The sequence below is a fragment of the Streptomyces sp. NPDC025793 genome (assembly GCF_055558375.1).
Genome location: NZ_JBVHMR010000024.1, coordinates 1 through 57,327 on the forward strand (window position 1 = coordinate 1; position 57,327 = coordinate 57,327).

The 57,327-nt window shown below is 68.8% G+C and carries 51 protein-coding genes and 3 pseudogenes (1 of these 54 only partly in view); 27 read left to right on the forward strand and 27 right to left on the reverse strand.

Annotated elements, in window-relative coordinates; all coding sequences use genetic code 11:
- The 5 genes from ACZ4MF_RS33500 to ACZ4MF_RS33520 form a co-directional block, all read right to left on the reverse strand.
- Positions 1–620: radical SAM protein (locus tag ACZ4MF_RS33500; RefSeq protein ID WP_467496017.1), on the reverse strand; the 620-nt coding region annotated here is incomplete at its 3' end.
- Positions 621–666: 46 nt separating this feature from the next.
- Positions 667–1,122: an Lrp/AsnC family transcriptional regulator gene (locus tag ACZ4MF_RS33505; RefSeq protein ID WP_071375597.1), complete on the reverse strand. Its 456-nt coding sequence runs from the start codon at positions 1,120–1,122 to the stop codon at positions 667–669.
- Positions 1,123–1,213: 91 nt separating this feature from the next.
- Positions 1,214–1,885 (reverse strand): UbiX family flavin prenyltransferase, encoded by a 672-nt coding sequence (locus ACZ4MF_RS33510; RefSeq protein WP_467496020.1) that lies wholly within the window; start codon positions 1,883–1,885, stop codon positions 1,214–1,216.
- 55 nt (positions 1,886–1,940) lie between these two features.
- Positions 1,941–2,837, reverse strand: a complete 897-nt coding sequence (gene mqnP, locus ACZ4MF_RS33515) for a menaquinone biosynthesis prenyltransferase MqnP (RefSeq protein WP_467496022.1) — start codon at positions 2,835–2,837, stop codon at positions 1,941–1,943.
- Positions 2,834–4,285: a menaquinone biosynthesis decarboxylase gene (locus tag ACZ4MF_RS33520; protein WP_467496024.1), complete on the reverse strand. Its 1,452-nt coding sequence runs from the start codon at positions 4,283–4,285 to the stop codon at positions 2,834–2,836. Before ACZ4MF_RS33520 ends, mqnP begins: the two co-directional genes overlap by 4 nt.
- A 76-nt stretch (positions 4,286–4,361) precedes the next feature.
- Between ACZ4MF_RS33520 and ACZ4MF_RS33525 the strand changes: the two genes are divergently transcribed.
- The 3 genes from ACZ4MF_RS33525 to ACZ4MF_RS33535 all read left to right on the forward strand — a co-directional run bounded on the left by ACZ4MF_RS33525 (position 4,362) and on the right by ACZ4MF_RS33535 (position 5,785).
- Entirely contained in the window at positions 4,362–4,679 is a 318-nt protein-coding gene (locus ACZ4MF_RS33525) for a PLD nuclease N-terminal domain-containing protein (RefSeq protein ID WP_467496026.1), read from the forward strand.
- A gap of 96 nt (positions 4,680–4,775) precedes the next feature.
- Positions 4,776–5,438 carry a DUF6232 family protein gene (locus ACZ4MF_RS33530; protein WP_467496027.1) on the forward strand — a complete coding sequence of 221 codons (663 nt, stop codon included), beginning with the start codon at positions 4,776–4,778 and terminating at the stop codon, positions 5,436–5,438.
- A complete protein-coding gene (locus ACZ4MF_RS33535; RefSeq protein WP_467496029.1) occupies positions 5,435–5,785 on the forward strand; it encodes a hypothetical protein in 351 nt (116 codons plus the stop codon). The genes ACZ4MF_RS33530 and ACZ4MF_RS33535 overlap by 4 nt, the downstream gene beginning before the upstream one ends.
- A gap of 147 nt (positions 5,786–5,932) precedes the next feature.
- Here the strand turns inward: ACZ4MF_RS33535 and ACZ4MF_RS33540 are convergent, their stop codons facing one another.
- Positions 5,933–7,834 (reverse strand): serine/threonine-protein kinase, encoded by a 1,902-nt coding sequence (locus ACZ4MF_RS33540; protein WP_467496031.1) that lies wholly within the window; start codon positions 7,832–7,834, stop codon positions 5,933–5,935.
- Positions 7,835–7,876: 42 nt separating this feature from the next.
- Positions 7,877–8,437, reverse strand: coding sequence for an LppU/SCO3897 family protein (locus ACZ4MF_RS33545; protein ID WP_467496032.1), 561 nt, complete (start codon positions 8,435–8,437; stop codon positions 7,877–7,879).
- Positions 8,438–8,525: 88 nt separating this feature from the next.
- On the opposite strand from ACZ4MF_RS33545, the gene ACZ4MF_RS33550 reads away from it, so the two are divergent.
- The 5 genes and pseudogenes from ACZ4MF_RS33550 to ACZ4MF_RS33570 all read left to right on the forward strand — a co-directional run bounded on the left by ACZ4MF_RS33550 (position 8,526) and on the right by ACZ4MF_RS33570 (position 14,977).
- Positions 8,526–9,128 carry a TetR/AcrR family transcriptional regulator gene (locus ACZ4MF_RS33550; RefSeq protein WP_467496034.1) on the forward strand — a complete coding sequence of 201 codons (603 nt, stop codon included), beginning with the start codon at positions 8,526–8,528 and terminating at the stop codon, positions 9,126–9,128.
- Between the two features lie 39 nt (positions 9,129–9,167).
- A pseudogene (locus ACZ4MF_RS33555) lies at positions 9,168–9,616 on the forward strand (nucleoside deaminase).
- 150 nt (positions 9,617–9,766) lie between these two features.
- Positions 9,767–11,185: a condensation domain-containing protein gene (locus ACZ4MF_RS33560; RefSeq protein ID WP_467496036.1), complete on the forward strand. Its 1,419-nt coding sequence runs from the start codon at positions 9,767–9,769 to the stop codon at positions 11,183–11,185.
- 115 nt (positions 11,186–11,300) lie between these two features.
- Entirely contained in the window at positions 11,301–13,418 is a 2,118-nt protein-coding gene (locus ACZ4MF_RS33565; protein WP_467496038.1) for a hypothetical protein, read from the forward strand.
- A complete protein-coding gene (locus tag ACZ4MF_RS33570; RefSeq protein WP_467496040.1) occupies positions 13,418–14,977 on the forward strand; it encodes an ABC transporter substrate-binding protein in 1,560 nt (519 codons plus the stop codon). Before ACZ4MF_RS33565 ends, ACZ4MF_RS33570 begins: the two co-directional genes overlap by 1 nt.
- A gap of 164 nt (positions 14,978–15,141) precedes the next feature.
- Here the strand turns inward: ACZ4MF_RS33570 and ACZ4MF_RS33575 are convergent, their stop codons facing one another.
- From ACZ4MF_RS33575 to hemL, 8 genes are all read right to left on the reverse strand, one after another.
- On the reverse strand, positions 15,142–15,543 hold the full coding sequence (locus ACZ4MF_RS33575) for an SRPBCC family protein (protein WP_467496042.1): 402 nt from the start codon (positions 15,541–15,543) through the stop codon (positions 15,142–15,144).
- Positions 15,544–15,568: 25 nt separating this feature from the next.
- Positions 15,569–16,675 (reverse strand): c-type cytochrome biogenesis protein CcsB, encoded by a 1,107-nt coding sequence (gene ccsB, locus ACZ4MF_RS33580; RefSeq protein WP_356037763.1) that lies wholly within the window; start codon positions 16,673–16,675, stop codon positions 15,569–15,571.
- The gene (gene resB / locus ACZ4MF_RS33585; protein ID WP_467496044.1) at positions 16,672–18,372 is read right to left on the reverse strand and encodes a cytochrome c biogenesis protein ResB; all 1,701 of its coding nucleotides are present in this window, start codon (positions 18,370–18,372) and stop codon (positions 16,672–16,674) included. Before resB ends, ccsB begins: the two co-directional genes overlap by 4 nt.
- Before the next feature lie 3 nt (positions 18,373–18,375).
- Entirely contained in the window at positions 18,376–19,146 is a 771-nt protein-coding gene (locus ACZ4MF_RS33590) for a cytochrome c biogenesis CcdA family protein (protein ID WP_356037768.1), read from the reverse strand.
- Position 19,147: 1 nt separating this feature from the next.
- Positions 19,148–19,738, reverse strand: coding sequence for a TlpA family protein disulfide reductase (locus ACZ4MF_RS33595; protein ID WP_467496046.1), 591 nt, complete (start codon positions 19,736–19,738; stop codon positions 19,148–19,150).
- 119 nt (positions 19,739–19,857) lie between these two features.
- Positions 19,858–21,126, reverse strand: coding sequence for a polysaccharide deacetylase family protein (locus ACZ4MF_RS33600; RefSeq protein ID WP_467496048.1), 1,269 nt, complete (start codon positions 21,124–21,126; stop codon positions 19,858–19,860).
- Positions 21,127–21,270: 144 nt separating this feature from the next.
- Positions 21,271–21,930, reverse strand: a complete 660-nt coding sequence (locus ACZ4MF_RS33605; RefSeq protein ID WP_467496176.1) for a histidine phosphatase family protein — start codon at positions 21,928–21,930, stop codon at positions 21,271–21,273.
- 44 nt (positions 21,931–21,974) lie between these two features.
- The gene (gene hemL / locus ACZ4MF_RS33610) at positions 21,975–23,291 is read right to left on the reverse strand and encodes a glutamate-1-semialdehyde 2,1-aminomutase (protein WP_467496178.1); all 1,317 of its coding nucleotides are present in this window, start codon (positions 23,289–23,291) and stop codon (positions 21,975–21,977) included.
- Positions 23,292–23,603: 312 nt separating this feature from the next.
- Between hemL and ACZ4MF_RS33615 the strand changes: the two genes are divergently transcribed.
- On the forward strand, positions 23,604–24,218 hold the full coding sequence (locus ACZ4MF_RS33615; RefSeq protein WP_356037777.1) for a hypothetical protein: 615 nt from the start codon (positions 23,604–23,606) through the stop codon (positions 24,216–24,218).
- Between the two features lie 67 nt (positions 24,219–24,285).
- On the opposite strand, the pseudogene ACZ4MF_RS33620 reads toward ACZ4MF_RS33615, so the two are convergent.
- A pseudogene (locus ACZ4MF_RS33620) lies at positions 24,286–24,564 on the reverse strand (tyrosine-type recombinase/integrase); the annotation flags it as partial.
- A 620-nt stretch (positions 24,565–25,184) separates the two neighbouring features.
- Between ACZ4MF_RS33620 and ACZ4MF_RS33625 the strand changes: the two are divergent.
- Together ACZ4MF_RS33625 and ACZ4MF_RS33630 are read left to right on the forward strand one after the other, a co-directional pair.
- Positions 25,185–26,129, forward strand: a complete 945-nt coding sequence (locus tag ACZ4MF_RS33625) for a hypothetical protein (RefSeq protein ID WP_467496050.1) — start codon at positions 25,185–25,187, stop codon at positions 26,127–26,129.
- Between the two features lie 76 nt (positions 26,130–26,205).
- A complete protein-coding gene (locus ACZ4MF_RS33630; protein WP_467496052.1) occupies positions 26,206–26,391 on the forward strand; it encodes a hypothetical protein in 186 nt (61 codons plus the stop codon).
- A gap of 301 nt (positions 26,392–26,692) precedes the next feature.
- Here the strand turns inward: ACZ4MF_RS33630 and ACZ4MF_RS33635 are convergent, their stop codons facing one another.
- The 5 genes from ACZ4MF_RS33635 to haaT all read right to left on the reverse strand — a co-directional run bounded on the left by ACZ4MF_RS33635 (position 26,693) and on the right by haaT (position 31,730).
- Entirely contained in the window at positions 26,693–27,022 is a 330-nt protein-coding gene (locus tag ACZ4MF_RS33635; protein WP_467496054.1) for a DUF397 domain-containing protein, read from the reverse strand.
- Positions 26,914–27,393, reverse strand: coding sequence for a cyclophane-containing RiPP N-acetyltransferase HaaN (gene haaN, locus ACZ4MF_RS33640; RefSeq protein ID WP_467496056.1), 480 nt, complete (start codon positions 27,391–27,393; stop codon positions 26,914–26,916). Before haaN ends, ACZ4MF_RS33635 begins: the two co-directional genes overlap by 109 nt.
- A gap of 50 nt (positions 27,394–27,443) precedes the next feature.
- On the reverse strand, positions 27,444–28,607 hold the full coding sequence (locus ACZ4MF_RS33645; protein WP_467496058.1) for an FxsB family cyclophane-forming radical SAM/SPASM peptide maturase: 1,164 nt from the start codon (positions 28,605–28,607) through the stop codon (positions 27,444–27,446).
- A 13-nt stretch (positions 28,608–28,620) separates the two neighbouring features.
- Positions 28,621–28,812: a HaaA family cyclophane-containing RiPP peptide gene (gene haaA / locus ACZ4MF_RS33650; protein ID WP_467496060.1), complete on the reverse strand. Its 192-nt coding sequence runs from the start codon at positions 28,810–28,812 to the stop codon at positions 28,621–28,623.
- A gap of 137 nt (positions 28,813–28,949) precedes the next feature.
- Positions 28,950–31,730 carry a cyclophane-containing RiPP biosynthesis TPR protein HaaT gene (haaT, locus tag ACZ4MF_RS33655; protein WP_467496062.1) on the reverse strand — a complete coding sequence of 927 codons (2,781 nt, stop codon included), beginning with the start codon at positions 31,728–31,730 and terminating at the stop codon, positions 28,950–28,952.
- Positions 31,731–32,237: 507 nt separating this feature from the next.
- On the opposite strand from haaT, the gene ACZ4MF_RS33660 reads away from it, so the two are divergent.
- From ACZ4MF_RS33660 to ACZ4MF_RS33700, 9 genes are all read left to right on the forward strand, one after another.
- Positions 32,238–32,780: a hypothetical protein gene (locus tag ACZ4MF_RS33660; RefSeq protein WP_467496064.1), complete on the forward strand. Its 543-nt coding sequence runs from the start codon at positions 32,238–32,240 to the stop codon at positions 32,778–32,780.
- A 1,687-nt stretch (positions 32,781–34,467) separates the two neighbouring features.
- Positions 34,468–35,712: a type VII secretion-associated serine protease mycosin gene (gene mycP / locus ACZ4MF_RS33665; RefSeq protein WP_467496066.1), complete on the forward strand. Its 1,245-nt coding sequence runs from the start codon at positions 34,468–34,470 to the stop codon at positions 35,710–35,712.
- 190 nt (positions 35,713–35,902) lie between these two features.
- On the forward strand, positions 35,903–36,343 hold the full coding sequence (locus ACZ4MF_RS33670; protein ID WP_467496068.1) for an amino acid ABC transporter permease: 441 nt from the start codon (positions 35,903–35,905) through the stop codon (positions 36,341–36,343).
- Positions 36,344–36,350: 7 nt separating this feature from the next.
- Positions 36,351–38,141, forward strand: coding sequence for an alpha/beta hydrolase (locus ACZ4MF_RS33675; RefSeq protein WP_467496070.1), 1,791 nt, complete (start codon positions 36,351–36,353; stop codon positions 38,139–38,141).
- 10 nt (positions 38,142–38,151) lie between these two features.
- The gene (locus ACZ4MF_RS33680) at positions 38,152–38,763 is read left to right on the forward strand and encodes a hypothetical protein (protein ID WP_467496072.1); all 612 of its coding nucleotides are present in this window, start codon (positions 38,152–38,154) and stop codon (positions 38,761–38,763) included.
- A gap of 386 nt (positions 38,764–39,149) precedes the next feature.
- Positions 39,150–39,719, forward strand: coding sequence for a hypothetical protein (locus ACZ4MF_RS33685; protein WP_467496074.1), 570 nt, complete (start codon positions 39,150–39,152; stop codon positions 39,717–39,719).
- 260 nt (positions 39,720–39,979) lie between these two features.
- Positions 39,980–40,540, forward strand: coding sequence for a hypothetical protein (locus ACZ4MF_RS33690; RefSeq protein WP_467496076.1), 561 nt, complete (start codon positions 39,980–39,982; stop codon positions 40,538–40,540).
- A complete protein-coding gene (locus ACZ4MF_RS33695) occupies positions 40,537–41,217 on the forward strand; it encodes a hypothetical protein (RefSeq protein WP_467496078.1) in 681 nt (226 codons plus the stop codon). Before ACZ4MF_RS33690 ends, ACZ4MF_RS33695 begins: the two co-directional genes overlap by 4 nt.
- Positions 41,218–42,308: 1,091 nt before the next feature.
- Entirely contained in the window at positions 42,309–43,388 is a 1,080-nt protein-coding gene (locus ACZ4MF_RS33700; RefSeq protein WP_467496080.1) for a hypothetical protein, read from the forward strand.
- Here the strand turns inward: ACZ4MF_RS33700 and ACZ4MF_RS33705 are convergent.
- A complete protein-coding gene (locus tag ACZ4MF_RS33705; protein ID WP_467496081.1) occupies positions 43,318–44,160 on the reverse strand; it encodes a PE-PGRS family protein in 843 nt (280 codons plus the stop codon). The two genes, ACZ4MF_RS33700 and ACZ4MF_RS33705, sit on opposite strands and share 71 nt — an antisense overlap.
- A gap of 718 nt (positions 44,161–44,878) precedes the next feature.
- Here ACZ4MF_RS33705 and ACZ4MF_RS33710 point away from each other — a divergent pair.
- From ACZ4MF_RS33710 to ACZ4MF_RS33730, 5 genes and pseudogenes are all read left to right on the forward strand, one after another.
- Entirely contained in the window at positions 44,879–45,652 is a 774-nt protein-coding gene (locus ACZ4MF_RS33710; protein ID WP_467496083.1) for an SNIPE associated domain-containing protein, read from the forward strand.
- Positions 45,653–45,773: 121 nt separating this feature from the next.
- Positions 45,774–46,088 carry a GIY-YIG nuclease family protein gene (locus ACZ4MF_RS33715; protein WP_467496180.1) on the forward strand — a complete coding sequence of 105 codons (315 nt, stop codon included), beginning with the start codon at positions 45,774–45,776 and terminating at the stop codon, positions 46,086–46,088.
- A 3-nt stretch (positions 46,089–46,091) separates the two neighbouring features.
- Positions 46,092–46,289 (forward strand): annotated as a pseudogene (locus ACZ4MF_RS33720) (helix-turn-helix domain-containing protein); the annotation flags it as partial.
- 18 nt (positions 46,290–46,307) lie between these two features.
- Entirely contained in the window at positions 46,308–46,955 is a 648-nt protein-coding gene (locus ACZ4MF_RS33725; RefSeq protein ID WP_467496085.1) for a DUF5753 domain-containing protein, read from the forward strand.
- Complete coding sequence (locus tag ACZ4MF_RS33730; protein ID WP_467496087.1) at positions 46,952–47,215, forward strand: DUF397 domain-containing protein; 264 nt, start codon at positions 46,952–46,954, stop codon at positions 47,213–47,215. The genes ACZ4MF_RS33725 and ACZ4MF_RS33730 overlap by 4 nt, the downstream gene beginning before the upstream one ends.
- A 110-nt stretch (positions 47,216–47,325) precedes the next feature.
- Here the strand turns inward: ACZ4MF_RS33730 and ACZ4MF_RS33735 are convergent, their stop codons facing one another.
- From ACZ4MF_RS33735 to ACZ4MF_RS33745, 3 genes are read right to left on the reverse strand one after another with little or no spacing between them, the layout of a single operon-like run.
- Positions 47,326–49,077, reverse strand: coding sequence for a TIGR04141 family sporadically distributed protein (locus ACZ4MF_RS33735; RefSeq protein WP_467496089.1), 1,752 nt, complete (start codon positions 49,075–49,077; stop codon positions 47,326–47,328).
- A 43-nt stretch (positions 49,078–49,120) separates the two neighbouring features.
- Positions 49,121–49,528 carry a hypothetical protein gene (locus tag ACZ4MF_RS33740; protein WP_467496091.1) on the reverse strand — a complete coding sequence of 136 codons (408 nt, stop codon included), beginning with the start codon at positions 49,526–49,528 and terminating at the stop codon, positions 49,121–49,123.
- Complete coding sequence (locus tag ACZ4MF_RS33745; RefSeq protein ID WP_467496093.1) at positions 49,525–51,912, reverse strand: AAA family ATPase; 2,388 nt, start codon at positions 51,910–51,912, stop codon at positions 49,525–49,527. The genes ACZ4MF_RS33740 and ACZ4MF_RS33745 overlap by 4 nt, the downstream gene beginning before the upstream one ends.
- Positions 51,913–52,315: 403 nt before the next feature.
- Between ACZ4MF_RS33745 and ACZ4MF_RS33750 the strand changes: the two genes are divergently transcribed.
- Complete coding sequence (locus ACZ4MF_RS33750; RefSeq protein WP_362171027.1) at positions 52,316–52,972, forward strand: DUF433 domain-containing protein; 657 nt, start codon at positions 52,316–52,318, stop codon at positions 52,970–52,972.
- Entirely contained in the window at positions 52,962–53,348 is a 387-nt protein-coding gene (locus ACZ4MF_RS33755; protein WP_467496095.1) for a PIN-like domain-containing protein, read from the forward strand. Before ACZ4MF_RS33750 ends, ACZ4MF_RS33755 begins: the two co-directional genes overlap by 11 nt.
- A gap of 39 nt (positions 53,349–53,387) precedes the next feature.
- Here ACZ4MF_RS33755 and ACZ4MF_RS33760 read toward each other — a convergent pair whose 3' ends face one another.
- Both ACZ4MF_RS33760 and ACZ4MF_RS33765 read right to left on the reverse strand, forming a co-directional pair.
- The gene (locus ACZ4MF_RS33760) at positions 53,388–56,654 is read right to left on the reverse strand and encodes a type I restriction endonuclease subunit R (protein WP_467496097.1); all 3,267 of its coding nucleotides are present in this window, start codon (positions 56,652–56,654) and stop codon (positions 53,388–53,390) included.
- Positions 56,651–57,327 carry the 3' portion of a restriction endonuclease subunit S gene (locus tag ACZ4MF_RS33765; protein WP_467496099.1) on the reverse strand. It continues 538 nt past the right edge of the window, so only the last 677 of its 1,215 coding nucleotides appear in the window; its start codon lies off the right edge, out of view — the gene reads right to left on this strand; its stop codon occupies positions 56,651–56,653. Before ACZ4MF_RS33765 ends, ACZ4MF_RS33760 begins: the two co-directional genes overlap by 4 nt.

The window sequence follows — 57,327 nt, forward strand, 5'->3', positions numbered from 1 at the left end:
TCGTGCGCCAGCCGGTGGATGCGGGACCAGTCCTCCCAGTGGGTGCGGTGGTCCACGATGTGCTGGCGGACCTCCCAGTCGAAGATCTCCGCGCCCCCGCCGGTCAGGGACTCCAGGCCGGCGTCGATCAGCTCGTCGAGGATCTCGGAAGCCGAGAGACCGGAGATCGTCTCGAAGTGGTGGATCTCCGTCGCCGTGAACGCCTTCAGCGACACATGCGGGAGGGCGGCCTTCAGCTCGCGCAGGGAGCGCGGGTAGTAGCGCCACGGCAGATTGGGGTGGAGGCCGTTGACGATGTGGAGTTCCGTGAGGTTCTCGCTCTCCATCGCCTTCGCGAGCCGGACGGCCTCCTCGATGCGCATCGTGTACGCGTCCTTCTCGCCCGGCTTGCGCTGGAACGAGCAGTACGCGCACGAGGCCGTGCACACATTGGTCATGTTGAGGTGCCGGTTGACGTTGAAGTGGACGACGTCACCGTTCTTGCGGGTCCGCACCTCGTGCGCCAGACCGCCCAGCCAGGCCAGGTCGTCCGACTCGTACAGCGCGATGCCGTCCTCGCGGGTCAGCCGCTCACCGGAGCGGACCTTCTCCTCCAGCTCGCGCTTGAGCCCGACGTCCATGCCAACACCTTTCTACGAAACCCGACCCCACCGTACGCCCTGCGGTTCACACCTCTTCGGGCAGCTCTCCGACCCGGTTCTCCCACTTGGTGGAGAGCACGATGGTGGTACGGGTGCGGGAGACGCCCTTGGTCCCGCTGAGCCGCCGGATGATCCGCTCCAGGCCGTCGACGTCGGCCGCCCGCACCTTGAGCATGAACGAGTCGTCTCCGGCGATGAACCAGCAGTCCTCGATCTCCGGCAGGTCCCGCACCCGCTGGGCCACGTCCTCGTGGTCGGCGGCGTCGGAGAGCGAGATGCCGATCAGCGCGGTGACACCGAGGCCGAGCTGGGCCGCGTTCACCGTCGCGCGGTAGCCGGTGATGACGCCGGCCGCCTCCAGCCGGTTGATGCGGTCGGTGACGCTGGGTCCCGACAGCCCGACGAGGCGCCCCAGCTCCGCGTACGAGGCCCGGCCGTTCTCCCGCAGAGCCTGGATGAGCTGCCTGTCCACCGCGTCCATGCGATCGAAGCCTTCCGGTGAAGAGTTCCGAGTTGATGAGAGGTAGTGCTGAGAGGTGGTGCTGTGCCCCGTGGGTACCGCGCCTGGCCGGCTAACCGGCGGATCCGCCGCCCAGTTCGCCCTTCCAGCGCCGGTACAGGCCGTGCTCGACGCCCGCCGCGTCCAGCACCCGCCCGGCGACGAAGTCCACCAGGTCCTGGATGTGGGTGGCGCCCGCGTAGAAGGCGGGCGAGGTCGGCACCACCTGGGCACCGGCGTCGTCCAGCGCGACGAGGTGGCGCAGGGTCCGGCCGTTCAGGGGGGTCTCCCGTACGGCCACGACCAGTGTCCGGCGTTCCTTGAGGGTGACGCTCGCCGCGCGCTGGAGCAGGTCCTTGGACAGCCCGAGCGCGACACCCGCCACACAGGCCGTGGACGCGGGCACGATGAGCATCCCCTTCGCCGGGTACGACCCCGAGGACGGCCCGGCCGCGAGGTCCCCCGCGCTCCAGTACCGCACCCCGCTGACGTCCACGTCGAAGGTCCCGGGCTTGCCGTCCGCCCCCCGGCCCAGCCATTCCCGCAGGTCGTCCTGCCAGTGGGCGTCCCGGAACGAGATCCCCGTCTCGTCCAGCAGCGTCAGCCGCGAGGCCCGGCTGACCACCAGGTCCACCGCCTGCCCCGCCTCCAGCAGCGCCCGCAGCACGGCAGCCGCATACGGCGTTCCGGAAGCTCCGGACACCCCCACGATCCAAGGCGCGCGCTGCTTTTCTCCTGCGTTCACACCTTGAGCGTACCGGTGGGTCGGGAACAGCTCAGGCCGGGTGGCGCGCCGCGCCTCAGGCGCTCAGCCCCCGAACCAGGAGGTCGAGCAGAGCGCACACGAACAGGGCAATGCCGATGAAGCCGTTGACCGAGAAGAAGGCCCTGTTGAGGCGGGACAGGTCGTGGGGGCGGACGATGCGGTGCTCGTAGACGAAGGCGCCCGCGACGATCAGCAGGCCGAGCCAGAAGAAGGCACCGGCGTGCGTGGCCAGGCCGTACCAGACGAACAGGGCCGTCGTCAGCGTGTGGCACACCCGCGCGCCCCAGATCGCGGCCGGGATGCCGAAGCGGGCCGGGACCGACATGACGCCGATCTCGCGGTCGGTCTCGACGTCCTGGCAGGCGTAGATCAGGTCGAACCCGCCGATCCAGATGCCCACGGCGAGGCCGAGGATCATCGCCTCCCAGGACCAGGAGCCGGAGATCGCGAGCCAGCCGCCGACCGGGCCCATCGCCTGGGCGAGGCCCAGGATCGCCTGCGGGAAGTTCGTGAACCGTTTGCCGTACGGGTAGACCACCATCGGGATGACGGCCACCGGCGCCAGGGCCAGGCACAGGGGGTTCAGCAGGGCCGCCGCGCCGAGGAAGACCACCAGCGCGATCAGAGCGCCCGTCCAGGCGTGCCGCACCGACATCGTGCCCGTCACGAGTTCGCGGTGGGCGGTGCGCGGGTTACGGGCGTCGATCTCGCGGTCGATGATCCGGTTGACCGCCATCGCGAACGTGCGCAGGCCGACCATGCAGATCGTGACCAGCAGCAGCCGGCCCCAGTGGATGTTCCTGTCCCATTCGTACATCGCGGTCAGCGAGGCGATGTAGGCGAAGGGCAGCGCGAAGACCGAGTGCTCGATCATCACCAGGCGCAGGAAGGCCTTCGTGCGTCCCGGCGGCTGGATAGCGGCGGTGGTCACAGGCCGTACTCCTTCCAGCGGCGGTCGACCTTCGCCGCCGTCTCCGGGTCCGACAGGACCATGTCCGGCCAGCCGCCGTCCCGGGTGTAGCCCTCCTCCGGCCACTTCTTCGTGGCGTCGATCCCCGCCTTGCCGCCCCAGAACTGCTGGTAGGAAGCGTGGTCGAGGTGATCGACGGGGCCTTCCACGACCGTGAGGTCGCGGGCGTAGTCCGTGTTGCCGAGGGCCCGCCAGGCGACCTCGTGCAGATCGTGGACGTCGCAGTCGGCGTCCACGACCACGATCAGCTTGGTCAGGGACATCATGTGCGCCCCCCAGATCGCGTGCATAACCTTCTGCGCGTGCTTCGGGTACTTCTTGTCGATCGAGACGATCGCGCAGTTGTGGAAGCCGCCCGCCTCGGGCAGGTGGTAGTCCACGATGTCCGGAACGATGATCTTGAGGAGCGGGAGGAAGAAGCGCTCCGTGGCGCGGCCGAGCGGACCGTCCTCCGTGGGCGGGCGGCCGACCACGATCGACTGGAGCAGCGGGCGCCTGCGCATCGTCACGCAGTCGATCGTCAGCGCCGGGAACGGCTCCTGCGGCGTGTAGAAGCCGGTGTGGTCGCCGAAGGGCCCCTCGGGCAGCATCTCGCCCGGCTCCAGCCAGCCCTCCAGCACGACCTCGGCGTTCGCGGGCACCTGCAGCGGGACCGTCTTGCAGTCCACCATCTCGATCCGCCGGCCCGCGATGAACCCGGCGAACAGGTACTCGTCGATGTCACCGGGGAGCGGGGCGGTGGAGGCGTACGTCACGGCGGGCGGGCAGCCGAAGGCGATGGCGACCGGCAGCCGGTCACCCTTTCGCGCCGCGACCTGGTAGTGGTTCCGGCTGTCCTTGTGGATCTGCCAGTGCATCCCGATCGTGCGCTTGTCGTGGCGCTGGAGGCGGTACAGGCCCAGGTTCCGGATGCCCGTCTCGGGGTCCTTGGTGTGGGTCAGCCCCAAGTTGAAGAAGGAGCCGCCGTCGTCGGGCCAGGTGAACAGCGCCGGGAGCCGGTCGAGGTCGACCTCGTCACCGTGCAGCACGACCTCCTGCACCGGGGCTTCCTTGATCTTCTTCGGCGGTACGTGGGCCATCGCGCCGAGCTTGCCGAAGGCCTCGCGAACGCCGACGAAACCGTGCGGCAGCTCGGGGCGCAGCAGGCCGCCGATCCGCTCGGAGATCTCGCCGTACGACTTCAGGCCCAGCGCCTTCAGCAGGCGGCGGTCGGTGCCGAAGACGTTCATCGCGAGGGGCATCGCCGAGCCCTTCACGTTCTCGAAGAGCAGCGCCGGGCCACCGGACTTCTGCACCCGGTCGACGATCTCCCCGACTTCCAGGTACGGGTCGACCTCGGCCTTGATGCGCTTGAGGTCCCCCTCGCGCTCCAGCGCGCGCAGCAGGGAGCGAAGATCGTCGTAAGCCATGCGTCCCAGTATCGGCCACCCGCTACTCTGGCCCGGTCACCGGGGCCGTATCGCACTCGTGGGGGGATCGCACGCCATGCTCAGGTATCTGCCGTTCCTGCTGGTCCTGGCTCTGTGGATCTACGCCTTCGTGGACTGTCTGAACACGCCCGAGGAAGACGTGCGGCATCTGCCGAAGGTGGTGTGGGTGATCATCATCCTGCTCTTCGGCGAGGTGCTGGTGGGCCCGGTCGCCTGGCTGATCACCGGCCGGGTGCGGCGGACGACGGTCGGTGCGGCCGCCGCCCCCTCCGCCGCGGGGCATCGCGACACCGCCGCGCGCTGGGTCGCCCCCGACGACAACCCCGAGTTCCTCAGGTCTCTCGGGAAGAAGGAGGACCCCGGCGGCGAGTGACCGCCCCAAACGACTTGCCCTCCCCCAACTGACCTGTGGTTAATGGTCGTTACTGAGATATCGGCGATTCGCTCGGCCTCTGGGGGACACACAGACATGCAACCGGCTCAGGATCCACCGCCCGCGCCCACCACTCCACCACCACCCGCCCCGTCCGCTCCGCCCGCCGCTGCGCCGTACATGCCGGACGTGGCCGCACCGCCCGCACAGCCGGCCGCCGTCAGCGTCGAGCTGCGGGTCAGCAAGCGGATCCTGTGGATCGGCGCGGCGGTGTACCCGCTGCACAACATCGCCCGCGTCTACACCTTCGTGATGCGCCCCAAGCGCAAGGAGGCGGTACTGCGCTTCCTGCGGAACACGGGCATCATGCTGATCGTCGGGTTCCTCGCGATGCTGCCCGGACTGTTCGCGGGGGCCGGCGGCGGGGACAGCTCCGGCGCGAACGGCTACGTCACGTTCATATGGATCGCGGCCTTCGCCGCCGAGATCTACTTCATCACCGATCTGTTCTCGGTCCTGCTGGCCTCCGACCACCACGTCCTCGCGGTGGAGACCTCGGGCGCGTCCACCGCGCTCGTGACCAGCCGGACCCCGCAGTACCTGGACCAGGTCGTCGGCCAGATCTCGTACGCCATCGACCATCCGGACACCGAGTTCAAGGTGACGGTGGAGAGCCTGCACTTCTCGCCGAAGAACTACTACTTCGGCGACAACGTCAACATGTACGGCGGCAGCGGAAACGTGGGGATCAGCGGATGACGAGCAACTACTACTACGGCGACAACGTGAACATGCACGGCGGCCAGGGCAACACGGGCATCGTCAGGAACTACGCGGCCGCCGGCGCCGGGCAGCAGGATCCGGCGCTGGCCGCGGCCCTCGCCGAACTGAACCGGCTGGTCGGCGAGTTGCGCTCCCGGGTGGCGGCGCCCGACGCCCAGCTGCTGGACGACTCGCTGCCCGCCCTCAGCCCCGACGCCGACGTGCCCGCGCAGCAGCGGCGCGGCGCGCTGATGGCGATCGCCGGGATCGCGAGCACCGTCGGCGCGGTCGGCCAGCCGGTCGCCGAGGCGGTGCGGGCGATCATCGGCATGATCAGCGGCTAAGCGCTCCGCTGGAAGTACCGCGAGGGGCCGTCGTTCGTCTGCGGCGCCGTCGTGGCTGGTCGCGCGGTTCGACCGCCCCCCTTCGGGGCGCGGTCGAACCGCAGCGGACTTCGCCGACCCCGCTTGGCCCCCGCTACGGAGACGGGCTCACGTCCTCGCCCAGTTCTGCGAGGACGTGCCCGACTGGCAGGTCGCCTCGGCCACGCCGCCACCGAAGGCGAGGTCGAGGCAGCCGCCGTCGTAGACGGTGCGCAGGGAGTTGCCCGAGCCCGTCGTCCACCGCAGATTGGCGCCGCCCTGCGAGCAGTCGCCGACGAAGACGGCCTGGCCGTTGCCGTTGGAGCTCAGGCAGGCGCCGGTCGAGGCGTTGACGACCTTGACGCTGCCGCCGGAGGCGCTGCGGAAGGTCCAGCGGGCGGTCGAGTCCGAGCAGGAACCGAGGCCTGTGGAGCCGTAGACCTGGATCAGGCACTTGTCGTTCTCGCCGTTCTGCAGGCGGAAGGACCCCGAGCCGCCACTGCCGCTCCCGCCGGACGAGCCGCCCGAGCCGCCGGAACTGCCGGAGCCTCCCGAACTGCCGGAGCCTCCCGAACTGCCGTTGCCGGAACCGGAGTTGCCTGCGCCACTCCCGCCGCTCCCGCTGTTCCCACCACTCCCGCCACTCCCGGCTCCGGATCCTCCGGCCGAACCGTCCGTCCCCTGGTGACCGCCCTGGTCCTTCTTCGCGTCACCGCCGCCGCCCGCGACGCCCTTCTTCTCCCCGTTCGCCGGGGAGGACGAGGACGAGGACGAGGCCGAGGACGAGCCCTTCCCGGACGGTGCGGACGATCCGGAGGAACTCGCCGAGGAGCCGCCGGGGCCGGGATCGGCCGACGCGGAGACGGAGGCGCCGGACCTTCCCGCAGCGCCCTTCCCCTGCGCGTCCGTGGCGAACGGAACCAGCTGGAAGGCCAGGGTCGCCGCACCGGCGCAGACGACGACCGGCACGACGGCCAGGACGACCCGCCTGCGCCGCCGCTCCCGCTCCGGCCGCTCCGGCCGCCGCGGCACGTCCGGCCGTATGACGACCTCGGGCTCCTTCCCGGCCACGGTCGGCTCGGGTGCGTCCGCCGCCTCGGCCACGTCCCCCGCCTCCGGTACGTCCGCCGCGAACTCGGCTCGCCTCCTCAGGTGTTCGGTGACGGCGGCCGGCCACGGCGGGGTGCCGGCGGGGACGTGGGCGGCGGTCAGGTCGAGGAGTTCGGCCGCGCTGGGCCGGCCCTCGGGGTCCTTGTCCAGGCAGGACGCGACGACCGACGCCAACTCTGCGTCCAGGGCGCGCAGTTCGTCCAGATCGGGCCGCTCGTGCACGATGCGGTACAGCACCGCGTGTCCGGACTCGTCGCCGAACGGCGGGCGGCCGGACCCCGCGTACGCCACCACCGAGCCGAGGGCGAAGACGTCCACGGCGCCGGTCAACCGCCGGGCTCCGGAGGCCTGTTCGGGCGACATGTAGGCGGGGGTGCCGACCACCATGCCGGTCCGGGTCAGCTGGCTCTGCTCGGCGGCGCGGGCGACGCCGAAGTCGATGAGGGTGACGCCGTCGAGGGTCAGCATCACGTTGGACGGCTTGACGTCCCGGTGCACCATGTCCAGCGCGTGCACCGCCGAGAGTCCGGCCGCCGCGCGGTGCAGCAGCAGCCACAGCGACGCGGCCGGCAGCGGGCCGCCGTGCGCGTCGACCGCCTCGCGCAGGGTCAGCCCGGGCACGTACGCGGTGGCGAACCACGGCGGCATCGCGTCCCGGTCCCCGGCGAGCAGCGGTGTGGCGGCACCTTCGGGCAGCCGGGAGAGGTTGTCCAGCTCGTGTCCGAAGCGCCGGACGAAGTCCTTGTCCTCGCCGACGACCGACGGCAGGACCTGTTTGACGGCTGCGTACTTCCCGTCGTGCACACCGAGGTAGACCCGTCCCATGCCACCGGCCCCGAGGCGTCCGACCAGCGGGATCGACCCGATCCGCCGTGGATCCGCGTCCTCCAGCGGCTCGACTCCGACCTGTTCCCCGTTCAACTCTTTCCCCCTGTGGATCAGTCGACTTCCGGCAACCTACGGTCAGCGCGCGTACGACCCGAGGCCCACCAGGCAGTAGACGTAGGAGTTGATCGTCGCGCCGTTCCACGTGTAGCGGTACGAGAAGGCGTACTGCGTCCGGGAGTTGTCGTTGCAGCGGCTCAGGTCCGTGGTCAGCGGGATGGTCTCGATGACCTGGTAGTGCGCGTCGGACGCGGAGCACGAGACCTCCTCCACGCCGCTGACGGACTGCGCGGTGGTGGAGTCCGGCAGGGTGCCGTTGAGGCAGGTGCCCGAGGTGTACGGGCTGGGCTCGGGGCTCGGGCTGCTGTACGGGTCGCCGCTGGCGTAGGGGTCGCTGCTCGGCGTGTACGGGTCGCCGGTGTGGGGATCGCCGCTCGGCGTGTACGGCGCGCTCGTCGGCGTGTACGGCGACGGCGACGAACCGGCGTCGTCGGACGAGCCGCCCCCGCCGCCGCTGTGGTTGATCACCACCAGCAGGATCACGACGAGGGCGACGACCCCGAGCACGCCCAGACAGGCGGCGCCCTGCTTCGGCGGCTGGGACGGCTGGGGCGGCTGCGACGGCTGGGGTGACGACATGGGCGGCTCCCGGGTGTGAGGATGGGCACCACGAGTGTGGTGCAGCAGAGCACTGTTCTAAAATTTCTTTCTAGAAAACTATTCCAGTATGAGCCGGAAACAACAACGCGGTGAAGCGACCGTCGAGACCGTCCTGGACGCTGCCCTGCGCGTATACGCGCAGGAGGGCGACCAAGGGCTGACCGTGGGTGCCGTCACGAAGGCGAGCGGGGTGAGCCTCGGCAGCCTCTACCACCACTTCGGCAGCCTCGACGGGCTGTTGAACGCCCTGGTCATGCGCTGGCTGGAGCGGCTGCTGGGCGAGCTGGTCAAGGCTCTGGAGGGGACCCGTACCGCCCACACGGGCATCCGGGCCCTGGTCGGCGCCTACTTCGACTTCGTCCAGGAGCACCCGGCCGCCGCCCGGCTCCTGCACTCGGCCTACGCCGACCGTCAGGGCATGGCCGACGGGCAGCGGCTGCGGGACGCGCAGGAGGCCCGCCTGTCGCCGCTGGCCCAGTGGGCGCAGCGGTACGTGGACGCCGGCGAGATCGCTCCGCTGTCCGGGCCGCTGATCGAGTCGCTGGTCCTCGGGCCGGTGACCGCGGTCGCCCGCCGCTGGCTGTCCGGCACCGGGGACGTGGACCTGGACGAGGCCGCGCTGGTCCTGCCGGACCGGATCTGGCGGTCGGTCGGCGCGCAGCCGGCGTGAACGCCGACCACGGCGCCTTCGGCGGGGAACAGTGACCGTATGGAACAGGAACAGGCCCGCGCCTGGCTCGCCACCGCCCTCGCCGAGGCCCGCGCCGGGCTCGCCGAGGGCGGGATCCCCGTCGGGGGGCCCTCTACGGGCCCGACGGCACCCTGCTCGGCCGTGGCCACAACCGCCGCGTCCAGGACGACGACCCCTCGACACACGCCGAGACGGCGGCCTTCCGGGCGGCGGGACGGCAGCGCACGTACCGCGGCACGACCATGGTCACCACCCTCTCCCCCTGCTGGTACTGCTCCGGCCTGGTCCGCCAGTTCGGCATCTCCCGGGTGGTGATCGGCGAGGCCACCACCTTCCACGGCGGCCACGACTGGCTCGCCGCGCACGGTGTGGAGATCCTGCTGCTGGAGGAGGCGGAGTGCGTCGCGCTGATGCGCGCCTTCGTCAGGGACAACCCGGACCTGTGGCACGAGGACATCGGTGACTGACCCCTCGGTCACCCTCGGTTAATCAACCCCGCGTTCGCCCCACCACCCGATCCGCTGAAATGAACCGGCCGCGCATGTCCCCGCGCCTCCCCTCGGCATTGCCTGGAAGGGGGCCCGCAACCAGGGGCCCCCTTCTGCGATGGGAGACGCGTGCGAATCACTGACATCCAGCGCTGCGAGGTCCGGCCGGGACGGCTCGTCGAGTGGACGCTGAGCCCGGCGACGGTCGCGGCGGCGACGGCGGTCCCGGAGGACACGAGGCCCCCCGCCTACATCCAGGAGTCGCACATCCGGACCGCCAAGCGCGTCCGGGAGGACGGGCTGTTCGTGCCGACCTGGCTGGGCACCGCCTTCGACATCCCGGGCGCGGTCGACCTCGACGTGCTCCAGGAGGCGCTGCGGGCCTGGACGGTACGGCACGAGACGCTGCGCAGCGGCTTCCGCTGGGCCGGAGACGCCGGTGACGAGCTGCGCCGGTTCACGCTCGACGCCGCCGACGTGTCGCTGCACCGGGAGGACGCCGGGGACTTCCCGGACTGCGAGCCGCTCGTGCGCCATCTCCAGGGCCGCTTCGACTCCGTCGCGGACGCGCTGCGCTGGCCCAACCTCATCTACACGGCGGTCGTACGGCCCGACGATGTCAGCGTGTACATGGCCTTCGACCACAGCAACGTCGACGCCTACTCCCTGCAGCGCATCCCCGCCGAGGTGCACGAGCTGTACACGGCGGGGCTGACCGGTGCCACGCCCGACTCCGGTGACCCGGTCGCCAGTTACGTCGACTTCTGCCAGATCGAGCGGGCGGACGCGGACGGCATCGACGCCCGGCACGCGATCATCGACCGCTGGCGCGCGTTCATCCGGCGCTGCGACGGGACGCTGCCCGGCTTCCCCGTCGATCTGGGCCTGGAGCCGGGCGGCCCGCTGCCGCGCCAGCGGATGCTGTGCGAGCCGCTGGCGGACGCGGCCGAGGCGGCGGCGTTCGAGGCGTACTGCCGGCCCTACGGCGGCAGCCAGGTCGGGCTGCTGGCCGCGACCGGACTGATCGTGCACGAGCTGGGCGGAGCGCCCGTGTACCGGACGGTCGTGCCGTTCCACACCCGGGTGAAGTCGCGGTGGAGCGACTCGGTGGGCTGGTACGTCGGCGGCGCCCCGATCGAGGTCCCGGTCGGCCGTGCGACGGAGTTCCGGGGCACCCTGCGGGCCGTGCGCGACGAGCTGCGCGCCAGCCGGCCGCTGTCCCGGATGCCGCTGGCCCGGGTGCTGAGCCTGCTCGGCGCGGACTTCCGGCCGACCTCACCGGACCTGTACTCGATCGTCTCCTACTGCGACGCCCGCACCATCCCGGGCGCCGAGCACTGGGCCGAGCAGCGGGCGCACGGGCTGATCCGGGTGTCGTACGGCGACCAGGTGTGCGTGTGGGTGAACCGGCTGCACGAGGGGCTGTGGCTGGCCGGCCGGTACCCGGACACGGACGTGGCGGCGAAGAACCTGCGGCTGTACGTGGAGCGGCTGCGCGATCACATCGCCTCCGTCGCGCACGGGAGCCTCACCGCGGCGGTTTCCTGACCCGGAACAGACATCGCCGTTTTTCGTAACCCAACGGACACCACTGACTCTGGTCCGGAGCAACTTCCCCTTCTTACACTGCTGTTGAGGGGGCGATCGTTGAGGGGGGCGATCGGTGGGCAGACGGTTGCACGGACGCGGGGCGCTGTTCGACGCCGAACCGGCCGGTCTCGCACCACGGCTGATCGGCCTGCGCCCCCATCATCACCGCGCCACGCCCCTGGAGCACCCGGACGAGCCGCCCTTCGTCGTGCTGACCGGCACCCGGGGCCTCGGCAAGAGCGCGGTCCTCGCCGAGCTGCGGGACGCCTATCAGGGGCACACACCGGTCGCGCTGGCCGACTGCGCGGAGGAGCAGTTCGCCCGGCCGCCGGTGGACCGGCCCGCCGACTCCTGGTCGCCGCTCGCGCAGGCCCTGCTGGTGATCGCCGAGCAGCTCGCGGAGCCGGTGACCGGCGCCCGCCGGATCACCTTCCCGCGACTGATGACGGGCCTGGTCGCGGTGGCGGCCGGCGGCTGGAACGACGCCGACTCGGAGCGGATCCGCCGGGAGGTGGAGCGGATCCTGCTGCTGAACGAGGGCGGCTCGCGCTTCGGCGGCTTCGCCGGACGCTGGGCCGGAAAGGTGGCGGCCAAGGTGGTCGCCGCGGCCACCGGCACCGGCCCGCTGGTCTCGGGCGCCATCGAGGCGACCCTGGAGGCGATCGCCGAGGGGTTCGCCGGCCGGCGCCACCAGAAGGCGTCCGAGTGGTACCGGACGTACCCGAACGCGGGTGGCCACGCGCAGCGCGGGCTGATCCTGCTCTCCCGGCACTTCCGCGAGGACGGCCCGGCGCGCGAGCACGCCGAGCGGTATCTGGTACGGGCCCTGCTGGCCGACCTGACCGAGGCGTACAGCGGGGTGCTGCCGAGGATGCAGCGCCTCGGCCGGCCGCTGGTGCTGCTGGACAACGCGCAGGCGGCGCCCGGTCCGGGACTGGTGGCCGCCGTGCTGCGGGACCGGGCCGAGGGCGTCCGCGACCAGGTGGCGTTCGTCGCGGCCCGGCGCGGCGAGGGCCGGGCGGAACTGCGCAGCGCGGCCCGGCGGGAGCTGGCGGAGGTGGCCCGGCGCACGGACTGGGCGCCGGACGCGACGCCCTCCTCGCGGGCGCTGCTGGTGACGCTGCCGCCGCTGAGCGCCGACGACACCCTGCACCTGGTCGGCTCGGTCTGCGGCGACCTGCCGGTGCCGCCCCATCTTCCGCACGCCGTGCACCGGCTGACCGGCGGCAACCCGCAGGGCATCGTGCTGCTCGCCGAGTCGGCCGCGCAGAACCTGCCCGGGGCGTCCTCGCTGGGCGAGCTGCTCACCGCGCCGGTGCGGCTCGCCGAGGACCAGCCCGGCGTCCCCGCCTACGAGGCGCTGCTGGACCGGCTGGTGCCGCCCGAGCACCTGGCGGAGCTGACCGTGCTGGCCGCGGCCCACGGCCACGGCTCGGCCGGCGCGCTGGCCTCGGCGCTGCTGCCGGACACCTTCGGCCCGGCGGACGTACGGGAGTTGCGGACCCTGCTGGCCGCGGAGGGGCTGCCGGTCGTGCCGGGCCGGTTCGTCGGGGACCGGTTCGTGCGCACGCTGCTGCTGCTCCGGCTGCACCTGCTGGACAGCGACCACCGGTCGTGGCGCACCGCGCACGAGACGCTCGTCGCCCACTACACCGCACCCGAGCACGCCCGCTACCGGCTGCACCACGAACTCGCCCTCGGCGTCACGGAATCCGCGGTCCGCGAGCTGCGCGACACCTTCGCCACGGCGGACATGCGCGGCTGGCTGCGCACGCTGCGCTTCGCGGCCTCGGCCCCGTACTTCCACGCGCACGACGCCGAGGGCCGTGACTTCACCGGGCGCGGCGACGGGCGGACCGCGGTGGCACTCGGCCGCACGGACGCCGACCAGGCCGTACCGGAGGGCGCGGACGCCGTACTGCACTTACGGATACGGCGGTTGCTGCACGCCGTGTGGCAGCTGGCGGACCCGCTGGTGCTGCCGGACCCGCAGGTGTGCGACCGGCTCCGGTTCGAGCTGGAGCAGCTGTCCAACCTGCGGCCGGCGGCGGGCGCGCTGCTGTGGCGGGCCTCGCGGGACTGGCCGGCGGCGGCAGTCGCCGGGCGCCCGATGACCGGGCCCGACGATCCCGAGGACGGCGGGGACGGCGGGGACGGCGGCCCGGACGACCGGAACAGGGGGGAGGCGTGATGGCACGCAAGGGTGTGGGGACGTGGTTGCGCGAGGGCGTGTGGGAGATCCCGCTGCGCCGCTATCTGGCCCTGCTGCTGGCGGCGGCCCTGGTGACCGGCCTGGTGTTCGCGGTCCGCGTCCTCGCCCACGACGACCGCTCGTGCGCGCCCGGGGTGTCCCGGCCGCAGCACAGCGACGAGTGCGTGGGCGTGGCGACGGGGCCGGGGCCGTACGACTTCGGGCAGGACCGGCTGACCGACGCCGCGAAGGCGATCGCGCGGGAGAACGCCCGTCTGAAGCCCGGGAGTTATGTGACGGTCGCGCTGATGCTGCCGTACACCTCCGGCTCCCCGACGATGCTGAACGACATCCAGCACCAGCTCCAGGGCGCCTACCTGGCGCAGTACCAGGCCAACCACGACTCCAACGGGCAGTCCCCGCAGATCCGGCTGGTGCCGGCCAACCCGGGGGCGACGGGCACGTACTGGCAGCGGACCGTGGACCAGCTGGCGCGGATGACGACCGGCACGGACACGCTGCGCGCGGTCGCCGGCGTCGGGCAGAGCACCGCCGCCAACAAGGCGGCCGTCGCGGAGCTGACCAGGCTGCACATCCCGGTGATCGGCTCCTCCATCACCTCCGACGACCTCGCCAACGGCCAGGGCGGCAAGGACCCCTACCCCGGCCTCGCCCGGGTGGCGCCGACCAACACCGACGAGGCCCGCGCGCTGACCAAGTTCGCGCAGCTGAAGCAGGGCAAGGCGCTGCTGGTGTACGACAACCCCGGCGACCCGTACACGACCACGCTCCAGAAGTCGTTCGCGGCGCTGCTCAAGGGCTCGCGGTACGAGCCGTGGCCGTTCACCCCGCCGGCGGACCGCAGCCAGGAGGGGACGACCGCGAACACCTTCCGGCAGATCACGGACCTGGTGTGCGACACCGACCCGGGGACCGACACGATCCTGTTCGCGGGCCGGCACGTGCAGCTGCGGCAGTTCATCAACGCGCTCGGCGCCCGCGGCTGCCAGGACCGGAGGTTCACCGTGCTCACCGGCGACGAGGCGTCCTATCTGACCTACGAGAAGGACCTGAACCGGGACGCCCTGCGGCACAACCTGTCCGTGCTCTTCACCTCCCTCGCCCACCCGGACGCCTGGATGAAGAGCCCGCCGGCGACCGGCGGCTCGCAGGCGGACTTCGCCACGCTCCAGACCCTGCTGACGTCCGCCGTGCGGTCACCGGTGGGCCCCATCGGCTCGGTCGCCCTGGACGACGGGCAGCTGATCATCGGCTACGACGCCGTGCGGCTGGCCGTGCACGGCATCCGCGAGGCGGTCCAGCCCGGCAAGGCGGTCCCGGCGCTCGCGGACGTGGGCCTCCAGTGGCCGCAGGTCAAGGGCAGGACGCTGCGGGTGAACGGGGCGAGCGGCTGGATCTGCCTGGACGTGCACGGCAACCCGTACGACAAGGCCGTACCGATCGTGGAGCTGACCCCCGAGGGCAGCGCACGCTTCGTCCGGGTCGCCTGGCCGGAGGGAAAGCCGCCGTCCCCGGACTGCCTTCCGCCGGCGACCTAGCGGGAGTCGTTCGGATCATCCCGGCGTCGCGGGCCCTGGCACGCACTCCCCCAGTGGGGCACCCCCAGCGGCGTTGTCGTCGATCGCCGACTTCGCCCACGACCCCGCTCGGGTCAGCCGGCAGGCGCCGTTCCTCACGGCCGGCCTGATCCAAACGACACCCCCTAGCCCCGCCCCAGATATTCGATCAAACGTTCGAACCTGGTCCGCCACGCGGCCTCGTTCTCCCCTTCGCCCCGGAACTCCCGGGTGAAGCGCAGCACGCTCGCCGTGTCCCCGTCCCGCTCCAGGTGGAACCGGATCCGGCCGCCGCCCTCCAGGGTGTACTCGGCGACCCGGTCCACGTCCCAGGCCGTGACCCGGCCGGAGCCCAGCTCGGGCAGGCTGACCGCCCCGTCCAGCCGGGGCTGGAGAAAGCCGACGGCGGTGCACCACCCCGAGAGTCCCTCAGGGGTGGCCACCGCCGGCCAGACGTCCTCCATGCGCTTCGGGAGCCGCACCAGGAAGTGGAGTATGTGCGCGTTCCCGTGGGTCTGACTGGCGCCCTGCGCGATGGAACCGCTCATGACACCAGTGTCACCGACCCCGCGGTCACACGCCCGCGTACGAGTGCTTGCCCGTGACGAAGATGTTGACGCCGTAGTAGTTGAACAGCCAGCAGCCGAAGGCGATCATCGCCAGATAGGCGGCCTTGCGGCCCTTCCAGCCGGCCGTCGCGCGCGCGTGCAGGTAGCAGGCGTAGGCGACCCAGGTGATGAAGGACCAGGTCTCCTTCGGGTCCCAGTTCCAGTAGCGGCCCCAGGCGTCGCCCGCCCAGATCGCGCCCGCGATGATCGTGAACGTCCACAGCGGGAAGACGGCCGCGTTGATCCGGTAGGCGAACTTGTCCAGCGAGGCCGAGGCGGGCAGCCGCTCCAGCACCGAGGTCGCGAAGGCGCCGGGCTTGCCGCCGGTCTGGAGCTTGGTCTCGTAGGAGTCCTTGAACAGGTACAGGATCGTGGCGACCGCGCCCACGTAGAAGACCGCGCCGCAGAAGATGGCGGTGGAGACGTGGATGTACAGCCAGTACGAGTGCAGGGCCGGGACCAACTGGTCGCTCGCCGTGTAGAGGACGGTGACCGCGAGGCCGAGGTCGAGCAGGACCGTGGTGATCAGGAAGAGGCCGAGCCAGCGCACGTTCTTCTTCAGGGCCAGCAGCGTGAGGTACACGCCGACGGCGACCGTGGAGAAGGTGATGTTGAACTCGTACATGTTGCCCCACGGGGCACGCTCCACGGAGGCCGCGCGGGCGACGACGCCGGCCAGCTCCACCAGGAACGCGAGCACCGTGAGGGAGACGGCGACCCGGCCGAACAGGTCGCCCTGCGCGTCACCGCCGTGCGCGCCGGGGCCGTCCGGCACGTCCCGGGCGCCGGACGCCGCGCGCACGACGACCTTCGGCCGCTCCAGCACGGCGGTGCCCCCGGCCTTCTTCACGGTGACGGCGGGCCCGCTCGCCTTCCCCTTCGCCTCGCCCTCGGCGGTCAGCGCGCTGGCCGTACGGGCCACCTTGCTGCGGCTGCCGAAGATCCATTCGAGGATGTACGCGAAGAAGGCCAGGGTGTAGACGGCCATGGACGAGTAGATGAGCGTGTTGCTCATGCTCGCCAGGTGTTCGTTGGTGGCGACGGCCAGCTCGGTCGCGGCGGCGAGAGTCACTTCTCAGCCCCTTCGGGTACGACGGAAGATTCGGTGGATTCGTCGTCGGCGTCGGGGGCTCCCGGCGCCTGGTCGTAGAGGGTTCCGGCGAGGTCGCCCAGTTCCTCGGGCACCTTGGCGGACTCGCTGCGGCCGAGCCCGGCCATCTCGACGACCGTCACGCCGTCGGCGCCGCGCACCGCGCGCACCCACACCCGGCGCCGCTGGATGAACAGGGACGCGGCCAGACCGAAGATCGCCGCGAAGGCACCGCCGAGCGCCCAGCCGCTGCCGGGCTCCTGGACGATCTCGAAGCCGGCCCACTGCTTGATGTCCTTCTCGAAGGTGATCGAGCCGGCGCCGTTCGGCAGTGTCATCGTGTCGCCGGGCTGGAGCAGCTTCTTCAGCAGCTGGCCCTTGGAGTCCTTGAACTCCTTCATGTGCGTCTTGTCGAGCTGGTACACGCTCTGCGGGATGCCCGAGTTCACGCCGAGGTCGCCGTGGTAGGCGTTCACCGCGAGCAACGGGTTCACCAGCGCCGGGAACGCCGAGAGCATCGTGCCGCTCTTCGGGTCGAAGGTCGGCACGAAGAAGGCCTGGAAGCCGAGCTGGTCCGAGACGCCCTGCCCGTTCTTGTAGCCGTCCATCACCTTGATCACGCCGTTGGAGGTGACGTTGCCGTCGAGCGGCAGCAGCGGCACGGCGTCGTGGTAGACGACCTTGCCCTTGCCGTCGCGGACGGTGACGACGGGCGCGTAGCCGTGGCTGACGAGGTAGACCTTGGCGTCGCCGATGTGCAGCGGGGAGTTGACCTTGATGGTGGCCGACTGCTCCTTGCCGTACGCGCCCTTGCTGTAGTCGATGTTCGCCTGGTAAGTGCGCGGCGTGCCGCGGTTGGGGCCGCTGACCTCGTAGGTGCCGGTGAACTTCTTCAGGTCGAAGCTGAACGGTTCGAGGTCGTCGTTCTGGAACATGCTGCCGGACTTGAAGTCGTCGTACTGGAGGATCGAGTTGGAGAACCCGTCCCCCTCGACGACCAGCTTGGTGCCGTCCGACTTGTACATCTGGCCCCAGGCGAAGGCGATCAGCAGCACGATCAGGGCGACATGGAAGACCAGGTTGCCCAGTTCGCGCACATAGCCCTTCTCGGCGGCGACGGCGTCACCGGCGACATGGGCGCGGAACCGCCTCTTCTTCAGCAGCGCGAGCGCGGCCTCGCGGACCTTCTCGGGATCCTCGGTGGTGCGCCAGGTGGTGTAGGCGGGCAGCCGGTTCAGCCGCCTGGGCGCACCCGGCGGGCGGCCGCGCAGCTGGCCGACGAACTGCCAGGCGCGCGGGATGATGCAGCCGATGAGGGAGACGAAGAGCAGGATGTAGATCGCGGAGAACCACACCGAGCTGTAGACGTGGAACAGGCCGAGCTTGTCGTAGATCGGCGCGAGCGTCTTGTGGGCCTTGCTGAAGTCGTCGACCTTGTTGAGGTCGGCGCCGGACTGCGGGATCAGCGAGCCGGGGATCGCGGCGAGCGAGAGCATCAGGAGCAGCAGCAGCGCGACCCGCATGGAGGTCAACTGCCGCCAGAACCAGCGCGCCCAGCCGATGACGCCGAGGCCGACCGGGGCGGAGAGCTCCTCCTGTGGGGCCGTGGACAGCTGGGAGCCGGCCGCGCCCAGCTCCTCCCGGTCCCGGCTGCTCTTGTCGGTGTCGGTTGCGCTCATCGGTCAGATCCCCACAGTGAAGCCGTTGGACCAGGTCTGCATCTGCTGCACCAGACTGTCCCAGGCGCCGGTCAGCAGCAGCACACCGGTCGCGATCATCATCGTGCCGCCGATGCGCATCACCCACACATAGTGGCGCTTGACCCAGCCGAAGGCGCCGAGCGCCTTGCGGAAGGCGAGGGCGGCGAGCACGAAGGGCACACCGAGGCCGACGCAGTAGGCGATCATCAGCACGGCGCCGCGGCCGGCGCTCGACTGGTTCATGGAAAGGAGGTTCACGGACGCGAGGGTCGGTCCGATGCAGGGCGTCCAGCCGATGCCGAACAGGGCGCCGAGGACGGGCGCGCCGATCAGGCCGGCGGTGGGCCGCTTGTGGAAGCGGAACTCGCGCTGGGTGAGCCAGGGCATCAGCCCCATGAAGAAGACGCCCATGACGATCATGAGCACGCCGAGCACCTTGGACAGCGTGTCCTGGTACTCGCGCAGGGTGGAACCGAAGAAGCCGAACAACGCCCCGCCGGAGACGAACACGGCGCTGAAGCCGAGCACGAACAGCGCGGCTCCGCCGATCATCCGCCCGCGCCGGGCCTCGGCCAGATCGGTGCCGGCGACACCCGTGACGTACGAGAGATAGCCGGGCACCAGCGGCAGCACGCAGGGCGAGAAGAAGGAGACGAGCCCGCCGAGCAGGGCCACCGGCAGGGCGACGAGCAGGGCGCCGTTGAGCACCGTCTGGTTCTCGCCCGTCGCCGCGAGCGTCACGAGGGCACTCACGTCACTTCTCCGCGAGGACGGGCTTGAGCATCTTCAGCAGGGCGGTGTCGTCGAGCGCCTCCAGGGCCCGCGCGGCGACCTTGCCGTGCTTGTCGATGACGAGCGTCGAGGGGATCAGCTGGGGGTTGAGCGTGCCCTTCTTGAACCGGAGCATCAGCCTGCCCGTCGGGTCGTACAGGCTCGGGTAGGTGATCCCGTGTTCCTTCTCGAAGTTCACCGCGGGCGTGGTGCTGGTGTCCCGGGTGTTGATCCCGACGAACTGCACGCCCTTGCCCTCGTAGGTCTTCGAGACCTTGGCGAAGTACGACGCCTCTTCCCGGCACGGGCTGCACCACGAGCCCCAGACGTTCACGACGACGACCTGACCCTTGAAGGAGGCCACGTCGAGCGTCTTGCCGTCGATGGTCTGGCCGGACAGGTCCGGGGCGGCGTCGCGCTTGCCGAGGGGGGCGGTGGAGATGCCGTTGTTGCCGGTGACGAAGTTGGTGTTGCCACCGCCGCCGGAGGTGCCGCCCTTGCCGCACGCGGACAGGGTCAGGGCCGCGACAGCGGCTACGACGCTGAGCTGGGCGGCACGGCTACGGGTACTCATGTGAAAAGTTTCGCATGGCGGTTCCGGGGATTTCGCGCACCCCCCTGCCGGGCGGAAAACCGCATTTCAGGGCGTACTTACACGGGACATTTCCGGCAAGGAGGAACGTGCGCGGGACGTCAGGCGAGGAACGTCTTCCAGCCGCCGACGGGCGCCTGCCCGGGAGCCAGGGTGCGCAGCTTGGCCAGCACCTCGGGCTTCTGCACGTCGATCCAGTCGGCGAACTGCCGGAAGGAGACGAGGCGGACGTCGGCGCCCTTCTCCTTCGCCTGCGCGATGTGCTTGAAGGCCTTCTCGACGGCGTCCATGTAGATGCCGCCGTTCCAGTGCTCGAAGTGGTTGCCGATGAAGAACGGTGCCCGGTTCGAGAAGTACGCCCGCTTGAAGCCGGCGATGTACGCCCCGGCCGCCTGCTCGCGCCAGCCCGGGTAGTTGTAGGCCGGCGCCTTGGTCGTGTTCTGCGACTGGTTGAACATCATGTTGTAGTCCATCGAGAGGACCTGGAACTTCTTGCCGGGGAACGGGATCTCCTGGAGCGGGAAGTCCCACAGGCCGTGCTTCTTCACCGGCCACATCTGCAGACCGCCGGGCGAGGAGGCGTCGTAGCGCCAGCCCAGTTCGCGGGCGGTGGGCAGCAGGTTCTCCTGGTTGAGCAGGCAGGGCGTACGGCCGCCGACGAGTTCCTTGTCGTAGTCGAACGGCAGGGCCGGCATGTCGGTGAAGCCGGTGTTGGTCTTCCAGTTCTTCACGAAGGACTTGGCCTGCTTGATCTCGCTGTGCCACTGCTCGGGCGTCCACCACTTGACCGAGGTGTGGGCGTCGCCGCAGAAGTGGCCGTTGAAGTGGGTGCCTATCTCGTGGCCTTCGAGCCAGGCCCGGCGGACGTTGGTGATCGTCGCCTTGACGTGCTCGTCGTTGAGGTAGCCGATGTCGGAGGCGCCGATCCTGTTGTTCGGCGGGTTGTACATCCGCTTCTTCGACTCGGGCAGCAGGTACAGGCCCGAGAGGAAGAAGGTCATGCTCGCGCCGTGCTCCTTGGCCAGGTCCAGGAAGCGCGGAAAGAGGCCGTTGCCGACCTCGCCGGCGCCGTCCCAGGAGAAGACCACGAACTGCGGCGGGGTCTCGCCCGCCTCCAGCGGCCGGGGGGCGTCCGGCTGGTGCGGCTGCTTGCCGGTGAAGGAGGTGGAGCCGTCGCCGATGAGCTTGCCCTGGGGCGCGCCGCTCGCGTCGCCGCCCTGTCCGGACTTCCCGTCGTCGGAACCGCCCGAGCCGCCGGCGCCGCCGGACGACTTCTGGCTCCCGCAGCCGGCGAGGGTGGCGGCTGCAGCCGCGCCCGCGCCGAGGCCGAGTATTCCCCTGCGGGAGAGGGTGCGGGAGACGGTGCGCATGGAAGATCCCCGATTCGTCGCGCCTGTTGAGTCACTCAATGAGAGGGCACGACGGCCGGGGAGGTTCCGATAATTCTTATGCTTTTCGCAATAGTTGCGACAAAAACGATCTAAGTACTGTCAAAGACCGTCAGGAAATGACCATCAGGCTCCGAAGGCCTTGCCCTGAGCAGCGTTCTTGCCCTTCTGCGGCTTGGCACCGGCTCGCAGATGGGCCGGGACCAGATCGATGGCGGGCTCGCTGTAGCCGACCGACACGATCTTGTCACCGAGGTAGGTGAACGACGTCAGGGAGGCGAGGGTGCACTGCCGCTTGCGCGGATCGTGCCACAGCCGGCGCCGTTCCACATAGGACCGGACGATCCAGATCGGCAGCTGATGACTGACCAGCACCGCCTCGTGCCCGCGCGCCCTGTCCTTCGCCGCGTTCAGCGCGGCCGTCATCCGCACGACCTGGTCGATGTACGGCTCGCCCCAGGACGGCCGGAACGGGTTGACGAGGTGCTTCCAGTTCTCGGGACGCTGCAGCGCGCCGTCCCCCACCCCGAAGGTCTTGCCCTGGAAGACGTTGCCGGCCTCGATGAGCCGCTCGTCGGTGTCCAGGTCGAGCCCGTGCACCTTGGCGATCGGCGTGGCCGTCTCCTGCGCCCGCTCCAGCGGCGAGGCGCAGACATAGGTGATGTCGCGGGGCGCGAGGTGCTCGGCGACCCGGTCCGCCATCTGCCGGCCCAGCTCGGAGAGGTGGTAGCCGGGCAGCCGGCCGTACAGGATCCCGGTCGGGTTCTCCACCTCGCCGTGCCGCATCACGTGAACGACGGTGACGTCCTTGCTGCCGTTGAAGGGGGTGCTCACGCGGTGGCCTCCGCAGCCGCTCGGGCCGCCGCCGGAAGGGCGTCGGCGATCTTCTGGACGGCCCGCTCGTCATGGGCCGTGGACACGAACCAGGACTCGAAGGACGACGGCGGCAGATAGACGCCGTTCGCGAGAAGGGAGTGGAAGAACGCGGTGAAGCGGTACGACTCCTGGCGCTTGGCGTCCTCGTACGTCCGCACCGTCCGGTCGGTGAAGAAGACGGAGAACATGTTGGACGCGTGCTGCACCCGGTGCGCGACGCCCTCCTTGCTCAGCGCCTCGCCGACCAGGCCCTGGATCTGCGCGGACACGGCGTCGACCGTCTCGTACGCGGCGTCGTCCAGCAGCCGCAGCTGGGCGAGCCCGGCGGCGGTGGCGACGGGGTTCCCGGACAGCGTGCCGGCCTGGTAGACGGGCCCGGCGGGAGCGAGGTGCGCCATGACGTCGGCACGCCCGCCGAAGGCGGCGGCCGGGAAGCCGCCGCCCATGACCTTCCCGAAGGTCATGAGGTCGGGCTTGACCCCCTCGACCCCGTACCACCCGGCGCGGCTGGTGCGGAAGCCGGTCATGACCTCGTCGGAGATGAAGAGGGCGCCGTTCTTGTGGCAGGCGTCCCTGAGCCCCTGGTTGAACCCGGGGTCCGGCGGCACGACGCCCATGTTGCCGGGCGAGGCCTCGGTGATCACACAGGCGATCTCACCGGGGTGCCGGTGGAAGGCCTCCTGCACGGCCTCCAGATCGTTGTACGGCAGCACGATCGTGTCGCCGGCCTGGGCACCGGTGACACCGGGGGTGTCGGGCAGCGCGAAGGTCGCGACCCCGGACCCGGCGGCGGCGAGGAGGCTGTCCACGTGGCCGTGGTAGCAGCCCGCGAACTTGATCACCTTGGACCGCCGGGTGAACCCGCGGGCCAATCGGATGGCGCTCATGGTCGCCTCGGTGCCGCTGCTGACGAGCCGCACCTGCTCGACGGGCTCGACCCGGGCGACGATCTCCTCGGCGAGCGCGACCTCACCCTCACCGGGCGTGCCGAAGGACGTACCGTGCGCGACGGCCTCCTGGACGGCGGCGATGACCTCGGGGTGCGCGTGCCCGAGGATCATCGGCCCCCAGGAGCACACGAGGTCGACGTATTCGCGCCCGTCGGCGTCGGTGAGGTAGGCCCCCTTGCCCGACACCATGAAGCGGGGCGTACCGCCGACGGCGCGGAAGGCGCGCACCGGGGAGTTCACACCGCCCGGCGTGACGGCGGAGGCGCGGTCGAAGAGCGCCTGGGAGACGGGCGCGTCGTAGGGATAGGGCGTTTCGCTCAGGGCACTCATGGTGTGCGGCTTCTCCGGCTTCTCGGACTCCGGTGACGTGGGTGACCTCCTCAGGGTAGGCCGCGGTTCGCCCGGCGAGCGGCCGACCTCCGGATCGAAGCCGCGCCATCTGCGAGACTGAGATCTGATACACACAGCTCATGGACACGTAGTAGTCCACGTAGTGGTCAGGGGCTGTTGAAGATCCTGCGGACTGGTGTTTCACCGCACGTTTCGGCGGGCGGCCGTGGGGGAGGTCACTGACACGATGATCGGGTTGCGCGGCGGGGGCCACGGGTCCTAGAAAAGCAGTCGGGTGGAGATATGCATCGCGGTGGCGGACTGGGCGAGGGGACTGATGACCTGGGTCCTCGACGCGCCCGGCGGGGAAGGCACCGGCGCGACGCGGAGGAGACGACCGAAGCACGTCGGGCTGACGCGCATCAGGCGCACGGCGCACCGGGCGACCGCCTCGGAGCGGGGAGCAGGAATGGTGGTCGGGTGGGGGTGACGTACAAATACTTCGGGGCGCCGGACGGCGCGACCGCGGCCCGCGTCCCCATCTCGATGCGTCCCGAGGAACTCGGCGGCGACGAGCTGGGCATGAACGGCATGTTCACCAAGATCAAGCCGGAGACGATGGCCGCGATGGTGCTGACGGGCATCGAGGGCGTCCCCCTGCACAAGGTGCCGCCCCTCGAACTGGTCGTCCTGCACCCCGACTACGCGGTCGTCAGACTCCCCATGACGGTCGTCGACCCCCTGCGCGGCATCGGCGAGGAGGCGGTCGGCGCGGCCGCCTTCATCTGGTCCACGGTCCCGGACCGCGGCGGCCCACGGGACGCCTTCAACGTGTACCAGCTGCTGCACGAGTGGCAGGACTTCAGCCACCGGCTGCATGAGGCGGGGCATCAGCCGTATTGCTTGGTTTGGCCCTGATCTGGGGTTTCGTGGTGTTCGGGCGGGGCTTTCGGGTCCTGCTCTTGCTGGTGCCTGAGGGGGTCCGTCAGGCGGCCAAGGCACATTGAGGGCACATGGGTTTGGACGGGGGTACTGTTGTGCCCTGGGCGGCGGGCGGCTCGCCGTCGTCCTCCGCCTCGGCTTCCGTAAGGGCGTCGTCGATCACCTTGCGGGTGCGGGTCTCGCTGGACGGCAGCAGGTGCGTGTACGTCCGCAGGGTGAAGCCCGGGTCCGAGTGGCCGAGGTACTCGGAGAGCGCCTTGATGCTCTCCCCCGCGTCCAGGAGCACGGAGGCGTACGCGTGCCGGAGGGCGTGCATGCCAACGCCCTGCACCTTCAGGAGGCCCGAGCGGCCATCGCCCTCTTGGGGGACGCGGTCACGCCCGAGGGACTTCGGGCTGCCGTCGCCCGCAGCAGGCCGATCCCTGGGACGCCCGGATGCTGCCGACCGATTGGCGAGGGTGTTGCTGGGGGCGGCCATCGGGTAATGCTGGGCGTTGTCCACACCCGTCGGCGGCGCACGACGGGCCCAGCAGCCTGAAGGCCGGGGCAGTTGTCGTAGCACTGGGCGCCGTCTGGCTGTCACACGGTCGACGCGATGAGCCGTATGACCTATGCGCACACCGGCCTGATCGGTCACGCCCCGGAGAATGGCGACCGCGACGAGGCGAGCGCTGGGCCCGGCCGATGGCCGCGACCGATGGAGAGCCCGGACCGAGGGTTCCTGCGCCCCGCGCCAGCCCGTAATCAAGGCCCCCGTAGGCGGAAAATCACCTCGAACAACTGTGCGTTGATCGGATAGCGTGACCCCCGATCGGCCGACGTCGCGCCTGACCAGCGCTGGATGACGGGCGGCCGGACTACGGAGGGGAAAACAACTTGAAGAGGACAACTGTCCGTCGTCTCACACGGACGGGCGCCACAGTCCTGCTCGCTGCCACGGTGATGGCCGGCACCGTGGCCGGCGCGTCTGCAGCCGACGGCTCACCCACCACACCCGCGGAACCGGCACCGCGCATCGTCAGCGCAGCCCAGTACACCGCCGAAGGCGGCGCGGACCCGAGGTCCATGGCGCCTGTCGGCGAGGTGTCGTCGGCACAGGGCGCCAGCGTGCAGGAACTCACCAACCTGTTGACCAAGACGACAGGGCTCGAACTCCTGCAGGCGCCCGCGGTCGCGGACTACGAGAAGGTCGGCCAGTCGCTCACGTTCAGTCTCGGGGACGAGAACGCTCTGCGCCCACTCAACATCACTCGCCTGACCGTCCACGGAGACGTGCCGTCCTCGGTGCTCTCATCCGATGGCGACACGACGCAGACGACCACGCTGCCCAGCGGCAGTGAGCTGTTCACCGCCGTGGGCAGCGACGGCGTGAGGATCAGTACTCTGTCCCGGGACGGCCAGCTGACCCAGTGGGAAGCCCCGGCCATCTCGGCGCAGCACACCTACAGCACCGCGGACTTGGTGCGCTGGGCCACCACGGTGGACGAGCGGAATATCGCGGCCGCGAACTCCCCGACTCCAGGCGTCACCCAGGCAGCCAAGCCTCACTGCCAGCTGACACACAGCAAGGCTCCCTATCTGCACGGGGGTTGGCAGACCATCCAGGCTGATGCGCAGATGCTGTGCAACCAGCGAGGCAAAGGCAACTTCGAAGCCTCGCTGCGCCAGTACCAGGGGCTCGGCATCTGGAGGACCAAGGACGCCCGGGGGTACACGAACTCGCAGGGCCAGATCTTCTCGCTCCTCCTGCACTACGAGTGCTCACAGCTCACCACCAGTGGGTGGATCTACCGTGAGGACATCGGTAACGCGACCCTGCGCAACGGCAACGGCTACTGGGGGGATCACAACATCTGGTCCAACACGGCCACGATCCACTGCGCATAGAACGCCCTTCCCCTCAGCGGCTATCGTGGGTGCGCGGGGATAAAGGCCAGGCGCACTCTGATGAATGGGGAAACGGGTGCAGAACGAGCAACGCCGCCCTGATTCGGCGGACCTCGTCGTGGCCGGGTGCGGATGGCTGCTCATCGTGGCCGTGATCTCCCTGCCCGGCCTCCTGTTGAAAGACGGACCGCTGACCGCTTACATGGCCGTTGTGGGCGGGCTCATCGGATTCCTCTGGGCGCGCAAGAGGCTGCACCGCTGACAGGCCCTGTTCTCTGACCGGAATCACCCTGGGCAAGCCGGAACCCCCGGCTTGCCCAGGACGGGGCGGGCGGGCCTGTTGAGGTTTTCGGTTCCTGTTGGCTTCATGACGAGGCGCCGGACGAGTCCGGTCTCAGCGATCAACCTGTCGAGCAGGCCGGGCTGGTTCGCATGACACGGGGATACACCCACCAGGGAGTCACCATCACCTCGACCCGAAGCCCGCGATATCGAGGTCTTCGGTGCTGCGGCCGGCCCCGGCGAGGTATCCCGTCGACGGGATAGCCCCAACCTGTATGCGGCTAGCCGAGATGTCCCACCCTGACGGCTGTGACGAAGCCCGCCCAGTCGGGCATGCCGAAGAGCAGCACGGGCCCATCGGGGTTCTTGCAGTCCCGGACGCCGATCCCGTCGGAGAAGCCGGCGACTTCGACGCAGTACGAGTTCTCGTTCAGGCTGTACGAGCTCTTACGCCAGGCACTCCGTGGTGTGTGTTGAGACTTCGTCGACGCCTTCCACAGACTCACGTCGTGCCGGTGCCGATCCGGTAGACGATCTTCTCGTTGTCCTCGTCGAACCCGAGTGATCCGTAGAAGGTGCGCGCATCCGAGTTCACCCGGTCCGTCATCCATTCCAGGCGGGTGCAACCGGGGCGTGCAGTGGCGATGCTGCGGAGTTCGCTCATCAGCTGGGCGCCGATGCCCTGCCGTCGCAGGGTGTCGCGGACGTACAGCTCCTTGAGGAAGAGGGAGTGGGTGGAACCGGCGCTCGGCCAGAGAAACGAGTATGCGGCGAGGCCCACGATGTCGCCTGTCCCGTCTTCAACCACCAGGGCGGAAGCCAGGGGCGGCGCCCCGAAGAGCGCCTCTTCGACCTGTGCCTGACGCTCGTCGAACGGCTGGATGTCGGCATCTGTGGTGCCGTAGAAGCGCTCGATCTCCTCGATCAGCCTGGCCAGCTGTCGGACGTCGTTCTTCTCGGCTGGCCGGATCGTCACGGTCATCGGCGTACAGCTCCTCTCATTCGGGGTGCCTCGGGCGGGCGGCGGTGCGGCTAGGGGGCGGCTGGCATGGCAGCATCCAGCGCCCAGCCGTGCCGCTGTAGAGAACCCTGGACGTGCCGAATGAGATACGCCAGGTCCGCGCAGTACACGGACGGGTTCCGGTACCCACGGTCCGCGCTGAAGCGGTGCGGCAGGTAACCGCCGCCGCACACCGCCACCAGGGGACAGCTCTGGCACTCCGCGGCGAGTGCGACCGTCCCCTCCTGCTGGCGGTGCTGGAGCTTGGGATGGCGGACAGCCGCGTCGAAGGAGTCGTCGAAGACGTCGAGCCCGAGGCTGGTGGCGCCCTCCTCGACGGAGCGGAGGGTGTCCACCCCCTCGATGCCGCCGTCGGACTCGACCACGACGCTGGTGGGCGGAGCCAGCCCGAGCGTCTCCACCGAGCTGCGCACGCCGGAGCTCAGCGCGACGATGTCCTCCAGCATCCGGACGCTGTGCTGGTGGCCCGGGTGGTTGAGCCAGGCGTCATAGACCTGGCTCATCCAGAGCCCGTACTCGGGCACGCTCGGGTCGTTGCGATGGGGTGGATCGTCGTGGGTTCCGTGTGGGAAGCCGAAGTCGATCACTGGGGGCTCGAAGGAGGCCAGGTAGTCGTGGACCTCGACCGGGTCGTTGGCTAGGTCCACGACGGCGAGCAGTCCTGTGAACAGATGGGGCCGGGACCGCAGGAGTTCGATGCCGTGCACGGTGGAGGCCGAGCTGGATCGCCCGTGGTGGGTGAGCCGGTGCCGGTCGTTCGCGGTCGGCGGCCCGTCGAGACTGACGCCCACCACCACCCCGTGCTGCTCGAAGAGGTCCAGCCACGCCTCGGAGAGCAGTGTCGCGTTGGTCTGGAGCTCGAAGTGCACCTCGGTGTTCGCGGGAATCCCTCCCCGAACAGCAGCCAGGAGATCGGTCATGTGCCGGACACCGGCGAGCAGCGGTTCTCCGCCGTGCAGCACGACATGGACGGCCGAGAGACCATGCGCCATGACGTGCTCGCCGATCCTCCGGGCTGCGGCTCGGGCTACGTCCAGGCCCATCCGGGCGGGCAGGTGCCGCGCCGCCTGGTCCTTGGAGTTGAAGACGAAGCAGTAGTCACAGTCGATGTTGCAGCGGTTGGCGATCTTGAGGATGAACGTCCGGAAGGGAACGGCGACTTCGAGCCTCGTCATCAATGGCAGGTGCTCAGAACGGCCAAGGCCAGATGAGCGACGCGGCGTGGGCGCCGTCGCCGACGCGGTTCGTCGCGGCCTGTTCGGCCGCCCGGCGCTGCTGTACTCGGGCGGCGACGCGCTCCAGGACCAGGTTGCCCCGGGCGGGCTGCTGACCGGTGGGGGCCATGGCGTGCGAAGGGGAAAGGGACGTATGTGACGGCATCCAACGCTCCTCGTGGAGAACGTGCCCGAGACATGACGGGCGCGGTGCGACGGCGGTGGTTGAAGGCGACAGAACGGCTCGCAAGGTAGCAGCCCAGCCACTCACCGCAACACAGGTAAAATGGCCACGGTCTTGGCTCATCCCGCCTGCGACGCCAGGAAACGCTCGATGCCGTCAGCCGGCGAACTCAGGCCCAACTGCCGGTATATGGACTGGGCTTCGCGCAGCGGTCCCTCTGCCTGTTCGGGGCCATCGACCACCCAGTTACAGCGGCCTACTCCCTCCAGTGCTCGTGCCTCCTCCAACGGACACCGGATGGCCTGGGCCATCGCCAGCGCCTGTTCGAAGCGGCGGCGCGCCACGCCCAAGTCGCCGGACGTACGCAGCAGGATTCCCCAGTGGTTCAGGACCTCCGATTCACCACAGCGATCGCCGAGTTCGCGGAGGATGCCGAGGCTCTGCTCGAACGCCTCAACAGCACCATCCCGGTCGCCGACAGCCGCGCGAGCGGCCCCCAACTCGCCGAGCGCGGCGGCCTCGCCCCCGCGGATGCCGAGATCGTGGTATGTGTCCAGGGCTTCCTCCAGCACGCGCATCGCCGTCATCGTGTCTCCAGTCAGGCGGTCCAGTACGCCGAGATGGCGGGTGCAGTTCGCGCGCCCGAACCGTTCGCCGAGTTCGGTGAAGTACTCCAGGGCCTGGGTGTGGGAGTCGCGCGCGCCGTCGAGGTCGCCGGTGAGCCGCCGTACGACGCCCAGTTCGTTGAGGGCGTACGCCTGGTGGACCCGGTCGTCGAGTTCTTCGTAGATGCCAAGTGCTTCACGGTGCCGTTGCGCGGCCCGCTCGTACTCGCCCATAAGGCAGTGCACGACGCCCAGATCCCGCAGGGAGTTCGCCTCCCCATACCGGTCGCCGAGCTCACGGTAGAGCGACAGGGCCTCCGACTGGGCCTCGATTGCCGCGTCGAAGTCGCTGGTCTGGCGGCGCACCATGCCGAGGTCGGCGAGCGCGTTGGCCTGTCCGAGCGGGTCACCGACTGCGCGGTAGAGGGCGAGGGCCTCGGTCTGGGCGCGGGTGGAGGCGTCGTTGTCCGCGGTCAGATACCAGACGATGCCGGCCTGGTTCAGGGCGTCAGCCTTGCCGCGCAGGTCGCCGACCGCTTCGTACCGCGTCACGGCCTCGTTGAGAGCCTCGGTCGCCTCGGGGTAGGCGGCCATGAAGCGCCGTATGACGCCGAGTTCGGTCAGCGCGTCGGCCAGTGCTCGCTGGTCGCCGGTGTGCCGGGCGGCCTCGGCGGCGGTCCGGTGCAGCCCCACGGCCTGGTCCCAGGGGCCGGCCTGCCGCAGGAAGGGTGCCATGGCCGCCGCCAGGCTGATCACCAGGTCGTGCAGGGCGAGGGCGTTCGCCCGCCGGATGCAGGCCAGGATGTTGGGCCGCTCGTCCTCCAGCCATCTCAGTGCAGCCGGGCGCGACTCCAGGGGCGGGGTTTCCACCTCGCCGGCATCGTCCGGCGGAGGTGAAGCGACCGCGCCGCTTCGGGCGATGTGATCGTTAGCGACGGCGAGAGCGGCCAGATAGTAGGTGCCCACACGCCGGACGGCCTGTACGTGGTCCATGCTGCCTCCTTCGTCAGCGAGACCGCGGGCGTAATCGCGCAGGAGGTCGTGAAGCCGGTAACGGCTTCCCGGATGCTCGTCGATCAGGTGGGCGTCGTAGAGCGCGTCGAGCTGGTCGCGGGCGCCCGCCACCGTGACCGCGGCGAGCGCCGCCCCCACGAAGGCGTCGAGATCCGTACCGGGGTAGTGACCGAGGGCCCGGAAGAAGCGCTGCAACTCTGCTTTGAGGTCCTGATAGGACAGGTCGAAGGTCGCGGCGACCGCACGCTCCCCAGCCCGCAGTTCGCCCAGCCGGTCCCGGGCCGCGACGAGCCTCGCGTGCAGATCTGCAGCACTCCACGAGGGGTGATGCCGCAGTCGCGCAGCGAGCAGCGATACCCCGAGCGGCAAGTACCCGCACAGCCGTACCAGTTCCCCGAGCACGTCCCGGTCGAGTGCGTCGGCCGACCGGCCGCTGAGCCGTACGAACAGATCGACCGCGTGATCCGGTGGCAGCGCCTGAACCGGCAGCACCACCTCCTCCTGGGCGGCCAGCCGTTTGCGGGACGTCACCAGAACCAGGCATTCGCTCTCGCCAGGGAGCAGCGGCTCCAGCTGCCGGTAGCTGCCCGCGTTGTCGAGAATGAGCAGCGCCTTCTTCCCTGCGAGCCGACTGCGCCACATAGCGGCCCGAGCCTCGATCACTGCTCCGACGTCGTCACCGACGGGGATCTGCTGCGTCGGCACGCCGGCGGCGGCGAGCAGCGAGGCCAGAGCCTCGGTGGCCTGCACCGGGCTGCGTCCGGGAGTGTGCCCGTTGAGGTTCACGAAGAGCTGTCCGTCCGGGAACCGCTCCGACAGGACGTGCCCCGCGTGCACGGCGAAGGCGGTCTTCCCGACGCCCGGCATGCCGTCGATCACATGGACGGGGAGACCTTCGCCGGTTTCCTGCGCGGCACGGACCGACTGGACCAGCGACTCCAGCTCGGCGGACCGGTTGGTGAACGCCGAGGTGTCGCGAGGCAGCGACCGCAGCACCAGGGCGGCGCCGGGCGGGCCCGACCCGTCGTCCGCTCGGAGCAAAGGCTCGGGGTCCTGCCGCGAGGGCCGACGATCGTCCAGCACAGTAAGGACCGCGGCCAGTGCGGCCGCGATCACCCCCAGCATGACGAACGACAGCCAAGGATGCTTCTGTAACCATCCCAGCCAGGACGGCCAATGAGACTGCGCCGACACCGCGTTCGTCACCAGACCCACGAGCATCGTGGTGACCGCGCCGCCACCGGCGACGACAGCGAGTGCCGCGCCGCGCCGCATCCTCATGCCCGCGGCTCCGCAGTCCCACTGCGCGAAGAGCGTCTCGGTGGCAGCGAATCTTGATCCTGCGGGGCTCCTGACCTCGGCACCCCTCTTGTCGCCGTGCGGAGTGAGCAGCGAGCTGGTCGGCACGGCACATACAGGTGCACCCAGATCACGTACACACCCCCGGATCGCGCTGATCTCGACGCCACATCGGTAGTAAGCGGACCAGCCGCAACGGACCCGGTCAAGGTCACCTCTGCGCCACCCGCTGTCAGGTATCAGCCATTCAGAACGGCAGCGCACGCACCTGAGTACAAGTGCTCATGCGCTCCATCACGCCGGGGGGGTTGGGTGATGGCATGCCTGATGAGCCGCTGGCTTCCTGGCTGCGGGCGGAGCGGCCTCCATGAATGGCCTGTTCTCGGCCGCTCGCTGCTACGAGGCGACCGTGGCCTGTCACTGCTGGTAGCTAAAGTTGCTGGTGCGGATGTGAGCAGTCGGTTGTTCTGACGATAGGGGGAGGGTGTTGTGCTTCCGAGCGATGGCGGGTCGACGTCGGGCACGTCGTCGTGGGCGTCCGGCCTGTTCGACGCGGCACGCGAAGCCGTCGCCGATGTGGCCACGGAACTGTCGTCCTTCACCACCTTCCAGAAGCGCGTCGACGCCCTGATCCACGACCTGAAGGGCTCGCAGGCAGGCCCAGGCAAGATCGGGCAGGAGCAGCTCGCACGCCATCAGTTAGGGGGCGGCGCCGGGGCGTGGGCGGAGGCGGCCGGGCTGTTCAGCACGTACGAGACGGTGATCAGCGAGCTGGAGACGCTGTCGAAGCTGCTGTCGGACTCCATGGAGGGCATGAACATCGCGGTCATGGCCTCGCACAAGGGCTACCAGAACGTCGACCTGGACGTCCGCGACCGCATGGCGGCGATCAGCGCGGAGACGACGAAGAACTACGGCGGCGGCTACGACCCCGAGGGGCCGAGCAAGGCCCACAGCAGCGGGAACGGGACGCAGACCGGGCAACCGTCGAAGCCGGCGCAGGCGGATGGCGACGCGGGCGGTTCGATCTGATGGGACGGACGGGAGCGGGGGAGTTCTGATGCCTGGCAAGGGATCCGGCGGCGGTACGTCCTTCGAGGGCATGAGCCATGAGCAGATGCTGGCGTGGCTCGACGAGGCCGACCCCGGCATGGTGCAGGCCGCCGCGGACCGACTCGCCGCGGCCGCCAAGGAGATCCGCAAGATCGCCGAGGAGCTCAAGGTCCGTCCGCAGTGGGTGGAATGGAAGGGCGAGGGCGCGCACGCGTTCCGTACCTGGTCCGCCGACCTGGCCAACTCCACCCTGCGGCTTGGTGACTTCAGCGATGGCGCTGGGAAGTGGCTGAGCGAGGCGTCCGGGGCGATCGCGCACGCGCAGGTATCGATCCCGCGCGACACCAAGGGCGCGCAGGCGAACCTGGACGCTGCGAACGCGGCGCACAACGACCCGGACGCGGCGGCGGTCAGCGCCAAGGCCAAGAGCGAGCTGGCTGCGCTGGCGGCACACAAGGAGAAGGTCCGCCTGGAGGCGGCGGCGCAGATGCGGAAGCTGGGGCAGACCTACGAGTGGTCGGCCACGCAGATGAACGGGCTGGAGCGGCCGAAGTTTCCGCCGCCGCCGAAAGCGATCGTGCCGCCGTCGGGATCCCTGACCTTCGGCCGGGATAGCAGCGTCGTTGGCCCGGCGAGAAGCGGCGTCGGCCATGCTCCCGCGGTGAGTGGCGTGTCCTCCCATGCAGTCGCCCAGGGACCGGCACCGCACTCAAGCTCTGCCTCCGTATCGCAGCCGACAACCTCGCCCGATCACGTCGGCACCTCACAGCATCCTCCGGTGGGGAATGCCGAACCACCTGCCCGGATGGGCATCGACTCCGTGGGCACGTTGCCCCATGCCCCACACACGGTGGCGAGCACGCCTACGAGCACGCCCAGTGGTCTACCTGGCGCCGGCCGGATCGACGGCCCCGGTCCGGCGCAGCCTACGATCATCCCTCCCGCGTTCGGGAGCGGCGCCAGAACAACTGCGGGTCCTGTCAGGCCGGTAACTGGCACGGTGACGCCGGGCAAAGACGTTGCTGGTCCTCTGCAACGAGGAGGAATGCCAGCGCAACGAGTAGGAATGCCAGCCGGTCCGGCAGAGCCGGGGCGGGAGACGATTCCCGGACGGCCCCTCTTGGCGCCAGGCGAGGAAGTCCCGACGCCGAATCCCGGACGCATGCCAAGCGGCGGCAATGGCATTGTCGGGGGCCGTCCGACCACGCCTTCTACGGGCCGGCCGACAGGGGCCATCCCCCGCGGAACGGTGGTGGGTACGGAGGGGCCGACCGCCCGCGGCCCTGTTGGGCGTCCTACGACAGGCACCGGTGAGCCTGCGCCCCAGCCGGTTGGTCGCGCCGCTGGGGTCTCCGGTGGTCGCACCGCCTCGCCCTACGGAAGGGTCGTCGGCGGCAGCACGCAGGAGTCGTCTCGGGGTTCCCTTGACTCGGGAGCTCCTGTGCGAGGGGGTATCTCCGGTGGGGCGCCCGCCCCCAAGCGGTCAGGCAGCACGCGCGTCAATGCGACTCCGAGGGAGACGTCATCAGCGTCTTCAGATCAACCACGCAGCACTGCAGCCACGCCTGGCGGCCGCCAATCCAAGCAGCAGCGTAATCGGAAGGACGACCGCCGTTCCGCTCGTCCGACCAACGAGTGACCGCCTGCGAACAGCGAAGGAAAGCCCATGCTCTTCAAGAGGACCCGACTGGGGCGCCGTAAGGCCGCGGCAGCAGCCCTGCTGTGCCTGCTGCTGGTAGGTGCCGCGGGCCAGCCGGCGTACGCGGACGGGATGCGTGCGCAGCAGTGGTTCCTCGACGCCATGAAGGCGGAGCAGATGTGGCGCACCAGCACCGGCACGGGCATCACGGTCGCCGTGATCGACACGGGAGTGGACGCAGAAAACCCTGACCTGAAGGGGCGCGTCCTGCGTGGAAAGGACTTCGCCGAGGGCCAGGCAGGAGACGAGCACACCGACTACGACGGTCACGGAACGAGCATGGCCGGTCTCATCGCCGGAACCGGAGCCGCAGACGGCGGAAACGGCACGTTCGGGCTCGCTCCGGGGACAAAGATCCTTCCGGTACGTATGCCGAAGTCCACAACGGCGACCAACGAGGCGGCGTCCATCGAGCAGTTCAACCTGGTCCTCCCGAAGGCGATTCGCTACGCGGCGGACGCGGGCGCACAGGTCATCAACATCTCGATGGGGGCGGAGCAGGGTTCGCCCGACGTAACCGCCGCGGTCAAGTACGCCTTGAGGAAGGGCGCATTGGTCTTCGCGGGCGTTGGCAACAGCGGCGACAAAGGGAATCCGGTCGAGTATCCCGCAGCGACGCCTGGTGTCGTAGGCGTGGCAGCGGTGGGCAAAGACCTCCGGCGTACTTCGTGGTCCGAGTACGGCCCCCAGGTGGACATGTCCGCTCCAGGCGCTGACATGGTCGCCGCTTGCACCAGCACGACAGGCTTCTGCAAGACCGACGGCACCAGCGAAGCCACCGCCATCGCCTCCGCCAGCGCCGCCCTGATCTGGTCCAAGCACTCGAACTGGACCAACAACCAGATCCTCCGCGTCATGCTCAACACCATCGGCGCCCCCACGGACGGATCCAGGCGCAACAACTCCATCGGCTACGGCATTGTTCGGCCACGCGTCGCCCTGCAGAACCCCGGAAACCCGGGGCCTGCCAACGTGTACCCGCTGCCCGACCTCGCGGCCGCGGGGGCGTCAGCTTCCCCGTCCGCGAGCACATCCGCGGCGTCCGGCACGGGCACTCGGGCAAAGGGGGACGATTCCGCGGCCGACGCTTCCTCCTCAAAAGACAGCGGTAACGGCGGTCTCTGGATCGGAATTGGTATCGGCGCCGTATTGCTGCTCGGTGGGGTATTCGGAGCTGTGGTCGCCGTCAAGCGCCGACGCCGCTTCGCTTGACGGAACCTGTCGAAGAACTGTTGTACGTGGAAAACAGGCCAAGCTCGCCATATATGAGTACCGATACTCAGCCACTCAGTACGCGTACTCAGGTGTTCCCGGGACCAAATCAATAGGCTGACGCACCGCGGCAACACAACGCATCACGAAACACCACGTCGCCGCCACGAAGAGGGGGAGGACCACACCGATGGCGTGGGACGAGTGGGAGCAGCTCAAGGCAGGTGCGGCCCAGCGGATGCAGATCGACCATCTGGCCGATCCGGGAGGCGGAGGATCGAGCGGTGCCTCTGGTGGGTCGGCTCCTGATCTGAAGGCGTCGAAGGGTCCGTGGACCAAAGCTTCCGGCGTGGCTCAGGATTTGCGGACGGTCACGAACGCGGGGCTGACTGCGCTCAAGACGGCACACCAGGGCGTCAAGGGCGGGACCGACGGGTTTACGAGCACCGCGGCGCTGAACGAGCTCCTGCCCACCTGGGAGAAGCGGCTGACCTCGGTGCGCAACGAATGCGACCGGTTACACGGCGCGCTCGCCAAGACCGGCCGGGACTTCGGCGAGCTCGATCCCGCCGTCGCCGGCAAGGTCAACGGCGTGAAGGCCGGCGGCAACACACCCGATTGGGCGCGGTGAGGCAAGCATGCCCACATGGCAGCAGCTGCGCGACGCGAAGTTAACCGAGTACCAGGACGCGGCCGACGGCTGGAGCATGGTCAGCAACCGCGCCGACGCCGCGCGCATCCGGGCCGACCAGGAGATGGCCGCCCCGCTCCGTGCCACGCAGAAGGGTGAGGCGCAGACCTCGGCCGAGCGGGATCTGACCCAGCTGGGCCGGAACTACCAGTACATCCACAGCGAATGCGGTCTCGTCCGTACGGCCTTGAACGCTCTCGCCTCGGAATTATCCGGTGCCCAGAAGAAGCTGAAGCAAGCCCTCGACGACGCGGCCCATCTCAAGTTCACGGTCAACGAGGACGGCTCGGTCGCGTATCCGAGGAGCACCGAGCTTCCTATGGCCCCCGGTACCTCCGCCGGTACCGGAACCGCCAAGTCGGGCGCCCCTGTCCCGTACCTGCCGGGTGTGGGCGAGGCGAACGGCGATCCCAACAAGGGCAAGGCCGAGGACATCGCCGAGCGCATCTCGCAAGCAGTGAACAGCGCCATCGAGATCGACAACCGGTACGCGAAGACCCTGCGCGAGCTGAAGGCACCAGACGGCCTGGCCGTGACCGACGACATGCTCCTGGACGAGGCCCACGACATGGGCGACGTCCAGAAGACCGTCGGCACCTATCTCAGCAAGGACAGCATTCCGCAGGGCAAGTCCCCGGCCGACAACAAGAAGTGGTGGGACGGCCTCACACAGCAGCAGCGCGAGGAGTACCAGACGCTGTACCCGGCCGAGATCGGTGCGCTCGACGGCCTACCGACCGTGATCCGCGACTCCTCCAACCGAACCGTGCTGGACGAGGCCCGCGCCCAGGTCCAGCACAACCTCGACAAGCTGGGCCCGGAGCCGGAAAAGCAGATCGTCACCGCGGGCGGGATCATCACGAACCCGGAATGGACCGCGTGGAACGCCATGGGCGGCAACAAGTACAAGGACCAGCTCAAGGGCATGGACGCCATCCAGTCCCGCTTCGACCAGACCGGCATCGACGACCTGCCCCCGGCCTACCTGCTGGGCTTCGATCTCAAGGGCAACGGACACGTCATCCTGGCCAACGGTAACCCGGACACGGCGGACAACACGGCAGTATATGTACCAGGGACCTTTTCGAAGCTCGCGGGCGACAAGGGCGACATCCAACGCATGCAAGACGTGTGGGACGTCAGCAACCAGTTGTCCCCCAGCAAGACCACCTCGACCATTACCTGGATCGGATACGACGCCCCTCAGAGCCTCGCCCCCGAGGCCATGGAGCAGCACTTCGCCTACGAGGGCGCGCCCAAACTGAACAACTTCCTGGACGGTCTGCAAACGGTCCAGGGCGGCCCGGACGCCGGCCACACCACCGTCATCGGCCACAGCTACGGCTCCACCCTCGTGGGCGCCGCGTCCAAGGCTCCGGGACACTTCGCGGCGGATGACATCGTCGTGGCGGGCAGCCCAGGCATGCTGGTCGGCGACGCGAGCGACCTGGACGTCGGAAAGAACCACGTGTGGGCCGAGGCAGCACACGACGACCCGGTCCCGCTGGGCGGCAAGATCGCCCACCTCGGCGGGTACAAGTGGGGCGTCCAGACCTTCCACGGGCTGCCGTACGACGCCGGTTATATCCAGACAGTCCCATCCGACGAGGCGTTCGGTGCGCATCGCATGGCCGTCGACACAGGCGGCCACAGCGGCTACTGGGATAAAGGCTCGTACAGCCTCTTCAACCAGGGCGCTGTAGTTACTGGACGGTACAACCAAGTTGTCTACCCGTAAGGTGATGCCGATGCGTAGCCCAGCAAAGAAGCGGTACCGAGGGGCCTCCATCGGTCTTGCCGCCGCAGTCGCAGTTTCCCTCCTCACGGCAGGATGTTCGAAGACCGTGAACAACAACGGACACTCCCCCTCGACGCCGCAGCCATCCGGCTCACAGGCAGGTTCCGGGCATCCCACGTTGGACGTGGACAAAGCCCGCGACAAGGCGAAGGCCTCCTCCAGCGCGATCTACGAGATGATCGGGATCCGCAAGGGCAAGGTCACCGAGCGCGGTCCCGCCATCTCTACCTGCGTTGGAAAGGATCCTCAGTACTTCTACATGACGCGACACCCTTGGTCGGTCTACGACGTCTCCGAGGACGAGCTGAAGGCGGGCTTCCAGCGGCTACGGGCGGAGCTACCGAAGAGGGGCTGGAAGATCGTCGACTACGGCCCCAACAACAGCGAGGCCAAGTCACTCTCCCTCACAGCCGATTCGGAGACGGACCGCTTCTCAGTGAACGCCGTGCTCATGGTGTCCACCCCGACTAATCCGCACGAGAAGGACCCGCTTCTCGCGATCACCGTTGTCTCTGGCTGCTGGCGTGCCCCCAAGGGCACGGATCTCAACACCCAGTACTGACCGCAGAGGCACCGCCAGCCACTTGCCACCGCCCAGTACAACACCGGGCTAGTGTTCCGTGATCCGGCTCGTGTGACCCGCAGTGTTCTGCCTCGTTGGGCCAGGCATGGATCTCTCTCCCGAACAGGAGGCGGAATCGCGCGGAAGTTGGCGGGGGACCGGCATGCGCCAGCCGATGTCGTGCTTCGGGCCCGCATGGTGTTGTGGGCCGGTGAGGGACGCCGTCGCAAGGATGTCCCGGACCGAACGCCTTCGGCCACACCGGCTCCAGGTTCGACGCCCCAGAACGATACGACGATCCCGGTCACTGTGTCCGATAGTCATTGACAACGGGGGTTATCAGACACGATCTACCCGCCCCGTGCTGGTTCCACGACAATGACCACATGGAGGAGGTCCTACCAGCGATCGACACCGTCCTACTGCTCACCGCGCTGCGCGATGGCGAATCCATTCCTGATCTCACCCTGTCACTTTCATCGTTCGAGGATGACGGCCCTTGGCAGCATCCTCGCCTCAGGCAGGGGGACCTGGACCGCACGTTCGAGGCCGATCTGGCACGGGCGGATCAGCGCTGGGAAGAGATCTGGGGCGACCACACCTGGACGGACCTCGACGAACGGGACTCCCAGCGGACTGAGGACCACGCCGAAGCCGAGCGGGAAGCGATCAAGAACCGCGCCCACCGGGCAGGGACCCACCTCATGGAGCTCGTCGACTGCGTCGGTGACAGACTGTGGCCGAGCCTCGTGGAGGCGGTGGAAGTCGGCGACCGGGGGCGTACAATCCGAGCGCTGGCAGCTGCGTGCGCTGCGGCACGGGAGACGGAACCCGCCTACAAGCTGTACGAGGTTAACCTCTCAGCACAGTACGAGTCGTCGCCTATTTCCCTCGGCGCCGTGGGGGAGGTCCTGGGCGACTTCGAGACATGGCTGAGATCACCTAAGGCCGAGTGACCAGCAGAGGCATAGACCTATACAAGACACGTCATCGCGCCAGGCGGGGTCCTCCTACGGCGCCCTCTCGTGACGTAGGCGTCTGTCTGCCCGAGGACGTCCGATTCGACCGTGGAACCCCAGTTCCGGAAATCCGCCTGCCGCCGGAGGCACTCCGGCTCCTGCTCGACGACTAACTGCGGTTCCTTCGAACACAGTCCGGGGAGCAGCCGTGGACCGACTGGCTACCTCACATGAAGGCTCCTGATGCGAGGGAAGACATGAACCAGTTCGAACTGCGCCGCGTGGAACAGCAGCTCCGCGAAGCGCTGCAAGACACCGCCCTGAGTTGGGTGCTCGACGATGTCGACGCGGCAATCGCCTCGGGAGTGCCTGAGGAGAAGATCCTCCGCCGACGCCAGCAGCGCCGCGGTGATGACTCCCCTGCCGCGAGCCCGGCCGCAGCAGCGCTTCGATACGAGGTCGTGGACCGCAGCGTGCTTGGCCTCGTCGAGTACGAGGCATCACGCAAGCGAGGAACGCTGGTCATCGCCACGCGCGCCATGACGGATGAAGAGCGTGTCCAGCTCCTCCTGGACGCGGTAAGGCGAGTGCTCGTCGAGCTGCCTGAAATGGAACTGGAGGTGCTGAAGACGCTCCGGACCGAGCCGGAGGGCGACGCCGGCAGCCGGAGCATCGCCGAGGCGGTCGTGTTCGAACCAGACGAAAGCGCTCGATCACGCCGTAGCCGAACGGAGTTCCGGGGAGATCGGATGCCGAATGAGCGGCGTACACGCGTAAGTCAACTGCTGGCCGAAGTAACGAGGGAGGTTGCCAGTTGAGCACTGTCGATCACTTGGTCGGCGAGATCAAGAGCCTTCTGGCGGCGGGGGCGGTGTCGTACGACTCCACTTCGAAACCGTCAGACGTCTACGAAGGCTTCATTTTCTCCCTGATCGTCGCCACTGCGAGTCGGCATGGGGCCACTGTCACCTACGAAGACGTCTACGGGTCGAAGGCCAGCAGCCTTGTCTTCCGGACCGGGCCCGGTCATCTGTACAGCAACAGCCAGCCCTTCACACACGCCGTGATCGAGTTCGATGGTGCTCCCGCCCTTGAGGTCCACCTCGGCGTGTACGTGACTGGGGCGTCAGGCGTCCTGCACGAGTGCGACGTGCTGGTTCTGCCAGCCGAGGAAGCCGCCCTGAGCCGGGCACAGGGCATCGCACCACGAGGAAGTCAGTGCGTCCTCATCGTCGAGTGCAAGTACTACGTCTCCAACCTCGGCATCGGTCTCGCACGGAACTTCGAAGGACTACGGGCCGACATTCGCACCCAGAACGAGCTCTTCGTCTCCAACACCAGGTCATCGAGCATCGTGCGGTACCTCGATGCCCGAAAGAGGGGCTTCGAGCCGGATGTGGTGCCCAACTCACCCCAGGCGGGCTATCTCCAAGCGGAGATCAGGAAGACCTTCAAGAGCTACCTGAGCAAGCACGCCCCCTCAACAGTGATCTGAGCCCGCTGGTCGAGTGCCGCAGCGACAAGGGTTATGAGCGGACGGCGCTACACCATCCGCTCGGGCGCTGAGTCATGCACAGCATCGCGCAAATTCGCCTACGCAATGTGGCATGCGGATGTCGTCGTCCGGCCAACGCACCACCACTTGGGAGAAATCTGGGAGAAGATCTTCCCTCAAAGCCACTGCGGGGCCTCCCCAGGCCAATCGAGACCGACACGCTGACCTGCATAAACATCATCGCCTACAGGTAGACGCCCTGCGTGACCTTCGCTCGGGACGAAGAGATCGTGGGTTCAAATCCCGCCACCCCGACAGCCGAAATAGCAGGTCAGGCTCGGTACTGAGAGATCAGTACCGAGCCTGATTTGCTTTGCGGGCCCATTTTGGGAGCCATTTGGGAGCCGACTTCGGGGAGCGGCTCCCCAGCGGCTCCCAACGAGGGGTGTTCCGCCTCCGAGTGCGCCGTGCGCTCCGGATGAGTCACCCCCACGGCTTGTGCCGAGGAGACACCAAACGGTACGACGATCGACATGCACCGATGGTCTCCGTTAAATGACCGGCAGCTCGCACTCCTCACCCGCATCGGGGACGGAGCCGCCCTCCGTCACGTCGGACAGCCCCGAGTTCGCTCTCACCGCCCGCGCGCTCAAGGAGCGGCGCCTGATCACCATGCCGAAGCAGGATGGGAAGTGGCAGGCGGAGATCACTGACGCGGGGCGCTTCTACCTCGAACACGGCCATCACCCGGACCGGCCGGAACCAGCTCAGCGCAGGCAGCGGGCAACGGACTCCGGCAAACGGACACAACCGGCCCCTTCACCGCAGAGGCAAGCCACAGCCCCGTCCACGACGAAGCCGGCGCCGCAGCGCGCCGCCAAGCCCCCACAGCCGTCGCCGGCGGAAGTCGGAGCCGCCTTGATCGCGGAGGTACAGCAGGCTGGACGGTTCCTCCGGATCCCTAACCCCACGACGAGGAGCGAGCCCGCTACCGCAGGGCGTTCGACGCGGCCCGGCAGTGTGCCCCCGAGGGATACAGCCTGAAGTACAGCGGGCGGGCGAAGGGGGACTTCTTCCTCGGCCTGCTCCGGGTGACCGGCGAGGACGAGACCGAGTGGAACCGGATCCGGCTGGCGCGCAGTCGTGTGATCACCGATGTCGAGGACGTGATCGCCGCAGTCACCGCGGATCACAGCGCCTTCGAGATCTCGGAGGCGTTCCTCCCCCGGGTGCTCTCGCTGCTCCGGCTCCTCGCCGAGGAAGCCCTCGCACGCCACGGCGAGATCGCGGTGTCGAAGAAGCGCAGGCAGCCGAGGCCGCTGCTCACCGTCCACGGCAGGACGTACGAGGTCAGCTTCCGCGAACGGCAGAAGCCGGTCCGGTACGTCCCCAAGCAGCCGGGCCGCCGTACGTACGACTGGCAGCGTGTCACCCCGGCCCAGAAGTTCGAGCCGTCCGGCGAACTGGAGCTGCTGGTCAGCCAGCAGTCGGGCTACAGCTACGGCTGGAAGAAGGAATGGGCCGACACGGCCAAGAAGCCGTTGGAGGAGCAGGCCGGTTCAGTCTTCCGGGCGTTGAAGGCGCGCGCGGAGGAACAGGAGCGGGCTCGACTGGAACGTGAGGCGGAGCAGCAGCGCCTGCGGGAGGAGCAGGAGCGGCAGGAGGCCGAGCGCCGGCGCCTGGAAGCGGAGCGAGAGGAGCGCGAGCGGCGGGAGTGGGAAGCCGCCGTCAGCGTGGCTTCGATCAAGGCGGTTCACGCGGTGCGGGCCGAGCGCTTCGGCACGGCCCTTGAGCAGTGGCAGGCCGCGGAGGAGATCCGGATGTTCTGCGCCGCTCTGGATGAAGCCGCCGCGGCACCGGAAGACACCCTCGATGCCGAGAGGCTGCGAGAGTGGTCGGCTTGGGGGAAGGCCGAGGCCGACCGGCTCGACCCCACCCTCAGCGGCAACGGCTTGGCTTCTCTCAACTTCCATGCGGAGCCGACGGGAGATCAACTGCGGCCGTTCCTCGACGGCTGGCACCCACACCGGCCGGAGAAGGAGACGAAGCCCGCTACTCAACCAGCGCCGCCCAAGACGGAGCCAGATCCGTGGCGCGGTCTCATCGACGCACGTCAGGATCAAGGCTGGAGATATGGACGCCCAGGTCGCGCTCAATGGTGGAGGCGATGACGCCGTGGCCGCGGTCGCGTAGGGCCTTGACCGCCTTCTCGACCAGTTCTCCGAGCCGGATGACCTCGGTGCGCAGCGCAACCAACTCGTCGTAGCGGTCGGCCTTGTCCTGGCCGCACCACGCCCGGACGGTTCGAAGGACGGCCGCCTCGGCGTCCAACTTGCGCTCGTCACGCCTACTGTAGGAGTACCAGGAGGGCTGGGCACGTTCCTGCTCGATGTCCTGCTGCTTGCGGTCCACCTCCGGAAGGATCTCGTCGGCGAGGCGGCTGGCCACGTGGCGGGCGATGCGCTCGGTGACCGGCCACCCGGCCAGGCACATTCCGCGGTGGTTCTCGAACACCATGGTGTCGCCGCGTAGTTCGGCGGCGTCCAAACTGATGAGCGGTGCAGTCTCGTCGAGGCGGCTCAGCTCCAGAACGCCTGCGTCCGCCACCGTTCGGCGCAGTCGCAACCTGTTCTTCGGGCGAACGAATCCGAGGATCATGCGGGCGGCCTCGAATTCCGTGCTGCCCCCGACGTGGCGCGAGGACTCCACCAGCGCCAACTCCGCCGCGTCGTCCGCGCGGAACGTATCGACATCCGCCCACGGTGCTACGAGGGAGCCGGAATTGACCCACTCCTGCAGGCCGGCGGCATCGCCTTCGAGAAACCGCACGTGGACCCAGCCAGACCTGCCAGGGCCGCCCACGCGAACGACCTCCACCTGACGAACCGCACCGCCCAGCTCCTTCGGCCTCGCGCGGTAGGCCCAGTGCTCGCCAATCTCCATGTGTCTATTGAGCCAGGTCGGTTGGATCCATCACTGGGCGTTTGCCATAACTACCGGCGCGAGCTCCTCATCACCAGGTTGACGCCTCTCTGCGAAGCATCGCGCGAAACAGCTTCGCCCTGGCAGCGACCACACGGAGGCACAGCAGCACGTCCGGCCATCCATCCGCGCTGTCCCTCGTAGCGCTACTCACCAGACGACGCTCCCTCCGCATACGAGACTCAGTGGCTCGCCGACCAGTTCACCGGCCGGGGCCTTCGTCGCGTTTCCACCTGGAACCCGTGCCCCTCCCCGGGAGAGACCCTCACGCATAGTTACAGGATGGTTACGAGGTGGAATATGCGGGTGATCAAGTGGCTGATCACCAAGAAAATGACACTCTACGTTTGCCGGGAATATCCGGCGCCCTATGTGCTGGGGAGCCTCAGGGGCGAGGGGGTGGGGAATGACTACTTACCGTTTCAATCCGCCGCCGGGTTGGCCTGTGCCACCCGCGGGATGGATGCCGCCGCCGGACTGGCGGCCCGACCCCACGTGGCCCCCGATGCCGGCGGGATGGCAGCTGTGGGTTCCTGAGGCCGACTCCACCAGCGATGCCCTCGCTGTCGACCCTGCCACGGGAGCCTCTGCGGTGCCGGCCACGGCCGCTGCCGGGAGTACGACCGCTGTGCCGGCGCCTCGAAAGGGAGGGCTGTTCGGGCGTCGACGTTCGGATGCCGTGTCCGAGGCCGAAGAACTGCGGGCGTGGATCGCAAGGACACAGGGGCTGGATGCCGCGCGGGTCGCCGGTCTTGTGCGGCAGGTCGAGGCGGAGGCCGCTGCACTGCGTGAGCGGACGTCCGCCGAAGCCGCCGAGGAGGCCGAGGGGATCCTCAAGGACGCCCGTGAGACGGCGAAGGAGATTCTCGGCGACGCGCGCCGGACGGCGAAGGAGACCGAGCGGGTCCGCAAGGAGGCCGACCGACACCGCAAGGACGCCTTCGACGCCGAACGACGGCTTGCCGAACTGCAAGGCCGGATCGTCAACGCCGACGAGACCGCCATGCTGCAGGAGGCCGGGATCTACGCCTACCGGCACGCGCTGCACGACGCGATCGCCTACCGCAGCCGGCTCGACACACTGCAGAACGAGATCAAGGCACTCGCCCGTGCAGGCCGCGCCGTCCAGGCGGCCACGGACTGGACGGTCAACGGCTCCAAGCGCGAGGGCCAGAAAATGGTCCGCGACTTCTCCAAGCTCATGCTGCGCGCCTACAACGCCGAAGCCGACTACGCCGTGCGGTCCATGCGGCCGCACCGGCTGAGCTCCCTCGTCGACCGGCTCTACAAGAGCCGCGAAACGATCGCCCGGCTCGGTGCCACCATGCACATCCGGATCACCGACCAGTCCCACAACGCGCGCGTACGGGAGTTGGAACTCACCGCCGACTTCCTGCAGAAGAAGGAAGAGGAGAAGGAGGCCCAGCGCGAGGTACGCGGCCCGGGAGCGTGAGGAGGCGGCGGTCTAGCGGGAACTCGACCGGCAGCGCGAGAAGCTGAACAAGGAACTCGGCCACTACCAGTCGGCACTTGACCGTCTGCGCGAGCGCGGTGACGAGGCGGGTGTGGCGGAGATGGAGGCCAAACTGGCCGAGATCGAGAACGCTCTGCAGGACGTCGAGTCCCGCGCGGCGAACATCCGCGCCGGCTATGTGTACGTCATCTCGAACATCGGCGCCTTCGGCGATCGCATGGTGAAGATCGGCATGACGCGTCGGCTCGAACCTCTGGAGCGCGTCTACGAGTTGAGTGGCGCGGCCGTACCCTTCCGCTTCGACGTGCACGCGCTGATCTTCAGCAAGGACGCGGTCGGCCTGGAGACGGAACTCCACCGGCAGTTCGCCTCGAAACGGGTCAACCAGGTCAACAGCCGGAAGGAGTTCTTCTGAAGCCTGGTCCCGCAGTCGGTCTACCGGCGACAGCTCGCGGCACGGCTGAAGGAACTGCGTGACGCGACCGGGCTCACCCTCACCGAGGTCGCTAACCAGCTGGAGGTCAACCAGGGGTCACTGAGCCGGATCGAGAACGGCGAACGCGGTACGACGCCGGTCCTCGTCCGCGCTCTGCTGAACCTGTACGGCGTCAAGGACGAGGATCGGCGCGCCGACGTGCTCGACCTCGTGCCAGCGGACAAGGAGCAGCAGAAGCCCTGGTGGCGGAAGTACTCGACGGTCCTCACCCCGACCCGTTACGACGGATACCTCGCGCTGGAGGCCGGCGCGACACACCTCGCCAGCTACCAGCCGATGCTCGTGCCAGGGCTGCTCCAGACCGAGGACTACGCACGTGCCGTGATCTCCCGGATGAGGAAGAACCTGTCCCCGCCGCTGGTCGAGTCCCTGGTCAGGGTCCGCATGGAGCGGCAGAACAGCCGCTTGGACGGCGAGACCCCCGCCCGACTCTGGGCGATCCTCGACGAAGCCGTGCTGCGCCGGACGGTCGGCTCTGTAGAAGTGATGCGCGACCAGCTGCGGAAGCTGGTGGCGGCAAGCGAGCAGTCGAACGTCACCGTGCAGCTGCTGCCCTTCTCACTCGGAGCGCATCCCGGGCTGTACGGCCCCTTCGTCATCCTGACCTTCCCGCGCCCCACGCCAGACCTGGTGTGGCTGGAGAACCCCAAGAACTCCGTGTATCTGGAGTCCCCGGAGGACGTAGCCAACTACACGGACATCTTCGATCAGTTGCGGGATAACGCCCTCGACCCGTCGGAGACTCGCACCCGCATCGCACGCATCAGCAAGGAGCTCGAAGAGTGAGCACGCCCAGCATGGCCGCCCCGCACGACGTCACGGCAGCTCCGCACGACGTCGACCTCGCACGTGCGCACTGGCGGAAGAGCACGTACAGCGGGGGTGCGAACGACTGCGTAGAAGTCGCGGAACTGAACGAGTACGCGGCAGTGCGAGACTCCAAGGACGTCGGCCGTGGGCCGTTGCTCTTCACCAAGGCGGCGATGCGCAGTCTGGTAAGCGCGATCGCCTGCATGGAGGGGTTCACCCAGCTGAGGAGGGAATAGGCCCGCCTGCTTGGACGGTGAGACGACGGCTGACCACATGAGCGCCTACTGGGACGGCGCCTCTCCAGGCTTTGCACAATGTCGGCGTACGACGCTACGGTGCGCGGCGGCTACGCCACCAGCCGTCGGGTTCCAGTCGAAGTGACAACCCAAGGAGTTGAGGCGATGCCGACGACCTCGACCTGGACGCCCCATGTTTCGAGTGTCCTGGCCGTTTGCACCAAAGTGACCTGCGAGAACGGGAACAGGGTGTCGGCGGTGAGGTCGGTGCCGTCCTTCAGCAGGATTGCGAAGACAACCTTCAAAGGCCGGAAGTCTTCCGGTAGACCGCGCCCTTGCCGGGCGGCAGCCACCTTCTCGGCGAACCGTTCCCTCCCCTCCGGGGAGTTCCGCAACGTCTGTACGGCGACAAGGGCCTGACTGAAGAGATGGCTCAGCGCGTCGGAACCCTTGGCGCGCTTCACCATGATCAGGACATCATCCGGGCTCAGCAGGTCGCAAATCTCTACGCCGTTCCCGCGGTGCAGCGCGGTCTGCACGTTGTCGCGGTCGAAGCAGACGTACCCGGGCCGCTGGTCCGGCACGGACGCGTTGTAGGTGCGCTCCTTCTCCCCGAGGACCCACGGGGGCAGGTCGACGGACGGGGTGTCGGAGATCAGCCGCTCGGCGTGCGAGCGGATCGCCTTCAGATACTCCTGATCGATCTCGTACCAGTGCTCGTCCATCAGGAAGAACCGGCGAGAGTCGAGAAACACCTCCGCCTCGATCCACCGGAGAGCGCTGGACGTCCAGATTTCGTCGGCCCGGTCGGCGCGGTCGTGCCGATAGAGGGTGACTGTTCCTTCCCGGAGCGCGGCCACGCGGCTGCCCGCACGCTGGATGCGCGCACGGCAGAGGACGTACTCAAGGTCGAAGTCGTCGGTCGACCGGCCGGCCGCGTAGCTGTTGATCCTGGCCCTGAACGCCCGGGCGGCCATGTAGTCGTCCCAATGGTCGGCGGGGACAGCAACGCTGATTCTCCCGCCAGGCTCCTGTCCCAGAAGGTCGTCCAAGACGGCCTCCAGGCGGGTGACAAGGCTGGGATCGTCGACGGGCACGACGTGTTCGACGAACTCCAGCTCCGGACTCGGCTTCTCCTCGCGCAACACGCGGGCGATCGCACGGATGTCGGCAATCAGGTCGGCGCCCTCCACACCGAGTCGCATGCACAGGCCGGCGCCGCCCTCGGCACTGGAGATCTTCCCCGGGTTGTCCCGGGAGATGGTGAGCGGGATGTTGTCCAGGTGGCCGCCGAGGCGGCGCACGATCTGGGCGTGTTCGACGATGCCCAGGCTCCACACCGAGGCCCCGCTCGGGATCAGGGTGATATCGGTGCGTCCTCCGCCGGGGGTGTGCGACACCAGGTCCCGGATCTTCGCGGGGTCCACTCGGCGGGACGCGAAGCTCAGGCCGAAGCGGTGGTCCTTCAGGCGGTCGGGCACCAGGCGGAAGCCCTGGTCGTAACCGATCGCGTATACCTCACCGTCGACGGCCAGCATCAGCAGGCCGGCCGAGCGATTGACGGGCCGTGACACCTCGATACCTGTCGTACGGAAGATCTCGTCGCACCAGCTCGCGACGGACTGCTCGAAGCTGCCGGTGACCAGGACCGCCGGCACACCGAGGTTCTCGGGGACGTCGAAGTCCGCGTGGACCCTTTCCAACTGGCCAGCGTCCAGTGCGTCGAACATCGCGTCGGCAGTGGGAGGCACGCCCCTGAGCCGGTACAGGGTTCGCTTGGACGTACGGGCCGTCATCGTGCTGCTCCTCGTTCCGCTCTCTGTGGACGGTGGCGATAACCGCCCTCGTGGTGTTGTTCTCACGGGTGTCTCCTCCCGGCAGCGCCTCTCCTGGCGCCGATGCTGATCAGGGGGTCAACAGGGTGACGAGCGCCGCGACTTCGGTGTGCCACGCGCGGACCTGGTCCTCCGTCGGACCGATCTCGTACTGGTGGTAGTGGCATCCCAGACAGAGCTGGGTCCACACGGCTTTCGCGCGGCGGGCCGTTCCGGCTTCGGCGCAACCGCGAAGCCAGAGGAACGCGGCCCGCTGGGTGCCCTCCCGGATCGCGCGCGGCGCCCGGTGGGCGGTGAGGCGGTCGGCGACCGCGCTCTCCAGCGCGACCCGGAGGGCGAAGGCTGCACCTCGACACCGGCTCGCCGTGGCGGCAGTGGACGTGGTGGGTACGGTCGTGGCAGCGGGCGTGGCGGGCTCGCCGATGTCCGTGAGGAGCAGGTCGGCGGTGTCGAGCAGCTGGCGAATGGTCTGATTCACGGCCCCTCCTCGGGCTTGCGTACCGTCAGGGCGACGGCCTTGATGTCGTCCACGAACCGGTGGGGGTCCGGCATCGAGGTGCCCGACGGGTGGGCACCCTCCTGGCACTGCCGGACAAGGTCCACCGCCCCGGGGCCGCACCGCCTGCGCAGCTCGCGGTAGACGTCACTGGCCCTCTTCGACGGGTCTCCGAAGAGCCCCAGGGCGGCGATGTCCATCAGCGTGACGGCCCCCGCGACGGTCTTCTCCGCCTCGTGTTCGGCCACCCCCGCCCGGTGCAGCCGAAGCCACGCGGCCTCAGAGAAGGCCCGTTCCAGGACGGCGCGGCAGAGGCTGGGCAGCACATGGGTCATCGCGACCGGCGGGAGGTTTCGCGTCCGGATGAGGGCGCGTGCGTCGGCCAGTGCCTGACCGACCGGATCGGTCACCCGGTTCACGGTCACCACGGACCGGCCCGCCCGCTCCACCTCCAGTACGGTCACCGGGAGTTCCTGGTTGGTGAAGGCCCGCTGGAGCCGCGTGTCGTGGGTGAAGACCACGACCTGCCGGGTCTCCCCGAGGTCGTGCAGCACCTTCGCGAGGCCGTGGACCTTGGCGGGATCCATGGACTGCACCGGGTCGTCGATGACGACGAACCCGAAGGGGCTGTCCGGCGCGGCAGCACGCGGCAGGAAGAGCGAGAGCGCGAGGGAATGCAGTTCGCCCTGGCTCATGACGCCGAGGGCCGCCGCCTCCGTGCCGTCGACGGACACGTCCATCACCAGCTTGCGCACGGTGGCCTTCTCGCTGCCGGTCAGGCGTACGGAACGCAGGTCCACGTTGCTCTGCTGACGCAGTTCCTCCCAGATCCGCTGCGAGTGGTCCTCGAACGGCCGCAGCCGCTCCTCGCGCAGCTCGGCACGCGCCTCCTTCAGCCACTTACGGGCCGCCCTGACCTGGCACAGCCGGGACCTGCCGGCGTACGCGGGCCGGGCCCGGTCGAGCCAGCCCGCGAGGCGGGTGGCACAGGAGCGCCACTCCTCGTCGAGCTTCTCCAGCTCCCGCAGCGCCTCCTCGCGCAGCGCGGCGCAGGCGTCGGCGAGTACAAGAGCGGCGGTCTCGGCGCGGGCGGCGAGCCGCTCGGCGTCGTCGATCGCCCGGCACGCCTGCCACTCCTCCCACGGGTCCACGAGCGGGGCGGGCAGCCACGCGGGGACCGGCGTGACGAGGTAGCGGACGGCGTCAACCGCGTTCCGCAGCCCGGTGCGGGCCTCCCGCGCAGTCGCGGCCTCCCGCCGCAGGGCTGCCACCTGCTCGGCGGCCCGCTCGGCCCACGCCTCGTCGAGCGTCCGGTCGGACCCGCACACCGGGCAGGTATTCTCGTCCTGGTGCCGACGACTGTGCTCCAGGGCCTTGGCCAGCAGTTCCGCGCGCTGGTGGGCGTCCTCGGCGCCCGAGGCACGTACGTCGTCGAGTACGGCGACGGCCTCGCGGAGCCGGTCCACGGCCGCGCCGACCACGCCGAGGTCCGGTCCAGTCAGCGCGGCGGTCGTCCGCAGTTCCCGGAGACGGCCCGCGTCCGCGTCGGGCAGTGCAGTCACGAGGGCGTCGAGTTCGGCGAAGTCGGGGTCGCCCGCCTTGCCGACGGCCGCGAGCGCGCGTACCGCCCGCGGGTCGTCCGGCGCGGACAACACCTCGGCGAGTACGGGCCGTTCCGCCTCGGCCTGCTTCAGCGCGGAGTCGAGCGCCTTCTCGATGCCCTGGAGCCGCTCGTCCGCGTCAGTCAGTTCGCGGAGCCCGAGGATGGCGGCGACCGAGTCGTACTGCTCGCTGGGCCTGCCGTTGAGGACCTTGTCGAGATCCGCGTACGACAGAAAGGGGCTGTAGTCGTTCAGGGCCCGCTCCCAACCGATGCCAGCGAAGGGCCGACGGCCGTGGCCCGGCCGTCTGATCTCGACATCGGGGGCGTTGACGTCGTCGCCGGGCCAGGTGCACGTGAGGGTGGACAGTCGGGGGTCGCCTGCGATGGCGAGGCGGACCTCGACCTTCGCGTCGGCCCCGTCGTGGAGGTTGCGCCAGTGTCGGCGCCACACCTCTCCCCGCTGCTTGTCCAGGCGGGCGGTCCGGCCCGTGAGTGCCGTCTCGGCGCCCTCGGCGAAGCTGGACTTCCCCGAGCCGTTGCGTCCCACGACGAGGGTGACGCCAGGCTGCGCGGTCAGCGGCAGACGCGCCTTTCGGCCAATGCCGCGAAAGCCGTTGACGCTGATCGAGTCAAGGAACACCCGCTGGTCCGGGTGCGGAGCGGCGGGGGTGCCGGACGACTCCGTCGCGGTGGCGCTCAGTGCCTCTCGCAGGAGTTCCTGGGGTGCCTCGGCGAGCGCCGAGCCTTCGAGGCGGGCGGTCAAGCGGGAGAGCGTCGAGGAGGCGCCTCGGCGGTGATCGACCTGATGATCGGATGCGTTCGGCTCGTTCTGTGCGGGGTGTTCCGTCATGGTGCTCTCCGCCCTCCGTGGTCGGTTCCGGGGCCGGGCTCGTGCGGTGGGCGAGAGGGGTGAGTCTCTCGCTTTGCGCGAGCCCGGTGTGACAGAACCGACGGTAGAAGCGGAGAAGTTCTTGACTCCAAGATTTCAGCGATAACCCTAGTTATCGAGAATTACACTCTCAAATGGACTGAACGCTGCCGGGACTGCCAAGCCAAAGACCGACTCCCTGTGGCTGGCTGAGCCGATGACTGGGTGTGCGGTCCACCTGCAGGTGGGAGGCTCGATGTGGCACGATGCGAAATCCGGCGCCAAGAGGAGGTGGGGCATGGTCGACAGGTTCAAAGACGGACTGCTGACGCCCGCAGAGACCGCCTCCTACCTTGAGATTCCGCAGTCGACCCTTACCTCGTGGCTGAAGGGCAAGGCCGCCGGAGCACCACTGGTCCACCAGGTCGAGCCGGTACGGAGGGGGCAGCCTTCGGTGCCGTTCATCGCGGTGGCCGAGGCGCATGTTCTTCGTTCTCTGCGTTCCCTGGGGCTGCGGATGAGCGAGATCAGGGAGGCGGCCGGCGCTGTACGGGACGCCTTCGACACCCCGTACGGCCTCGTGTCGAAGCGGATCGCCACGGACGGCGTGGACATCTTCATCGAGCACGGTTGGGGGGATCTCCGCAGAGCCCGCGACGGCCAGGTCCCCATCCACGAAGTGGTCTCCGACTATCTCCGATACCTCACCTGGGAGCCGGGTGACGACTTCCCCTCCAGCCTGCGGCTGAGGCAGTACCCGGATTCCGTCCCCGTCGTGATCGATCCGAGGTTCGGCCACGGTCTCCCCGTGGTGGCCGCCAACCGCGTCACGGTCCAGGCCATCACCGACCTGTGGGAGGCCGGGGAGACCGTCGAGGACATCGCGTACGACTACGACATGACACCCGAGCAGGTGGACGCGCTCTGCCGGGCAGTGGTGCACCTTGTCGCCTGAGTTCTTCCTCGACCGGAACCTCGGTCGCCGTGTCGCGGAAGGACTGAGAGCCTGCGGGTGGACGGTTCACCGCATCGGGGACGTTTTTCCTGACGACGGGCAGGACGTTCCGGACGAGGAGTGGATCACTTACGGTCTCGACCGGTCCTGGGTCCCACTGTCGAAGGACGGGCGGATCAAGACCCGGGATCTGGAGATCCAGCCCGTCCTGGAGCGCGAGGCGGTGCTGTTCTACCTGGACAACCAGCAGCTTCGCAGCGTCGAGATGGTCGAGCGTCTCCTCGCACATCGTGACGCCATCCACCGAGCCGTCGAGAAGGGCGGCCCGGCGGCCTACGCCGTACGGCACGACCGTGTTGAGCGCTCCTGGCCGTGACGGGAGGGCGCGTCTGGTAGCGCCCTCCCGTACGCGTTGCTACTTCGCCGCGGGCGCCCACAGAGCGGCCACGATCTCCATCTGCTTGAGGACCAGGTCGACCGCCTCGCGCTCCTCCTCCGGCGGGTAGTCGAACATCGCCAGCACGCGGCGGATGCGGGTACGGAGCTTCGCCCGGACGGGTTCGCGGGAGAGCCAGTCGACGGAGAGGTTCTTCTGGATGTCCTTGACGAGGGCACGGGCGATCTTGGCGAGGGTGTCGTCGCCGCCCTCCATCGCCTCGGCCATGTCGCGGTGCGCGACGGCGTCGTAGAAAGCCAGCTCGGCGTGGGTCAGCGGCGGGTCGAACCGCTCGCCGCGGCGGGCTTCCGCCGACACCTCCCTTGCCAGGGCGGCGAGTTCGGCGATCACCTGGGCGCTGGTGAGCTGCTGGAGCATGTACCGCTTCATCAGGTCGTTCAGGCGCTCGGTGAAGCTCTCGTTGCGGACGACGTTGTGCTTGGTCACCTCGCGCATCTTCTGCTGGATCATGCGGCGCAGGGCCTCGGTGACCAGGTGGGGGGTCTCGGAGTTCTCCAGCTTCCGCAGTTGCGCCTCGTTGAGGCGGGTGATGTCCAGCCGGCCGATCCCGGCCTCCGCGTACAGGTCGGTGATCTCGTCGGCGTCGACGACCGAGGCCGCGAGGGCTTGCAGGTAACGCTGGACCTCGGCGCTGAGCGGCTCCCCGCTCGCCTCGCGCTGGGCAGCGTCGAGCTTGATCATCCAGGCCCGGACCTCGCTGAAGAAGGAGATGTCACGACGCCAGTCGTCCAGGTCCTCGCAGCGCTCGGCGATCTCCTTGCTCATTGCACAGACACGGTAGAAGCGGTCCAACCGGGCGGCGCTGTCCTTGAAGCGGACGGAGAGCGGCTTGGCGGGGGGCTCGACCTTGTTGCCCGGGTTCTTCGGGTCGCGCAGGAAGTCGGCGGTCAGGCGCAGCGCGCGCTTGCGGGTGTCGGGGCGGCCGGTGTCGGCCAGCCACTCCTTCCAATGGCTGCCGACCAGCAGCCCCTTGATGGTGGCGATCTCGTTCTTGACCTCGGTGACGGCCCGTTCGATGTCCGCGCCGAGGGTCTGGTCCTTGCGGTCCTGGTCTGAGTACTCGCGCAGGGCCTTGGTGAGGTTGTCGGTGAGGGGTGCGTAGCCGACGAGCAGGCCGTCCTGTTTGCCGCGGAACCGGCGGTTGACGCGGGCGAGCGCCTGCATCAGGTTGGCGCCCTGCATCGGGCGGTCCATGTACAGGGTGTGGATGGGCGGGGCGTCGTAGCCGGTGAGCAGCATCGAGTGGACGATGAGCAGTTCCAGCTCGTCGTCGGCGTTCCTGGCTCGCTTCTGGACGACCTTCTGCTGGGACTTACGCAGCGAGTGCTTGCGCATGTGCTCGGGGTCGGAGCGGTCGCCGTGGAAGACGATCTTCATGACGCCCTTGCCGACCTCGTCGCTGGCCCAGCCGGGCCGCCGCTTGGCCAGCGCGTCGAAGACCCGTACGCAGATCTCGCGGGTCGCGCACACGATCATCGCCTTGCCGGGGGCGCCGATGTCGGGCTTGACCAGCTCGCGGCGCTGCTCCCAGTGGGCGATCAGGTCGTCGGCGAGCTTCGCTAAGCGGTCCTCGGAGCCGTAGATGGTGTTCATCGTCGTGGCGTACTGGATGGCGCGGCGGCGTTCGGCGTCATCCATGCCCTCGGTGAGCGTGTTGGCCTGCTCGTCGAGCGTGTTCGGGTCGACACCCTTGGGCAGGTCGACCTTGATGACACGCGGCTCGTGGAATACGCGGACCGTGGCCCCGTCGTCTACGGCGCGCTTCAGGTCGTAGATGTCGATGTACTCGCCGAAGACGGCACGGGTGTCAGCCTCGGCCTTCGAGATCGGCGTACCGGTGAAGGCGAGCAGGGTGGCGTACGGCAGGGCGTCGCGCAGGTGGCGGGCGTAGCCGTCGAGGCTGTCGTAGTGCGAGCGGTGGGCCTCGTCGACGATCACCAGGATGTTGCGGCGCTCGGAGAGGAGCGGGTGCGACTTGCCGGCGTCCTTCTCCTCTTTGCTCAGGCCGAACTTCTGGAGGGTGGTGAAGACGATCCCGCCGACGTTGCGCTGCGTCAGCTCGGTGCGCAACTCCTCGCGCGTGTCAATCTGATGCGCCTTCTGCCCGAGCAGGGTCTCGCTGTCGAGGAAGGTCTCGTAGAGCTGGTCGTCGAGGTCGTTGCGGTCGGTGATGACGACGATGGTGGGGTTGTTGAGGGCCGGGTGACGGGCGACGAGCGCCGCCGTCTCCACCATCTCCTCCGACTTGCCCGCGCCCTGCGTATGCCAGACCACGCCGGCCTGGCCGTTCGTCCGTGACGCCTCGACGACGGCGTCCACCGCCTTGTTCACCGCGAAGTACTGGTGCGGCTTCGCGATGCGCTTGCCGGAGAGGGGCTCGCCCGGCTTGGGCGGGGGGAAGTTGATGAAGTTGCGGGTGAGGGAGAGGAACCGGTCCTGCGTGAATAGGCCGTGCAGGGCCAGGTTCAGCGCGTCGAGGCCGTCGTAGCCGGGCTCGTTGGTGTCGACGCGTTCACCCTCGTGGTCGACGTTCCAGGGCGCGAAGTGCTCGTACGGCGTGAATGCTGTGCCGTACTTGGCGGTTATGCCGTCCGAGACCAGGCAGAGGACGTTGTAGCGGAACGCGATCGGGAACTCCGAGACGTACGTCTGGAGTTGGGCGTGCGCGGACTTGAGGGTCGCGTTCTCGTCGGAGGCGCTTTTGAGTTCGACGACGGCGAGAGGCAGGCCGTTGACGTACAGGACGATGTCGAAGCGACGGTGGCTGCCGTCGGTGTCCCTGACCGTGACCTGGTTGGCGGCGAGGTAGCTGTTCGCCTCGGGGTCCGTGCAGTCGACGAGGCGGACGGTGGGGGTCTGCTCGGCGCCGAACTCGTCGGTGTAGGTGAGGCGAATGCCGGTGGTGAGGTACTCGTGCGCCTGCTTGTTCTCCGGGTACGCCTCGCGGGAGGTGGGGTCGGTGGCGATGCGCGTCGCCTCGTGGACGGCGGTGGAGGTCAGCTCCGGGTTCAGCCTCTCGATGGCTGCCTGGAGCTCGTCGTGGAGGATCAGGTCGTCCCAGTCGCGGCGGTGGCCGGTGCCGGGGGCTAGGTCTTTGCCGGGCTTGGTTTCCCAGGCGAGTTGGGCGAGTTCGTCCAGGGCGAGGTGCTCCCAAGTGGACTCGGTCATTTTGGCGTCGAGGTGGGCGGGGGTGTGCGTGGGTTCGCTGCCGTTTTCGGTGGTCATACGGCGTCCTCCACGATCTTCTCGGCGTCTCGGACTCGGAGCTTGCCGGACATTAGTTGGGGGAGGAGGGTGTCGCGTAGGGCGGCGAGGCTGCGGGATTCCACCTTTGCTCGATCCGACCGCGCAAGGAGCGGCGACATCCAGTCCGTAAGCGCAAGGACCCGATCCTGTTCCGGCATGGCAAACCTGAAGGCGGGCAGCGCCTTCACGCTCAGGTGGAGCACTGTCGTGCCATTGCAGTAACCCATAGCATGGTCGCGGAACCTCGGAGTCGAAAGCAGCGCCAGCAGATATTCGCGAGTAAGCGAGGCGCGGGGGCGAACAATAGCGAGATCCAAACTCGCGACGAGTCGACCACTTACGCCAAGACTTGCCACACGCACGGGCCTGGCAATCACTTCTGCCTTCTGCGTCAAGTCGGTATGAGCAACTACCACATCCCCATCGTCGAGAATCTGCGACTCCTTAAAGTCGCCCGAAAATCTCTTGAGACCCGAATGGGAGAACGTGCCGTTACGTCCCACGCATTTCAATGAGACGAGCCAGTCTCCCCCCTGCCCCAGATCAGCACTCCGATAAGAATTCCCCTTAACCACGACGGCTTCGTCGGCAAGAGTAACTTCAGGGCCATCCTCTTTCTCCGCCACGTACTGCCCTCGGGCGATCGCCAGTG

Bases quoted from the DNA above. Each gene is read 5' to 3' on its own strand.
- ACZ4MF_RS33505 (WP_071375597.1), bottom strand. From the start codon at position 1,122: ATGGACGCGGTGGACAGGCAGCTCATCCAGGCTCTGCGGGAGAACGGC.
- ACZ4MF_RS33520 (WP_467496024.1), bottom strand. From the start codon at position 4,285: ATGGCTTACGACGATCTTCGCTCCCTGCTGCGCGCGCTGGAGCGCGAG.
- ACZ4MF_RS33525 (WP_467496026.1), top strand. From the start codon at position 4,362: ATGCTCAGGTATCTGCCGTTCCTGCTGGTCCTGGCTCTGTGGATCTAC.
- ACZ4MF_RS33530 (WP_467496027.1), top strand. From the start codon at position 4,776: ATGCAACCGGCTCAGGATCCACCGCCCGCGCCCACCACTCCACCACCA.
- ACZ4MF_RS33535 (WP_467496029.1), top strand. From the start codon at position 5,435: ATGACGAGCAACTACTACTACGGCGACAACGTGAACATGCACGGCGGC.
- ACZ4MF_RS33545 (WP_467496032.1), bottom strand. From the start codon at position 8,437: ATGTCGTCACCCCAGCCGTCGCAGCCGCCCCAGCCGTCCCAGCCGCCG.
- ACZ4MF_RS33550 (WP_467496034.1), top strand. From the start codon at position 8,526: ATGAGCCGGAAACAACAACGCGGTGAAGCGACCGTCGAGACCGTCCTG.
- ACZ4MF_RS33570 (WP_467496040.1), top strand. From the start codon at position 13,418: ATGGCACGCAAGGGTGTGGGGACGTGGTTGCGCGAGGGCGTGTGGGAG.
- ACZ4MF_RS33575 (WP_467496042.1), bottom strand. From the start codon at position 15,543: ATGAGCGGTTCCATCGCGCAGGGCGCCAGTCAGACCCACGGGAACGCG.
- resB (WP_467496044.1), bottom strand. From the start codon at position 18,372: ATGAGCGCAACCGACACCGACAAGAGCAGCCGGGACCGGGAGGAGCTG.
- ACZ4MF_RS33595 (WP_467496046.1), bottom strand. From the start codon at position 19,738: ATGAGTACCCGTAGCCGTGCCGCCCAGCTCAGCGTCGTAGCCGCTGTC.
- ACZ4MF_RS33600 (WP_467496048.1), bottom strand. From the start codon at position 21,126: ATGCGCACCGTCTCCCGCACCCTCTCCCGCAGGGGAATACTCGGCCTC.
- ACZ4MF_RS33605 (WP_467496176.1), bottom strand. From the start codon at position 21,930: ATGCGGCACGGCGAGGTGGAGAACCCGACCGGGATCCTGTACGGCCGG.
- ACZ4MF_RS33615 (WP_356037777.1), top strand. From the start codon at position 23,604: ATGCATCGCGGTGGCGGACTGGGCGAGGGGACTGATGACCTGGGTCCT.
- ACZ4MF_RS33625 (WP_467496050.1), top strand. From the start codon at position 25,185: ATGGCCGGCACCGTGGCCGGCGCGTCTGCAGCCGACGGCTCACCCACC.
- ACZ4MF_RS33635 (WP_467496054.1), bottom strand. From the start codon at position 27,022: ATGGATGACGGACCGGGTGAACTCGGATGCGCGCACCTTCTACGGATC.
- haaN (WP_467496056.1), bottom strand. From the start codon at position 27,393: ATGACCGTGACGATCCGGCCAGCCGAGAAGAACGACGTCCGACAGCTG.
- ACZ4MF_RS33645 (WP_467496058.1), bottom strand. From the start codon at position 28,607: ATGACGAGGCTCGAAGTCGCCGTTCCCTTCCGGACGTTCATCCTCAAG.
- haaA (WP_467496060.1), bottom strand. From the start codon at position 28,812: ATGCCGTCACATACGTCCCTTTCCCCTTCGCACGCCATGGCCCCCACC.
- haaT (WP_467496062.1), bottom strand. From the start codon at position 31,730: ATGAGGATGCGGCGCGGCGCGGCACTCGCTGTCGTCGCCGGTGGCGGC.
- mycP (WP_467496066.1), top strand. From the start codon at position 34,468: ATGCTCTTCAAGAGGACCCGACTGGGGCGCCGTAAGGCCGCGGCAGCA.
- ACZ4MF_RS33670 (WP_467496068.1), top strand. From the start codon at position 35,903: ATGGCGTGGGACGAGTGGGAGCAGCTCAAGGCAGGTGCGGCCCAGCGG.
- ACZ4MF_RS33675 (WP_467496070.1), top strand. From the start codon at position 36,351: ATGCCCACATGGCAGCAGCTGCGCGACGCGAAGTTAACCGAGTACCAG.
- ACZ4MF_RS33680 (WP_467496072.1), top strand. From the start codon at position 38,152: ATGCGTAGCCCAGCAAAGAAGCGGTACCGAGGGGCCTCCATCGGTCTT.
- ACZ4MF_RS33685 (WP_467496074.1), top strand. From the start codon at position 39,150: ATGGAGGAGGTCCTACCAGCGATCGACACCGTCCTACTGCTCACCGCG.
- ACZ4MF_RS33690 (WP_467496076.1), top strand. From the start codon at position 39,980: ATGAACCAGTTCGAACTGCGCCGCGTGGAACAGCAGCTCCGCGAAGCG.
- ACZ4MF_RS33705 (WP_467496081.1), bottom strand. From the start codon at position 44,160: ATGGAGATTGGCGAGCACTGGGCCTACCGCGCGAGGCCGAAGGAGCTG.
- ACZ4MF_RS33715 (WP_467496180.1), top strand. From the start codon at position 45,774: ATGGAGGCCAAACTGGCCGAGATCGAGAACGCTCTGCAGGACGTCGAG.
- ACZ4MF_RS33750 (WP_362171027.1), top strand. From the start codon at position 52,316: ATGGTCGACAGGTTCAAAGACGGACTGCTGACGCCCGCAGAGACCGCC.
- ACZ4MF_RS33760 (WP_467496097.1), bottom strand. From the start codon at position 56,654: ATGACCACCGAAAACGGCAGCGAACCCACGCACACCCCCGCCCACCTC.